The following is a 56,359-nucleotide window of genomic DNA, read 5'->3' on the forward strand; positions in this document are numbered from 1 at the left end:
GGCGAAATGGTCGCGGACCTCGTCGGCGAGGGCACCCGGCTGATCGCGGCCCAGGGCGGTCGTGGCGGTCTCGGCAACGCGTCCCTGGCGTCCAAGGCCCGCAAGGCCCCCGGCTTCGCCCTGCTGGGTGAACCGGGCGAGCAGCACGACCTCGTGCTGGAGCTGAAGTCCGTCGCGGACGTGGGCCTGCTCGGCTTCCCGTCGGCGGGCAAGTCGTCGCTGATCTCGGTGCTGTCCGCGGCCAAGCCGAAGATCGCCGACTACCCGTTCACCACGCTGGTGCCGAACCTGGGTGTGATCACCGGCGGCGAGACCATCTTCACGATGGCGGACGTGCCCGGTCTGATCCCCGGCGCGTCCGAGGGCAAGGGCCTCGGCCTGGACTTCCTGCGGCACATCGAGCGGTGCGCCGTGCTGGTGCACGTGGTGGACTGCGCGACCTACGAGGCCGACCGGGACCCGCTGTCGGACATCGACGCGCTGGAGGAGGAGTTGGCGAAGTACACCCCCTCCCTGGCCGACGACCTGGCCGAACGTCCGCGCGTTGTGGTGCTGAACAAGATCGACATCCCGGAGGCCCGCGACCTGGCGGAGATCGTGCGCCCGGACATCGAGGCCCGCGGCCTGCCGGTGTTCGAGGTGTCCACGGCGAGCCGTGAAGGGCTGCGGGAGTTCACGTACGCGTTGGCGCGTGTGGTGGACGAGTACCGGGCCTCGCGGCCGAAGCAGGAGTCGACCCGGATCGTGCTGCGGCCCCGTGCCCTGGACGACCAGGGCTTCACCGTGGTGGAGGACCCGGACACCGAGGGCGGCTTCATCGTGCGCGGCGAGCGGGCCGAGCGGTGGATCCGGCAGACCGACTTCAACAACGACGAGGCCGTCGGCTACCTCGCCGACCGGCTGAACCGCCTCGGCGTGGAGGACACGCTGGTCAAGATGGGCGCCGAGCCGGGCTGCCAGGTCACCATCGGCGACCTGGTGTTCGACTGGGAGCCGACGACGCCGGCGGGCATCGCGATGACCCTGACCGGTCGCGGCACGGACGCGCGGCTTGAGGTGAACAGCCGGATCGGCGCGTCCGACCGGTTGGCGGCGAAGAAGGCCCGACGCATCCCCGGTGAGTACGGCGAGTTCGAAGAGGACGACGACGAGTGATCGGTTCGGTGGCGGCGTCGCAGGCCCGGCAGGCGGTGTCCGCGGCGTCCCGGGTCGTGGTGAAGGTCGGGTCCTCGTCGTTGACCACCGCCGAGGGCGGGCTGGACCCGACCCGGCTGGACTCGCTCGTGGACGCGGTCGCGGCACGGTGCGCGGCGGGCAGCCAGGTGGTGTTGGTGTCGTCTGGTGCGATCGCGGCCGGTCTCGCGCCGCTGGGCGTGACCAGGCGGCCCCGTGACCTGGCGACGCAGCAGGCTGCGGCGAGCGTCGGGCAGTTGGCGTTGGCGCACGCGTACGCGAACTCGTTCGGGCGGTACTCGTTGACGGTCGGGCAGGTGCTGCTGACCGCCGACGACGTGGTGCGGCGGTCGCACTACCGGAACGCGCAGCGCACGTTCTCCCGGCTGCTGGCGTTGGGCGCGGTGCCGGTGGTGAACGAGAACGACACGGTGGCCACCGAGGAGATCCGGTTCGGCGACAACGACCGGTTGGCCGCGCTGGTGGCGCACCTGGTCGGGGCGGACGCGTTGTTCCTGCTCTCCGACGTCGACGCGCTGTACGACGGCGATCCGCGGAAGTCGGGCGCGCGGCGGATCACCGAGGTGTCCGGCGCGTCCGATGTGGACGGTGTGCGGGCGGGTTCGGTCGGTGCGTCCGGTCTGGGCACCGGCGGTATGGCGTCCAAGCTCGCCGCGGCACGGCTGGCGGCGTCGGCGGGCATCCCGGTGTTGCTGGCGGGTGCGGCGGACGCGTCCCGTGCGTTGACCTCGGCGGACGTCGGCACGGCGTTCGCGGTGACCGGCCCCAGGCTGACCGCGCGCCGCTTCTGGCTCGGGCACGCCGCCGACGCGACCGGCAGGCTGTCGCTGGACGACGGCGCGGTGGCCGCAGTCGTGGACCGACGGCGCTCGCTGCTCGCGGCGGGCATCACCGGAGTCGAGGGCACGTTCGAGGCCGGTGACGTGGTCGAGCTGGTCGACCTGTCCGGCGCTGTGGTGGCGCGTGGCGTGGTCGGTTTCGACGCCGCCGAGCTGCCGGCGTTGATCGGTCGCAAGAGCGGTGACCTGCCCGCCGAGCAGCGCCGCGAGGTCGTGCACGCCGACGACCTGGTGCCGCTGCCCGCCCGGTAGCCGAGCGGCCCGGTAGGGCTGCCAGTTCAGTCGGCCGCGCTGTCCCACTCGGTGGCGAGCAGGCCGAACAGCAGGTCGTCCGTCCACTCTCCCTTCGCCCACGTGCTCCGCACCCGGTGCCCCTCCTGCCGGAACCCGAGCCTGGCCAGCAGCCGCGCCGACCGTTCGTTGCGGGCGTCGCACTCGGCGGCCACCCGGTGCAACCCGCGCTCCTCGAACAGGTGCGCCAACACCCGACGCACGGCCTCCGCCGCGTATCCACGCCCCTGGTGCGCGGTCGCCAGGGTGTAGCCGATGTCGGCCTGCATCCGGTTCTCGTTCACGCCCACGCCGACGTCGCCGACGAGCACTCCGTTGGCCTCGACCGCGTACTGGAACCACCCCGGCGCGGTCGGGTCCGCCGCGCCGACCTCCCGGACGAACTCCTCGGCCTGTGCCAAGGGGAACGGCGCGCTCCACCCCTGGTACCTCGCCACGTCCGGGTCCGACCGGTAGGCGGCGAACGCCGGCGCGTCGGCCGCCGTGAAAGGCCGCAGCACCAACCGTTCCGTCGTCAGTCTCATGCCGCTCAAGCTCTCATGCCGTCACCGCCAAGGCGAACGGCAGCACGGCCGACGCTCCCGCCCGCCGCAGCAGCCGTGCGGCGACCGTCACCGTCCAACCGGTGTCGACCTGGTCGTCCACCAACAGGACCGGACCATCCACAGTGGACAGATCGGGCACGTCGGCCTCCCGGACCAGCCCGGCCAGCCGTTGTGCGCTGTTCGCCCGCCGCGGCGCCTCGCCCAGCCACACCTGCCCGAGCAGCGGCAGCCGCCCCACCTCCGCGATCCGCCGCCCGAAGCTGCCCACCAACGCCGGTCTGGTCCGCGACCCGACCGTCACCACGCCCACCGGCCGTTCCGCCCAACTCCAAGCGGACAACACCTTCACGCACGCGGCGAACACGTCCTCCGGGATCTCCTGGTCGTCCGCCCCGAACAACGACCGCAACCGGTTGCCCCAGCCGATGTCGGTCAACCGCCCCAGCGCCCGCCCGGTCGTCGCGATCTCGCTCGCCGGGATCTTCCCGGACAACGACACCCCGACCGCCGCCATCCCCGTCGGCCACATCTTGCGCGGCTCGACCTCGACGCCGGGCCGCAGCAGCCGTTCCCGTGCCGCCGACGCCGCCGCGTCCGACACCTGCGCCGACGGCCGTTCACCCGTGCAGTTGTCGCACCGACCGCACGGCGCCGCGTGCGGATCGTCCAGCTGCCGCAACAGGAACTCCATGCGGCAGTCGTCGGTCGACAGGTAGTCCAGCACCGCCTGCCGCTCCACCTGCCGCGCCGCGTCGATCCGCTCGTACCGCTCGGCGTCGTAGGACCACGGCTGCCCGGTAGACACCCACCCGCCGCGCACCCGCCGCACGGCGCCGTCCACGTCGAGCACCTTCAACACCACTTCCAGCCGGGTGCGCGACAGCTCCACCATCGGCTCCAACGCGGCCGTCGACATCGCCCGGTCCGCCGGCAGCACGTCGAGGACCTGCCGCACCACCCCTTCCGGCGGGAACGCCAGCGACGCGAAGTACGCCCAGATGTCCTTGTCCTCCGGGCCGGGCAACAACAGCACCTCGGCCCGCTCCACCCCGCGACCCGCACGGCCGATCTGCTGGTAGTACGCGATGGGGGACGGCGGCGCGCCCAGGTGCACCACGAACCCCAGGTCCGGCTTGTCGAACCCCATGCCCAGCGCCGACGTCGCCACCAGCGCCTTCACCCGGTTCGCCAGCAGGTCCTCCTCGGCGCGCTGACGCTCCGCCGGGTCGGTGCGCCCCGAGTACGCCGTCACCTCGTGCCCGCGTTCACGCAGGAACGCCGCCACGTCGTCCGCCGCGGCCACGGTCAGCGTGTAGATGATCCCCGAGCCGGGCAGCCGCTCCAGCTGCTCGGCCAGCCACCCCAGCCTCACCTCGGCGGTGGGCAGCCGCACCACGGAAAGCCGCAGGCTCTCCCGGTCCAGCGGCCCGCGCAGCACGAGCGTGTCCGTGCCCGCGCCCAGCCCGAGCTGATCGGCCACGTCCCGCACCACCCGGTTGTTGGCCGTGGCCGTGGTGGCGAGCACCGGCACGCCGGCCGGCAGCTCGGTCAGCAACGTCCGCAGCCGCCGGTAGTCCGGCCGGAAGTCGTGACCCCAGTCGGAGATGCAGTGCGCCTCGTCGACCACCAGCAGCCCCGCCGACGCGGTCAGCGACGGCAGCACCGTGTCCCGGAAGTCAGGGTTGTTCAGCCGCTCCGGGGACACCAGCAGCACGTCGACCTCGCCGGCCGCCACCCGGTCCTGCACGCCCTGCCACTCGCCGGTGTTGGCCGAGTTGATCGTCGCCGCGTGCACGCCCGCCCGCTCCGCCGCGTCGACCTGGTTGCGCATCAACGCCAGCAACGGCGACACGATCACCGTCGGCCCCTCGCCCAGGGACCGCAGCAACGCCGTCGCGATGAAGTACACGGCGGACTTGCCCCACCCCGTGCGCTGCACCACCAGCGCCCGCCGCCGTTGGGACACCAGCGCGTGGATGGCCGTCCACTGGTCGTCACGCAGAACGGCTTGAGGGCCCGCCAAAGCCCTCAGCCGCTCCTCAGCCAGTTCCCGCAGTGCGCTGTCGTCCATGTGCCCCACAGTGGCAGACGCCCCCGACACTCCGGACACCTGTGCGACGGTCCGCGGGCCGGCTTCACCCGATAGAGGTCGAACGCGGGCGAGGCGTCCGATCCTCGGGAACCTCGGCGACAGCCACGGCCGGCTGACCGTAGGCTTGACGACGTGACTGATGACCTGCGCGAACAGGTGCACGCCGCGGCCCGGCGCGCCCGTGTCGCCGCCAACGAGCTCGTCCTCGCCACCCGTGAGAGCAAGGACGCCGCACTGCACGAGATGGCCGCCGCGCTGCGCACCCGCGCCGCCGAGGTGCTGGAGGCCAACGCCAAGGACCTCGAAGCGGGCAAGGCCGCAGGCCTGAACCAGGGACTGCTGGACCGCCTCGCGCTGACCGACGCGCGCATCGAGGGCGTGGCCCAGGGCCTGGAGACGGTGGCCGGCCTCGCGGACCCGATCGGCGAGGTGCTGCGCGGCTCGATCCTGCCGAACGGCCTCGAGCTGAAGCAGGTCCGCGTCCCGATGGGCGTGGTCGGCATGGTCTACGAAGCCCGCCCGAACGTCACCGTGGACGCGGCCGGCCTGGCGCTGAAGTCCGGCAACGCGGCCCTGCTGCGCGGCTCGTCCACCGCCGAGCACTCGAACACCGCGCTGGTCGCGATCCTGCGCGACGCGCTGGAGACCGTCGGCCTGCCCGCCGACTCCGTGCAGCTCCTCCCGTGCCACGACCGCGCGTCGGTCACCCACCTCATCACCGCGCGTGGCCTGGTGGACCTGGTGATCCCGCGCGGCGGCGCCGGTCTGATCAACGCGGTTGTGCAGCAGGCCACCGTGCCCACCATCGAGACCGGCGTGGGCAACGTGCACGTGTACGTGGACGCAAGCGCTGACCTCGACATGGCGCAGCGCATCGTGCTCAACTCCAAGACCCGCCGCACGAGCGTGTGCAACGCCGCCGAGTCGCTGCTGGTGCACGCCGCGATCGCGGACGAGTTCGTGCCCCGCATCACCGACGCCCTCAAGGCCGAGAACGTCACCATCCACGGCGACGAGCGGTTCGCCAGTGACCCGAGGGTGCAGGCGGCGACCGACGAGGACTGGGACACCGAGTACCTCTCGCTGGACATCGCCGCCCGCGTGGTCGACTCGATCGACGAGGCCATCGAGCACATCGCGGCGCACGGCTCCGGCCACACCGAGGCCATCGTGACCAGCGACCTCGGCGCCGCCCGCCGGTTCACCACCAGGGTCGACGCGGCCGCCGTCATGGTCAACGCGTCCACCGCGTTCACCGACGGGGGCGAGTTCGGCATGGGCGCGGAGATCGGCATCTCCACCCAGAAGCTGCACGCCCGCGGCCCGATGGGACTGGCCGAGCTGACCTCGTCCAAGTGGGTGGTCTGGGGCGAGGGGCACGTCCGGTCGACCTCGTGAGCAGGCCCCGGGACGCCGCCGCCACCAAGGCTGCGTTGCTGGACGCCGCCACGAAGCTGTTCGGTGAACGCGGGTTCGACCGCACCACGGTGCGCGACATCGCGAACCTCGCGGGCGTGAACCAGGCCCTGTTGTTCCGCTACTACGGCAGCAAGGACGCCCTCTTCGCGACCGTGCTGGCCACGCAGAGCCGTGAGCTGTTGGAGGACTCGCCCGCCGAGCACCTGCTGCGCACCGTGCTGCTGCGGATGCTGGAGAAGCAGCCGAGGCGCGAGGACCACCCGTTGTACGCGGTGCTGCGGTCCTCGCACCACGACTCGGCGGCCGACGTCGTGCGGCGGCAACTGGGCGAGGAGTACGCGCGCGCTCTGGCGTCCCTCACGGACGCGCAGGACGCGGAGCTGCGCGCGGACCTCGTGCTGGCGTGGGTCGTGGGCATCGGTGTGCTGCGCACCGTGTTCGGCAAACAGCCCCTCGCGGGTGCGGACAGCGCGGAGGTCGCGGCGTTGGTGATCAGGGCCGCTGCCGTGTTGCTGGAACACACGGATGTCGGTTGACGGTATGTAGTGATCTGAATACTGTCGGATGTAAGCGACTGCTTACATGGGGGTACCGATGGAGATCAGGCCGTTCCCGTTCACCGAGCCGGACGACCTCGTGCTCAATCCCGAGTACCTGGAACTCCAACGCGACGAGCCGGTGGCCAGGGTCCGACTGCCCTACGGCGGCGACGGCTGGCTGGCCACCCGGTACGTGGACGTCAAGACCGTCCTCGCCGACCCGAGGTTCAGCCGCGCGGCGGTGATGGAGCCGGGCGCCGACGTGCCGCGCACCCTGCCGTCCATGCCCGCCGAGGCGAACATCCTCAGCATGGACCCGCCGGACCACACACGGCTGCGCAGGCTGGTCGCCAAGGCGTTCACCGCCCGGCGCACCGAGCAGCTGCGCGAGCGCGCCCAGGAGATCGTGGACGGCCTGCTGGACGCCATGGAGGAGCGGGGCGCGCCGGCCGACCTGGTCGAGTCGCTTGCCATGCCGCTGCCCATCACGATCATCTGCGAGATGCTGGGCGTGCCGTTCGAGGACCGCGACGAGTTCCGTGCCTGGTCGGAGGCGGCGGTGGCGATCACCGCGTTCACCCACGAGGAGATCCTGGCGTCCGGCGAGGCGCTGCGGGCCTACATCGGCGAGTTGGCCGAGCGCAAGCGCGTCGACCCCGCCGACGACATGCTGTCCGTGCTGGTCGCGGCGCACGACAACGAAGACAGGCTGAGCACGCAGGAGCTGGTGTCGTTCGGGGTGGCGCTGCTGGTCGCGGGCCACGAGACCACCGCGAACCAGCTCGGCAACTTCGCCTTCCAGCTGCTGCGCGATCCGGACCGGCTCGGGGAGCTGCGGGCGGACCCGATGCTCGTGCCCGCCGCGGTCGAGGAGCTGTTGCGGTTCACCCCGCTGGGTGGTTCCGCGGGCTTCCCCCGGATCGCGACCGCCGAGGTCGAGCTGTCCGGCGTGACCATCAAGCCTGGTGAGGCGGTGTTCGTGGACAACCTCGCGGCCAACCGCGACCCGTCGGTGTTCGAGAACCCGAACGAGCTGGACTTCCACCGCGAGCAGAACCCGCACATCACGTTCGGCCACGGCGCGCACCACTGCATCGGCGCCCCGCTGGCCCGGATGGAGTTGCAGGTGGCCATCGGCACCCTGATCAAGCGGTTCCCGCTGCTCCGGCTGGACGGCGAGGTCGCGTTCAAGAAGGGCCGGCTGATCCGCGGTCCGCAGGCCCTGCCGGTGAGGTGGTAGGCCGATGGGGGAGTGGACGGTCGAGCTGGACCGGGACAAGTGCATCGGCACGGGTATGTGCACGTCGACCGCGCCGCACCGCTTCCGCTTCGACGGCGGCAAGTCCACCCCGGTCGACGGGGTGGTCGAGCCGGACGAGGCGGTGATCGACGCGGCCGAATCGTGCCCGGTGGAGGCCATCCTGGTGCGTGCGGCCGACGGCACCGTGCTGGCTCCTGAGCTCTGAAAAAATTCCCCGGAAAAAGTTCGGCGGATCGCGTCATGGTGGCGTGGGCTGCACGTTCCTCCATTGCGCGGCTCTGATTCGGGGTGGGTCGCGCGATCCGCGGATGCGGCCTCCTCCCCCAGGGCCGTGGCCGGGACGAGTGCGCGGGCGGCCTTTCGGGGAGCGACCGGCCGCCCGCGCACCACCCGAACTAGGCTCACAACCCATGACCAACCGGCGGATCGGCGTCATGGGCGGCACCTTCGACCCGGTGCACCACGGCCACTTGGTGGCCGCCAGCGAGGTCCAGGCCCGGTTCGACCTGGACGAGGTCATCTTCGTGCCCACCGGTCAGCCGTGGCAGAAGTCGGAGCGCGACGTCAGCCCCGCCGAGGACCGGTACCTGATGACGGTCATCGCCACCGCCTCCAACCCCCGGTTCTCGGTCAGTCGCGTGGACATCGACCGTCCCGGACCCACGTACACGATCGACACGCTCACGGACCTCCAGGTCAGGCACCCGGGCTCCGACCTGTTCTTCATCACCGGCGCGGACGCGTTGGAGCAGATCCTGTCCTGGCGGCGGGCGGACGACGTGTTCGACCTCGCGCACTTCATCGGCGTCACCAGACCCGGCTACGAGCTGGTCGACACGCACCTCCCGCCGGGCGTGGTGTCGCTGGTGGAGGTGCCCGCGATGGCCATCTCCTCGACCGCCGTGCGGGCCCGGACAGCCGCCGGACTGCCCGTCTGGTACCTCGTCCCGGATGGTGTCGTTCAGTACATATCCAAGCGCGGGCTTTACTCGATGCCGGACTGAGCCGCGACGCCGGTACCCTCATTGACTCGTGCGGACGTATAGGCGTCCGCCGGTGTGATGAGGAGTGACGTGGCAGCCACCGACGAGGCACGACGGTTGGCGCTGGTCGCCGCAAGCGCGGCAGCCGACAAGAAGGCGCACGACGTGATCGTGCTCGACGTGTCCGACCAACTGGTGATCACGGACGTCTTCGTGATCGCCTCCGCCGCGAACGAGCGGCAGGTCAGCGCGATCGTGGACAACGTTGAAGAGAAGTTGCGCGAGACCGGCCGCAAGGCGGTCCGCCGTGAAGGCGCGCGCGAAGGACGGTGGGTCCTGCTCGACTTCGTGGACGTGGTGGTGCACGTCCAGCACACGGAGGAGCGCAGTTTCTACGGCCTGGAGCGGCTGTGGAAGGACTGCCCGCAGATCGAGTTCGACGCCGGGCCTTCGGACGACGAGGCCGCCGAGGCATGACCCTGAACCGGCTCGTGCTGTGGCGGCACGGTGAGACCGACTACAACGCGACCGGCCGCATGCAGGGCCACCTGGACTCGGCGTTGACCGGGATCGGGTGGAACCAGGCCCGGTTCGCGGTGCCGGTCCTCGCCGGGTTCGCACCCGAGCTGGTGGTCGCGTCGGACCTGCACCGGGCCCGGGACACCGCGACGGTGTTCACCGACGCGACCGGTGTCGCGCTGCGCATCGACGAACGGCTGCGCGAGACGCACCTGGGCAAGTGGCAGGGGCTGACGTCGACCGAGATCGAGGTGGAGTGGCCGGGCGCGCTGGACCGCTGGCGGGCCGACGGCACGCTGGCGCCACCGGACGGCGAGACGCGCGTGGAGGTCGCCGAGCGCGCCATGGCCGTGGTGGAGGAGGTGGACGCGGAGTTCTCCGGGACGGTCATGCTGTGCGCGCACGGCGGGCTGATCAGCGCGTTGACCGGGCGGCTGTTGGAGCTGCCGGTCGACCGCTGGGCGTTGCTGGGTGGCATCGGCAACTGCCACTGGACCGTGTTCACCCGCCGGCCGCACGGCGACGGCAGGTGGCGGCTGTCGTCGTACAACGCCGGAACGACCCGGTGAGGCTGCTCGTCCTCGGTGATTCGCTGACGTTCCACGGTCCGGAAGGGCCGCTGCCGGCCGACCATCCCCGGTTGTGGCCGAACGTCGCCGCGTCGTCGTTGGGCGGGCACGCGGAGCTGGCGGCGGGGTTCGGTTGGACGGCACGGGACGCTTGGTGGTCGTTGACCGGGGATCCGCGGGTGTGGTCGTTGCTGCCGCGCACGGACGTGTTGGTGCTGGCGGTGGGGCATATGGACACGCTGCCGTCGCCGTTGCCGACGTACTTGCGGCACGGGCTGCGCTACCTGCGGCCGGACGGGCTGCGGCGACGGGCGAGGGCGGGGTACCTGGCGTTGCAACCGGTGCTGTCGCGGCTGTTCGGCGGCTATCCGGTGGCGTTGCCGCCGCGCCTCACCGTGCGGTACCTGGACGACTCGGTGCGCGCTGTGCGTGCTCTTGAGCCGGGGATCCAGGTGGTCGGGATGACGCCTTCCGTGCACCGTGCGCCTGCCTACGCGGGTGTGCACAGCGGGCGTGCGGCGGCGGAGCGCGCGCTGCGGTCGTGGGCGGACGGTGCCGGCGTGCCGCTGCTCGACGTGCCTCCGCTGGTCGGTGAGCACATACGGTCACGGCGTGGCAACCCGGACGGTATGCATTGGTGCTGGGACGGCCACCGGCTGGTCGGGAACGCCATGGCGGAACTGATCAGGTCCGTGGCGGTCGGCCACCCGGGCAGGTCGGAGCCGTAGTCTCGGCACTCGTGTCCACCACGATCGTCACCGACTCCACGGCGTACCTGCCCGAGGGGTTCGCCGAGCGGCACGGCATCCGGGTCGTGCCGCTGCACGTGGCGGTGGACGGTCGCAGCAAGCTCGACGGGGTCGACTTCGGACCGGCGGAGCTGGCGACGGCGTTGGGCGAACACCGCCGGCTGACGACGTCCCGGCCGACGCCCGGCGAGTTGGCCGAGGTGTACCGGTCGGTGCTGGCCGAGGGCGCCGACGAGATCGTGTCCGTGCACCTCTCCCGTGAGCTCTCCGGCACGTGGGAGGCCGCGCGACTGGCGGCGGAGGAGGTCGACCCGACCCGGATCCGGGTGGTCGACTCACGGTCAACGGGCATGGGGCTGGGTTTCGCCGCGCTGGCCGCGTGCGCCGCCGGTGACGACGGGGCGCGCGCGGAGGAGGCGGCCGTCGCCGCCTCCGCGCGCACCAAGATGTTCTTCTGCGTGGAAACGCTCGACCACCTGCGCCGGGGCGGCCGTATCGGCGCCGCGGCGGCGCTGGTGGGCACCGCGCTGGCCGTGAAACCGCTCCTGCACGTGGACGACGGTCGGATCGTGCCGCTGGAGAAGGTGCGCACGATGAGCCGCGCCATCGGCAGGCTGGTGGATCTGGCATCGGCGGCGGCCGGTTCCGGGCGGGTCGGACTGGCTGTCCACCACTTGGCTGCGCCGGACCGCGCGGCGGAACTCGCGACGCGGCTCGACGAACGCGTCCCCGGCTCGACCGGCTGCCTGATTTCCGAGGTGGGAGCGGTGATCGGCGCCCACACCGGTCCTGGTGTGCTGGGTGTGGTGGTCCTGCCGGGCGGCGTGTCCTAGCCCGCTTTATCCATCACTCAAGCAGTTGTCCACAGATCGCCGGCAACCTCCCCACCCACTGCTCCACCCGGCCTAACGTCGACCGCATGTTCGACAGGAAACCGGAAACCACGACCGCCCGACTTAAAGCCCTCGTCTCCCAGGAGCAGGGCAAGCACCGTGCCTCGGACGCCGAGACGCTGGTCTTCGTCTCGTCGGACGGCGGCTCGGACCCACCCGGCCCGCTCCGCCGCCTGCTGCACCGCTGGCTGCCCGAGCCCGCTCTCCCACGCCGTCGCAGAGTCCTGCTGGCGGGCGTCATGGCGGGCGTGGCGCTGGCGGTCGCGCTGGCCCTGTGGTGGCAGCGCCCGGTGTCGGAGAGCCCACCGGACCTCCCGGTGGCCGAGGCTGCTGCCGTCAGCCGCGTCGAGGAGCTGCTGGTCGTCAACGTGGTGGGCCTGGTGTCCACACCCGGCCTGGTGACCGTGCCCAGCGGCGCCAGGGTGGCGGACGCGCTCCAAGCGGCGGGCGGCGCCAACCCCGGAGCCGACCTGACCGCGCTCAACCTCGCCCGCAAGGTGGCCGACGGCGAGCAGATCGCCGTGGGCATCCCCGCACCGCAGCCCGCCGGTGCCGAAACCACGCCGCTGAGCCTGAACACCGCGACCAAGGAGCAACTCGACACCTTGCCGGGCGTGGGTCCGGTGACGGCACAGCGAATCGTCGACCGACGGCAGAAGCGCGGCCCGTTCACCGCCCTGGAACAGCTCGGTGAGATCGAGGGGATCGGCGACGCGAAGCTCGCCAGGCTGCGCGACCTGGTCCGCCTCTGACCCCGTCCCCTCCAGCGCCCCGACACACCATTCGGAGAACCATCATGCGTCCCACCCATGGCTGCTCACGGCAACCGCAGTGCCCGCGAGCATCGTCCACTCGGAACAGCGGCATCCCGCCGATCCCTTGCCCCCGAACCGAAATCCCCGACCACATCCTGGCCGCCGCGCCCGCACCGACGACCGGACCTCGCCGCACTCCCGGTGCCCGCCGAGCCGGTGATCCATTCCAGGACCAGCGCACCGAACTCCCAGACCAGCGCACTGGACGTGACCACGCACGTGACCGCCGCCGCCTTCGACACCTCCTCCACCGCGTCCGCCGCCTCTTCCTCGTCCGCCACGTGGTCCGGGCTGCGGGGCGTCTGCACCTCCTGAGCCTGCCCAGGTTCCGGTGGGTGGGGTCATGAGCCCTCGCGCGCACCTCGTCCCGGCCGCACTGGCGGTGTGGGCTACGGCGCTCGCGGGCCTGCTCTGGACGTGGTGGGCGGCGCTCGCGGTCGGCCTGACCGCCGCGGTTCTCGGTGGCCTGGCACTGCGCTCCTGGCGTCCGGCCGCTGTAGCGGTGGCCGTCGCGAGTCCCGTGGCGGCATTGTGGATCGGTGCCCAGGTCCACGGGGCGGCGCACCACCCGCTCCGAGCCGCTGCGGAGCGCGGCACCACCGCCACTGTCCACTTCGAACTGGACGATCGGCCGCGTGGCTTGCGTACCAGTGGTTTCGGCTCACGTGCGAGCGGGGTCGACCTCGTGGTGGTTCGTGCGACGGTCGAGGGTGGTGGTCGGATCGCGGTGCTCGCACCGGCGGCCCGGTGGCGGGATTTGCTGCCAGGCCAACGGGTCACCGCCCGCGGCACGCTCGCGCCGCCACAGGGTGGTGAGCTGACGGTCGCGGTGCTGCGGGTCCGCGGACCGCCGCGGGACGTGACGGAAGCGCCGGTGTGGCAACGGATCGCCGAGGACCTGCGTGCCGGGTTGCGGGGCGCGAGCACCGCGCTCGACCCCGAACCGGCCGGGCTGCTGCCCGCGCTCGTGGTCGGCGACACCTCGAAGCTCTCGCCGAGGGTGGTGGAGGAGTTCCGCACGGCGGGTCTCGCTCACGTGCTCGTCGTCAGCGGGGCGAACCTTGCCATCCTCTGCGGCGCGGTGCTGTTGCTGCTGAGGTTGTTCCGGGTCGGGCCGCGAGGGTGCGCGGTGGCTGCGATGGCCGCGTTGGTCGGGTTCGTGGTGTTGGCCGGGCCGGAGCCGAGTGTGCTGCGTGCCGCCGTGATGGGTGCGGTGGCGTTGCTGGCGCTGGTGTTGGGTCGGGAGCGGTCGGCGTTGCCTGCGCTCGCGGCGGCGGTGGTGGTCCTGGTCCTGTACGACCCGGAGCTGGCCACCCAGCCGGGGTTCGGGCTGTCGGTGGTGGCGACGGCTGCGTTGGTGCTGCTCGCGCCGAGGTGGGCCGCCGCCATGAAGGACCGCGGTGTCCCGGTGGGGTTCGCGGAGGCGTTGGCGGTGCCCTTGGCCGCGAACCTGGCGACCGCGCCACTGGTCGCCGGGATCTCCGGCCAGGTGAGCCTGGTGGCGGTGCTGGCGAACCTGCTGGTCGCGCCGGTGGTGGCGCCGGCGACGGTGCTCGGCGTGCTGGCCGCGGTGCTGGCTCAGGTGTACGAGCCGGCGGCACGGCTGGCCGTCGAGGTGGCCGGTCCGGCGGCGAGCTGGCTGATCACCGTCGGGCGGCACGCGTCGGCGGTGCCCGGTGCGGCGGTCGGGTGGCCGAGCGGGTGGGCCGGTGGGGCGTTGCTGGCCGGGGTGCTGGTGCTCGGCTACGCGGTCACCAGGCTGCGTCGGATCCGGACGGTGGTTGTGGCGGTCGCGGTCGGCGCGGTGGTGGTGGTCGTGCCGGTGAGCGTGATCTCGCCGGGTTGGCCGGCGTCCGGCTGGTCGGTGGTGGCGTGCGACGTCGGACAGGGCGACGCGGTGGTCCTCGCCACCGCCGAGCGCGACCGGGCGGTGCTGGTCGATACAGGGCCGGACCCGGTGCCGGTGCTGTCCTGCCTGCGGCGGCTCGGGGTGCGGCGCATCCCGTTGGTGGTGCTCAGCCACCTGCACGCCGATCACGTCGGCGGGTTGGCGGCGGTGTTGGCGGATCGAGGAGTGGGTGCGGTGGCGGTCGGGCCGTCGCGGCAGCCGGAGTGGGCTTGGGAGGAGGTGCGGGAACGGGCGCGGACGGCGGGGGTCCGCGTGGTCGAGCTGGACGCCGGGCAGCGGTTGAGCTGGCCGGGCCTGGACCTCGACGTGCTGGGTCCGCGCACGGATCCGGCGGACGGGACGAAGACGAACACGGCGGTCAACGACGCGTCGCTGGTCCTGCGGGCCTCCACCGCGGCCGGGCGGGTGCTGTTGACCGGGGACATCGAGTTGGCCGGGCAGGCGGACCTGCTCGGCGGGCACGTCGACTTGCGAGCCGACGTGTTGAAGGTGCCGCATCACGGATCGAGGTACTCGTCACCGGCGTTCCTCACCGCGGTCCGGCCGCGGATCGCCTTGGTGAGCGTCGGCGCGGGCAACCGCTACGGCCACCCCAGCGGGGTGCTGGTCGACGCGTTGACGAGGCACGGCGCGCTGGTGTTGCGCACAGATCGCGACGGCGACACCGCCGTCCTGGCCGGCCCGCACGGGCCACGGGTCGCCCGCAGGGGTGGCGACCCATCCGATCACGGACAAGGGGAGAACGATGAGGAACAACGACGTCTGGATCCGACTGCACTCGGGCTGGGTGCGGCAGGGCGGCAACCGGGCGGTGGCCTGGGCGCTGTGGCAGCCCGGCTACACCGCCGAACCGTGGCCACGAGACGAACTGCGGCCGGCCTTCACGTATTACGTGTGCGAGGACCTGCGTGGTGGCGACCGGGGCATCGTGGCCCGGGCCACCGTCACCGGCGTCATCCGGATGGCACAGGTGCCCGCCGCCGACACCGCCTACCGGCTGATCTCCGACGCCCTGTTCGACGCCGACCTCGCCATACCGCCGGAGGAATGGCACGCCGAGCGCTACAACCAGGAGAAGGCGAAACGCCCGTGGCCCCAGATGCTGACCGCTTGGCGGGTCGTCACCGAACAAGTCGGACCGCACGTCCTGCCGGAGCTGGCCGCGTTCCCTCGAACCGGCTGGCTGCGCTCCTCCAGGATCGCGCTGTGACCGCGGATCGCCCTGTGACCGCGGCACCGCCGGACTTACCGGGGCCGGGTCGATGACCAGGCCCCGGTCTGCCGAGCGCAGTGCCGGCCGCGTTGCTGCCGGGCTCAGTCCTGGAGTGCCTTCAGCACGGCCTCCGCCGACGGCGGGACGTTGGCCCTCGGGCCGACCCGGTCGCCGAGGGCGTCCAGCGTCTTGAGGCCGTCACCGGTGATCAGCAGGACGGTCTCGCCGTCCGGGTCGAGTTGGCCGGTCTCGATGAGCTTCTTCGCGGTCGCCACGGTGACGCCGCCGGCGGTCTCCGCGAAGATGCCCTCGGTCTTGGCCAGCAGGCGGATGCCCTCGACGACCTCTTCGTCGGTGACGTCCTCGATCGCGCCGTTGGTGCGGCGGACGGCGTCCAGCACGTAGGGGCCGTCGGCCGGCGCGCCGATCGCCAGCGACCGGGCGATGGTGTCCGGGCGGACCGGGGTGACCACGTCGAGGCCGGACTTGAAAGCGGCCGAGACGGGGGAGCAGCCGGTCGCCTGGGCGCCGAACACCCGGTACGGGGTCTCCTCGACCAGGCCGAGGCTGCCGAACTCGCGGAACGCCTTGTCGACCTTGGTCAGCTGGGAGCCGGACGCGATGGGCACCACGATCTGGTCGGGCAGCCGCCAGCCGAGCTGTTCGGCGACCTCGTAGCCCAGCGTCTTGGAGCCCTCGGCGTAGTAGGGCCGGACGTTGACGTTGACGAACGCCCAGTCCTCGTGCTCGGCGGCCAGTTCCTGGGCCAGCCGGTTCACGTCGTCGTAGTTGCCGTCGACGGTGATCAGGTCGCCGCCGTAGACGGCCGTCATCAGGATCTTCGCCCGCTCCAGAGAGGAGGGCACCAGGACCACCGACTGCCAGCCGGCACGGGCCGCCGCGGCGGCGACGGCGTTGGCCAGGTTGCCGGTGGACGGGCAGGCCAGCACCTTGAAGCCGAGTTCGCGGGCGGCGGCGAGGGCTACGCCGACGACGCGGTCCTTGAACGAGTGGGTCGGGTTGCCGGTGTCGTCCTTCACCCACACCTTGCGCACACCGAGGGCCTTGGCGAGGCGGTCGGCCTCGACCAGGCGGGTGCCGCCGGGGTCGGTGTTGGGGTGTGACCGCACGTCGGACGGCACGGGCAGCAGGCCGCGGTACCGCCAGATCGAGCGGGGGCCGGCTTCGATGTCCTCACGACGGACCCGGCCGAAGTCGTAGGCCACTTCCAGCGGCCCGAAACACTCCATACAGGCGTACTCGGGGGCGAGCGGCGTCTCGTGCCCGCATTCACGGCACGACAGTGCCCGAGCCGGACCGAGGTCGAAGGAGGTGGTGGCCGAAGGCACACTCACAGCAGTCATCGCGAGGTATCTCCTCATCTTTCCCGCGTCGCGGGTCGGAATTGGCACCGTGATTGCCGGCGCGCGCTGTGAAGCGCACGCTGAACAACGGGTTGCCGGGGCTTCTTCGGGCCGATCCCTCTGCCCCTCTGGATGAGCGGTATTCAGTTGTGGCTTCAAACTACGGCACGATCCCGACCCTCAGCCAGACACGTCCACCATCCGGACGCCCGTGGCGCGTGGGAGGATCGCGCCGTGAGTTCGCCCGCTGACACGCCCGACGCTGTGCACCTGATCGTCGGCGAGGAGGAGTTGCTGGTCGAGCGCGCTGTGCGCGGCGCGTTGGACGCCGCACGCGAAGCCGACTCGCAGGCCGACCTGACCCGCGTCCGCGTGACCGATCTCACCGTGCCTGAGCTGGCCGAACTGGTGAGCCCGTCACTGTTCGCCGAAGGCCGGGTGATCGCGCTGGAGGCGGCGCAGGAAATCGGCAAGGAGATCGCCGACGCGGTGGTCGCCTACGCCAAGGCGCCGGCGGACGGCGTGACGGTGGTCGTCATCCACACCGGCGGCGGGCGCAGCAAGGTGGCCAAGGACCTGCCCGCGGCGCTGCGCAAGGCCGGTGCCAGGGTGACCGAGTGCCCCAAGATCACCAAGGCCGCGGACCGCGAGGCGTTCGTGCGCCACGAGATCCGGTCGGCGGGTGGCAAGGCCGATCCGGAGGCCGTGGCGGTGCTGATCGAGGCGGTCGGGTCGGACCTGCGCGAGCTGGCGGCGGCGTCGTCGCAGCTCGTCGCCGACACCGGCGGCAAGGTCGACGCCGAGGCGGTCCGCCGCTACCACCGCGGCCGGGCCGAGGTGACGGGGTTCGCGGTCGCGGAGAAGGCCGTGATGGGTGACCGGGCCGGTGCGCTGGAGGCACTGCGGTGGGCGATGCAGCTCGGCGTGCCGCACGTGCTGGTCGCCGACGCGCTGGCCGACGCGGTGCGCACGGTCGCGCGGGTGTCCGCGGTGGGCCGGGGTGACCCGTTCAAGCTGGCGGGCGAGCTCGGCATGCCGCCGTGGAAGGTGAAGAAGGCCCAGGGCCAGTCGCGTGGCTGGGACGACCCGGGGCTCGCGGCGGCGATGACGGTCGTCGCCGATCTGAACGCCGATGTGAAGGGTGTCGCGGCCGATTCCGGCTATGCCCTGGAGCGCGCGGTGTTGAAGATCGTCGCCGCGCACGGCAAGCGCTAGCAAGGACGCACGCTGGGTGCTGGTAACCGCGCAGGGGAAGCGCTAGCAACGGCGCGCGCTGGGCGCGGGCTACGGCGCACGCTAGGCGCTGGCCACGGTGCACGCGAGGTGCCGCAACAACGTCGGCAACAACACAGACAACGCAGAAGCGCCGCCCACCACGTGCGGGGGAGCGGCGCTTCTGGGTGAAGAAGAACCAGATCAGATCTGGTTGGCGCGACGGGCGAGCGCCGACTTCTTGTTGGCGGCCTGGTTGGCGTGGATGACGCCCTTGGAGACGGCCTTGTCGAGCTTGCGGGAAGCCTCCTGCACCAGCGCGGTGGCCTTCTCCTTGTCACCGGCCTCGGCGGCCTCACGGAACTTGCGGATCGCGGTCTTGAGCGACGACTTGACGGCCTTGTTGCGCAGGCGCGCCTTCTCGTTGGTCTTGATCCGCTTCAGCTGGGACTTGATGTTCGCCACGCGAAAGCCACCTTTTCCTCGGTCTCGGAGTCGTACCGCGCTTGTCACCGGCTCCGCCCCACGAAGGGGCGGTTTTCCTCCACAGCGGAATGCCGCGCGGGTACGGCCGAGAAGGATATCAGGGCAGCTCACCGCACGGTGAACCGAGCCCTCTCACCGCACCGTGAACCGACACTGTGAACAGAGACCGGAGCCGAGCCGAGCCTCACCGCACCGTGGGCCGGGCCTCACCGCACCGTGAACCGGGCCTTTCCGTCGCCGACCACGACCTCGTACGCGCCCTTGGCCACCTCGGGCTTCCCACCGCCGTCCATGTCACCGGCGGTTACCGCGAGGCGCTTCACGTCGAACGTCACGTCGACCGTCCGCTCCTCACCGGCCTTCAGCTCGACCCGGGTGAACGCGACCAGGCGCTGCTGCGGCGTCAGGACCTTGCTCACCGGCTGGTGCACGTACACCGGCACGACGAGCGTCCCGTCCCGCGAACCGGTGTTGGCCACCTTCACCGACACCTTCACCTTGTCGTCCCGGCCCACCTCCGCAGACTTCAAGGTCGGCGTCGACGTGGTGAACGTCGTGTACGAGAGGCCGTGTCCGAACGCGAATGCCGGGTCGTACCCCGAGCCCGGAGCCGCGTTCGCGCCCCGCACCTGGTCGTACGAGAACGGCTGGTCGCCGACCGACTTCGGCCACGACACCGGCAGCTTCCCGCTCGGGTTCACCGCGCCGAACAGCACGTCGGCGATGGCAGCGCCACCCTCGGTCCCCGGCAGCCAGCCCGCGACCAGCGCGGGAGCGTCCGCGACCGTGCCGAGCACCTGCGGACGGCCGGTCAGCAGCACGACCACGACCGGCTTGCCGGTCGCCCGCACCGCGTCCACCAGACCCTGCTGCGCGGCGGTGAGGGCGGGCTCCTCGGTGTCCGCCTCACCCTCGGCGCCGGGGTCCTCGCCCAGCACCACGACCACCGCGTCGGCGTCCCCGGCCTGTGCGACCGCCTCGGCCTGCGTGGGCGCGCTGACCACGTTGGCGGACGGCGCGGCGGCCTTGATGCCCTGCAACACCGTCACGGTCGGCGGCATCGGCGACCACTCGGGCACGCCCTGCCAGCCGACGGTCCAGCCGCCGAGCTGCCTGGCCGCTGAATCCGCCGTGTCACCGGTCACCACGAGCTTGCCCACGCTGGACGACAGGGGCAGCACGCCGCCCTCGTTGCGCAGCAGCACCGCGCTCTCCGCCGCAGCCTGACGAGCCAGCGCGCGGTCGGCGCCGTTCACGATCGCGTCGGCCTTCTCCGGGTCGACGTACGGCTTCTCGAACAGGCCCAGCTCGAACTTGAGCTTCAGGATCCGCCGCACGGCCTGGTCGATCCGCTTCCCGCTGACGGCACCGCTGCGCACGCTCGCGAGCAGCCCGGACGTGAACTCGGCCGCGTTGGACGGCTCCATCGCCATGTCCACACCGGCGTTCACGGCCATCGCGATGGCCTCCTGGTAGTCCGCCGCCACGTGGTAGCGGTCGACCAGGAACCGGATGTCCTCCCAGTCGGTGATCGCCACGCCGCGGAAGCCCATCCGCTCGCGCAACTGGGTCGTGAGCAGGTACTTCGACGCGTGCGCCGGCACACCGTTCACCGCACCGGAATTGATCATCACGGTGCCGACGCCGGCGTCGAACTGCGGCTGGAACGCGGGCAGCACGGTGTCCTGGAGGTACCGGATCGGCAGCTGGGCGGGCGCGCGGTCGTGCCCGTTGAACGGCTCCGAGTACCCCGCGAAGTGCTTGGCGGTCGCGGTGAGCTTCGCGGTGCCGTCGGTCGGATCGCTCTGCTGCCCGCGCACGTTCGCCGCCGCCAACGCGCCGGCCAGCACCGGGTCCTCGCTGTACGTCTCGTAGTAGCGGCCCCACCGGGTGTCACGCGCGATGTCGGACACCGGCGCGAAGTTCCAGAACACGCCGGTGGCGCGCATGGCCCGCCCGGTCGACTCGCCCAGCCGCTGCTGCAACTCCGGGTTCCACGTCGCGCCGAGGCCGATCTGGTGCGGGAACATCGTGGCGCTGAGCACGTTCGAGTGGCCGTGCACGCCGTCCGCGCCGTAGATCAGCGGGATCGGCAGCCGGCTGTGGTCCATCGCGTACTTCTGGATGGCGTTGGTCATCTCGGCCCACGCGCGCGGCGTGTTCGGGTTCGGCGCGTCACCGCCGCCGGACAGGATCGAGCCGACCTTCGCGTCCTCCAGGACGGCCTTCATGCAGTCCTCGCGCAGCGGACCGGGGTTCCACTCGCAGTTGCCGCGCAGCTTGCCGAGCCGGATCTGCGTCATCTGGCCGACCTTCTCCTCCAGCGTCATGCGCCTGAGGAGGTCGTCGACCCGCCGGTCGACCGGTGCGCGTGCGTCCAGGTACGCCTGTCCCGCGGGTTCGATGATGCCGCTGGCCTGCGCTCCGGTGACGAGCAGGGCGAGCGCGGCCAACGCGGCCACCGCCGTGCGTTTGCGGGATCTCAACACCGAGAACCTCCAGGAATGGATCAGAGAGAGCCGGAAAACACCCTTCCCGCGTGAGGCGGCTCACAACAGGGCTGAATGGCCCATTTGGGAGCGTTCCCACAAGACGAGCCGGTCTCGCTACCAGCGGCGGAAGGTCGACGGGCGAGTAAAGCAGTACGAGCGTCCGGTTAAGCTGTCCGGGTGACCGCCGCACTCGACTGGCCCGGCTTCGGCCAGATCTCGCTCGCCGCGCTGCTGTTCCTCTGCCTCGCCGCCGTCCTGGCCGGCGCGGTCGACGCGGTGGTGGGCGGTGGCGGCCTCATCCAGCTGCCCGCGCTGCTGCTGATCGCGCCCGGCGGCCAGCCGCTGTACGCGTTGGCCACGAACAAGATCGCGTCGGTGGTCGGCACGGCCGCCGCGGTGCGCACGTACGCGCGGCAGACCACGATCGACTGGTGGTCGGCGCTGCCGATGGCGTCGGCGGCGTTCGTCGGAGCGGTGGGCGGTGCCGCGTTCGCGGGAGCGTTGGCGCCCGGTGTGCTGAACGGTGTGGTGCTCGTCGCGCTGGTCGGTGTCGGCCTCTACACGTGGCGCAAGCCCGAACTGGGCGCGGCCGAGACGCCGAGGTTCGCGCGCGTCGCGCAGATCGCCCTGATGGCCCTGGGTGGCGCGCTGATCGGCTTCTACGACGGCCTGGCCGGGCCGGGCACCGGCACGTTCCTGGTGTTCCTGCTGGTGGGCTTGGTCGGGTTCGCGTTCCTGCGCGCCTCGGCCACCGCCAAGATCGTGAACGTGGCGACAAATCTGGGCGCCCTGCTGTACTTCATCCCGGCCGGGAAGGTGTTGTGGGGCTTGGGACTGGTGCTGGCGCTGTGCAACGTGACGGGCGCGGTGTTCGGGGCACGTCTGGCGGTACGGCGCGGCTCGGCGTTCGTGCGCCGGGTGTTCCTCACCGTCGTGATCGCGCTGGTGGTCAGTCTGGGGTGGAAGGCGGCGATTGGATGATCCGGAACGTCGCGCCCATCGGGTCGCCGACCGTGGTGAACCGTCCGAACCGGGACTCGACCACGTCGCCGACCGTGACGCCGCCCAACTCGCGCACCCGCTCGGCCGTCGCGTCGGCGTCGGACACGGAGAAGTACGTCATCCAGTGCGGCGGGATCTCGGCCGGGATCTCGTTCGCCATCCCGAACACGCCCGCCACCGCGCGGCCGTCGACCTGGAACTGCGTGTACGGGAAGTCCGGCAACGGGTCCAGCTCCACCCCGAACACCTGCTGGTAGAACTCCGCCGCGCCGAACGGGTCACGGGTGGCCAACTCGTTCCACACCACCGAGCCCGGCTCGTTCACCACGTACGCGCCGATGTGCGTGCCCGCTTCCCAGAGCCCGAACGCCGCCCCGAACGGGTCCACGGCGATCGCCCCGCGCCCCGGGCCGCCGGTGTCGTACTCCGGCACGAGCACCTTGCCGCCGTTGGCGTTGAGCAGCTCGACCGACTCGTCCAGGTCGTCGGTGGCCAGGTACGTCGTCCACACCACGGGGAACATCACGTCCGGCGGCATCTCGCCGAACCCGGCCACCGGCAGCCCTCGCACCAAGGCCATCGTGTAGTACCCGGTCTCCGGCCCGCCGACCTCGAAGTCCCAGCCGAACAGGTCGCCGTAGAAGTCCATGGTGGCCTGGCGGTCGGTGGTCATCATGTCCACCCAGGCCGGTGTGCCGGGGGTGTACGGGGAGTTCAGCTCGCTCACCTCGCCTACGGTCGCATCGGCAGCCACGGCCCGCGAGTTGATCACTCGAACGTGTGGCTCAAGGTGAGTGCTCCCGCCGGCCGATCCAACCAAGGTGAAGAACCTGTGGTTGGAGTTCAAGGGCTTCGCCCTGGGCGGCAACATGTTCGACCTGGCGCTGGGCTTCATCATCGGCACGGCGTTCGCCGCGCTGGTCGAGAGCCTCGCGGGCAACGTGCTCATGCAGCTGGTCGCGGCGATCTTCGGCCAGCCGGACTTCGGCGGCTTCGTGTTCACGGTCAACAACGCCGAGATCCGCTACGGCTCATTCCTGACCGAGTTGCTGAACTTCCTGCTGCTCGGCCTGGTGCTGTTCGGGCTGGTGAAGCTGATGAAGATGGCCAAGCTCGGGAACTTCCGCGCGCAGGGCTCACGCGAGTGCCCGCACTGCAAGGAGTTCATCGCGGTGGACGCCGACAAGTGCAAGTGGTGCACCGCCGACGTCCACCCGGCGGTGGTGGACGACGAGGAAGGCGCGTCGCCCGCCCGCTAGGCGGTGTTGCGAAAGCCCGTGTTGCGAAAGCCCGTGTTCGCGCGGGACTTCCGACACACCACCTAGTCGCTCTTGCGCGGCCGACCGCGCCGGGGTTGGTCGGCGGCCCCGGAGGGCAGCCGACCGGCTTCGGCGAGCGCTCGGCGCAGCAGGAACTCGATCTGCGCGTTCGTGCTGCGCAGCTCGTCGTTCGCCCACCTCGTCAGCGCGTCGTGCACCGCCGGGTCGAGGCGCAGCAGGACGCTCTTGCGCTCGGCCACCTCAGGTGTACAACGACCCGGCGTTGACCACGGGCTGGGTGGATCGGTCGCCGCACAGCACGACCAGCAGGTTGGACACCATCGCCGCCTTGCGCTCCTCGTCCAGTTCCACCACGTTCTCCTCGGCGAGCTTGGCCAGCGCCAGCTGCACCATGCCGACCGCCCCCTCCACGATCCGCGACCGCGCCGCGACCACCGCGCCCGCCTGCTGGCGTTGCAGCATCGCCTGCGCGATCTCCGGAGCGTAGGCCAGGTGCGTGAGCCGGGATTCGATCACCTTCACCCCCGCCGCCTGCACCCTGGCCGCGATCTCCACGGACAGCGTCTCGGTGATCTCGTCCGCGTTCTCCCGCAGAGAGAGCCCGGTCTCCTCGTGGTTGTCGTACGGGTAGCTGGTGGCGATGTGCCGCACGGCGGTCTCGGTCTGGATGGCGACGAACCGGACGAAGTCGTCCACCTCGAACTTGGCCCGCGCGGTGTCCTCGACCTGCCACACCACCACGGCGGCGATCTCGATCGGGTTGCCGTCCGCGTCGTTGACCTTCATGGTCGCGGTCTCGTGGTTGCGGATCCGGGTCGACACCTTCACCTTCGTGGTGAACGGGTTCGCCCAGCGCAGGCCGTCCTGGCGGACCGTGCCGGTGTAGCGGCCGGCGAACTGGAGCACCCGCGACTCGCCCGGCGCGACGGTGAACAGCCCGCCCGCCACGAGGGAGCTGCCCGCGATCAACAGCGCGCCGCCCACGATCGCCGGGATGCTCGGCCCGTCGTCACCGGGGATCGAGCCGAGCACGAGCACCGCCACGCCCGCCAGCAGCACGACCACCGCGCCGCCGAGCACCCCCCACCCGGACACCTCCCGTGCTTCCTTCTCCCGGACCACCGGGACCGGCATCTGCACCGCAACATCCGTGACGTCCATGTTCCACCCCTCGAAGTCATATCTCGTGCTTAGCAAAGTGATATCACTTTTTGGGCCGCGACGGCAAACCGCCGGCGATACGAGGACCGAAGTTGTCCGCAATCGGTCTTACTGTGGTCGCATGACCCCGGTACTGAGCCGACGCGCCCTCGGGCGGGCCACCCTGGCCCGTCAGTTTCTGCTGGCCCGCACGGACCGGAGCGTGCCGGAGGTCGTCACGCACCTCGTCGGCTTGCAGGCCCAGACCCCGCACACCTGGTACACCGGCCTGTGGTCGCGCGTCGCCGGGTTCACCCCGGGCCTGGCCGCCGACCTGCTCGTGAGCCGTGAGCTCGTGCGGATCGCCGTGATGCGCACCACGATCCACCTGGTCACCGCCGAGGACGCTCTGAAGCTGCGTCCGGTGGTCCAATCCGTGCTCGAACGGGACGTGTTCCGCAACTTCACCCACGGCCGTGACCTGCAAGGTCTGGACGTGGACGCCGTGGTGGCCGCCGGGCGCGCGCTGCTGGCCGAGAAGCCGCGCACCAACAAGGAGTTGGGCGCCCTGCTGCACGAGCGGTGGCCGGACCGCACGCCGACCGCGCTCGCCTACGCGATCCGCTGCCTGGTGCCGCTGGTGCAGGTGCCGCCGCGCGGGGTGTGGGGTCGCAGCGGCGCCATCGCGCACACGAGCGTCGAGGCGTGGCTGGGCGAGTCGGTGGCGGACGAGCCTTCGGTGGACGACATGGTGCTGCGCTACCTGGCCGCGTTCGGGCCCGCGACGGTGAAGGACGTGCAGACGTGGTGCGGCCTGACCAGGCTGCGCGAGGTGGTCGAGCGGCTGCCCCTGCTGCGGCTGCGGGACGAGGACGGGCAGGAGCTGTTCGACCTGCCCGACGCGCCCCGGCCGGAAGAGGACGTGCCCGCGCCGGCGCGGTTCCTCTACGACTTCGACAACATCCTGCTCTCGCACGCCGACAGGCGTCGGGTCGTCACCGCTGACGTGCGGGCGCAGAACTACGACCCGCACGGTCCCGTGCCGCAGTTCTTCCTGGTCGACGGCGCCACGGCCGGTGATTGGAAGCTGCACCGCACCAAGGAGGTCGCCACGCTGGAGCTGCGGCCGTTCGGTAAATTGTCCACAATGGACGAGGTGGAGCGGGAAGGCGGGCGGTTGCTGGCGTTCCTCGCGCCGGACGTGCCGAAGCACGAAGTCCGGACAACCTCACCGGCCGTGCCGCGTCCCTGAACGCATGGGGACGATCACCGTGCGCCCGCCACGCGCAGAGGACCGGGGACCGCTCGTCGAGGTGCACGTCAAGGCCCGGCGCAGCTACTACGAAGGCCACCTGCCCGAGGCGGAGCTGGTCGAGTGGGAGGAGGCGGCGCGGGCCAAGGGCTACCACTTCGACAAGCCCGGCCCGGTGTGGCTGTGCGCCGAGCTGGACGGCGAGTTCGCCGGGTTCGCGCTGGTCACGCCGGACGGCGAGCTGTGGCAGCTCCAGGTCGACCCGGCGCGGTGGGGCAACGGCGTCGGCCTCTCGCTGCACGATGCCGCCATGGACGCCCTGCGCGACCTCGGCGTCACGACCGCGCGCCTCGACGTGTTCGTGGAGAACCGGCGCGCGATCCGCTTCTACACCGCCAGGGGCTGGCGTGAGACCGGCCGCGAGGAGACGCACGTGCGAATGGCACTCGACCTTGAGGACGTGCGCTCAACCTGAACGACGTGCGCCCGGCCTGAACGTGCGCTCAACCTGAACGTGTGATCGCCTGGACGGCGTGGAGATCCTGAGCAGCCGAGTCCTCGTCCGCTCCCGCGACCCCGAGCGCGTCCGGGCCTTCTACCGGGACGTGCTCGGCCTCGCCGTCTACCGCGAGTTCCCCGGCGGCACGGTGTTCTTCCTCGGCCAGGGATTCCTGGAGGTCTCCGGGACCACGACCGAGGAGCCCACCGACGCCACGCAGCTGTGGATGCAGGTGCGTGACGTCGCGCAAGCCGCCGAAGAGCTCGCCGAGCACGTCGTCCGGCCCGCCCGGCGCGAACCGTGGGGCCTGGACGAGCTGTGGATCACCGACCCGGACGGCCGGCGGATCGTGCTGGTCGGGATCCCGGCCGACCACCCGCTACGCCGGGACGTCCGCGAGTAGCTGGACCGACGGCCCCACCACACCGCCGTACTGCTGCAACGACGTGCGCACGCCCGTGAAGCCGGCCGCCTCCGCCTCCTTGATCAGGTCGTACTCGGAGGTGTCCAGCACCCGCCGGTGCACCGACACGACCAGCCGACCGCCCGGCCGCAGCACCCGGACCAGCTCGTGGAACGCGGCCGGCCGGTTGCCCCACAGCTGGAGGTTGTTCACCGAGATCACCACGTCCACGGAGTCCTCGGGCTGCCCGGTCCGCGTCGCCGCGCCCTCCCGCAACTCCACCCGACCGGACACGATCAGCTCGGCACACCGCTCGCGCGCCTCGTCCAGCATGACCTGCGACGGGTCGACGCCGATCGCCTTCAACGCGCGTTCACCGGCCAGCTTCAGCCCCACTCCCGGACCGGGGCCGAGCACCAGCACGACCTCCTCGGCCGTCGGCGCCGCCAGGTCCGTGACGTGCTCCTCGACCTTCGCGTTCAGCACGGCCATCACCCGGCCGCCCAGCTCGCCGACCTTGCCGCGCGGGTGGCCGAACGCCGCGTCCAACGCCTTCATCAGGTTGTTCGCCATGACTCCAGGGTCGCCAGGAAGGCGGGTGATCGCATCGGGGATCGCCCCGAGACGGGTTCGGGGAGCGTCCCCGGATGTTTCGGGGGTGTTTCTGTCCTGGACTTCCGCTCTCCGGGGTAGTGCGCTTGGGGCATTCGCGAGGTCAGTATGTGGACCATGACGCACAGCCGAGCACGCACGTCAGGACTGCGCCGAACCCCGGCCCGCGCCGTCGCGCGCCTCGGCGAGCTGTTCGACGGCTACCTGGACCCGGGCCGCCCGCACGCCGGCGCCTACGACGAGATGTTCGGCGCGGACGCCTCGGTCCGTTCCGCGTACCGGGCGCTGTACGACTCGATCGCGCCGTCCAGGGTGGCCGAGCTGACCGCTCGGTCCGAGGCGCTGGACCGGGCGTTCGTCGACCAGGGCATCACGTTCTCGCTCTCCGGCCAGGAACGGCCGTTCCCGCTGGACCTCATCCCCAGGGTGCTCACCGCGGCGGAGTGGTCGAAGCTCGAACGCGGCATCGTCCAGCGGGTCCGGGCGCTGGAGATGTTCCTCGCCGACATCTACGGCGACGCCCAGATCGTGCGCGACGGCGTGCTGCCGCGCCGGCTGATCACCTCCTGCGAGCACTTCCACCGGGAAGCGGCGCTGATCAACCCGCCGAACGGGGTGCGGCTGCACGTCTCGGGCGTCGACCTGGTGCGTGACGAGGCGGGCACGTTCCGCGTCCTGGAGGACAACCTCCGCTGCCCGTCCGGCGTGTCGTACGTGATGGAGAACCGGCGCACTATGGCGCGGGTGTTCCCGGACCTGTTCGCCCGGCACCGGGTGCGGTCCGTCGGCGACTACGCCGTGCACCTGCTGCGTGCGCTCCGCAACGCCGCCGCGCCCAACGCCGCCGATCCGAACGTCGTCGTGCTCACGCCGGGCGTGGCCAACTCGGCCTACTTCGAGCACTCGCTGCTGGCCCGCCAGATGGGCGTGGAGCTGGTCGAGGGCCGGGACCTGTTCTGCCGCGACAACCTCGTCTACCTGCGCACCACCGAGGGCGAACGGCAGGTCGACGTCATCTACCGGCGCATCGACGACGACTTCCTGGACCCGGTCCACTTCCGCCCGGACTCGGTGCTCGGCGTCGCGGGCCTGCTCAACGCGGCCCGCGCGGGCAACGTCGTGATCGCCAACGCGGTCGGCAACGGCGTGGCCGACGACAAGCTCGTCTACACCTACCTGCCCGAGATCGTGCAGTACTACCTGGGCGAGAAGCCGCTCCTGCCCAACGTGGACACGTTCCGCTGCTGGCTGCCCGAGGAGTGCGCGCACGTGCTCGACCACCTGGACGAGTTGGTGGTCAAGCCGGTGGAGGGCTCCGGCGGCTACGGCATCGTGTTCGGCCCGCAGGCGTCCACGCGCGAGCTGAACGGGCTGCGCCGGACCATCAAGGCCAACCCGCGCGGCTGGATCGCGCAGCCCGTCGTGCAGCTGTCCACCGTGCCGACCAAGGTGGGTGACCGGCTCGCGCCCCGGCACGTCGACCTGCGGCCGTTCGCGGTGAACGACGGCAACTCGATCTTCGTGCTGCCCGGTGGCCTGACCAGGGTCGCGCTGCCCGAGGGCAGCCTGATCGTGAACTCGTCCCAGGGCGGCGGCTCGAAGGACACGTGGGTGCTCGCGCCCCGCTCGTCCACGGTCGACCGCGAGCTGGCCGAGCCGGGGCTGGCGATGTCCGCCGTGGATTCGCCCGCCGCCGAGCAAGGGCCGGAGCTGACCACGTCCCAGCAGCAACAACAGCAGCAACAAGAGGGGGCGTGATGCTGGCTCGCAACGCGGAATCCCTGTACTGGATCGGCCGGTACGTCGAACGCGCGGACGATACGGCGCGAATCCTGGACGTCTCGGTGCACCAACTGCTGGAGGACGCCACGGTCGACCCGGACGCCACCAGCCGCCAACTGCTCGCCGTGCTCGGCATCGACGCTCCTCAGGACGCCTCGTTCGACGTGTGGTCGCTCACCGAGCTGGTCGCGTACTCGTCCGACCACGCCGGTTCCATCGTCGCGTCCATCAACAGCGCCCGGGAGAACACGCGTGGAGCGCGCGAGGTGGTCTCCACCGAGATGTGGGAATGCCTCAACGCGATGTACAACGCGGTCGAGGAGCGGCAGACGTACGCGCGGGCCATGGGTCCGCACGCGTTCTTCGCGTTCGTGGAGGAGCGTGCGGCGATGTTCGCCGGGCTGGCCGACTCCACCATGAGCCGCGACGACGGGTGGCGGTTCCTGGTGCTCGGCCGGTCCGTCGAGCGGGTGGACATGATCGTGCGGCTGCTGCTGTCCCGCGTCGGTGACAAGGCGTCGTCGCCGGGCTGGGTCACCGTGCTGCGGTCGGCCGGCGCGCACGACACGTACCTGCGCACGTACCGAGGTGCGATGGACGCCTCGCGGGTGGTGCAGTTCCTGCTACTGGACCGGCTGTTCCCGCGTTCGGTGTTCCACGCCCTGCGGCAGGCCGAGGCGTGCCTGGAGCAGTTGGACCACCAGCCGCACGTGCGCGTCGGGGCACGGGCCGAGGCGTTGCGGCTGCTCGGCCGGGCGCGCAGCGACCTGGAGTTCCTCCGCCCGCACGACCTGCTGGACGACCTGCCACGTCGGCTCAAGGCGTTGCAGACGACCGTGCGTGACGTCGGCGAGGCGGTCTCGCAGCAGTACTTCCACACCGCGCCCTGGGTCGCCTGGACGAACGCCGAGGTGGTCTGACATGTCGTGGCGGGTGCGGATCGTGCACACCACCGGGTACCGGTACGAGCTGCCGGTGACCCAGTCCTACAACGAGGCGCGGATGACGCCGCGGGCCGACCGGCGGCAGAACGTGGTGGTCAGCCGGGTGGAGACGACGCCAGCGACGCGCGCCTACCGGTACACCGACTACTGGGGGACCGAGGTCACGTCGTTCGACCTGCACGCGCCGCACGTGGAGCTGAAGGTCGTGGCGTCGTCGGTGGTGGAGACCGGTCCGGAGGAGGAGCCGGTGCGGACGGCGTCGTGGACCGACCTGCGCGCGGACTCGCTGCTCGACCGGTACACCGAGTTCCTGAACTGGACCGGGTACGTGCCGAGGGACCGTGAGCTGGCCGCCGTGGCGCGCGGGCTCAAGCGGGGGCTCGGCCCGGCGGACGCGGTGCTGGCCGCGTCGAACTGGGCGCACGACCAGCTGACCTACCGGACCGGCGCCACCGGCGTGCACAGCTCGGCCACCGACGCGTGGCAGGCCCGGGAGGGCGTCTGCCAGGACTTCGCGCACGTCACGCTGGTGCTGCTGCGCGCGATGGGCATCCCGGCGCGGTACGTGTCCGGGTACCTGCACACCAAGCCGAACGGCGCCGTGCGGGAGACCGTGCGCGGCGAGAGCCACGCGTGGATCGAGGCGTGGACCGGCGGCTGGTGGGGCTACGACCCGACCAACGCCGTGCCGGTCGGGCCGCGGCACATCTGGGTCGCGCACGGCCGTGACTACGCCGACGTCGCGCCGTTGAAGGGCATCTACTCGGGCGGCCCGTCGTCGGCGTTGGACGTCACGGTGGAGGTGACGCGGCTGGCCTGACGCCTAACGCCAGCCGAGCTGTCGCAGCCTGTCCACGACCAGCGAGAACCGCTCCGGTTCCAGCACGGAGCCCTCGCGCCGGATGTCGTCCTCGTCCAGCTCGAACACCCGGTCCAAGCGCACGTAGGAGTGCCTGCCGTCCCGGTCCCAGCGGCCCGAGCCCAGGTCGAGGCAGTCGTCCACCTCGTGCCGGTCGGGCGTCCTGCTGGTCATCATCAGGGCGAGCAGCGCGCGCCGGTGCCTGCCGACGACCAGCAGCGGCCGGTCCTTGCCGCGGTCCGGGTCCTCCTCGAAGGGGACCCAGGCCCACACCACCTCGCCCGGATCGGCCAGGCCGTCCAGGTCGGGGGAGTACTCCAGGGTGGCCGCCACCGCGGCCGTGTGGACCTCGCGCACCGCGCCCCTGACCGGGCGGGCATCCTCACCGTTCGCGTACACGGCGTGCAGCTTATGGCCTCGGTCACGCCCGTGTGGAACGCCACGACGGCCCGACGTGAGATGCTGTGCCTAGTTGAAATGGGCCCCCGCCCTTTGCCTAGTTGACATGGGCCCCCGTCCTTCGTGTGCGAGGAACCTGAGTGACCACGTTCGCCGACCAGACGTTCACGCCTCCGGAGCTCATCCGGAACTTCTGCATCATCGCCCACATCGACCACGGCAAGTCGACCCTGGCCGATCGCATGTTGCAGCTCACCGGCGTCGTCGACGCGCGGGCGATGCGAGCGCAGTACCTCGACCGCATGGACATCGAGCGCGAACGCGGCATCACCATCAAGGCGCAGAACGTGCGGCTCCCGTGGGTGGCCAACGGCAACAACCACGTCCTCCACATGATCGACACCCCCGGCCACGTCGACTTCACGTACGAGGTCTCGCGGGCGCTGGAGGCGTGCGAGGGCACCGTGCTGCTGGTCGACGCAGCGCAGGGCATCGAGGCGCAGACGCTGGCCAACCTGTACCTGGCGATGGAGAAGGACCTCACCATCATCCCGGTGCTGAACAAGATCGACCTGCCCGCCGCGGACCCGGACAAGTACGCCAAGGAGCTCGCCCACATCGTCGGCTGCGAGCCCGAAGAGGTGCTGCGCGTCTCGGCGAAGACCGGTCTGGGCGTCGGCGCGCTGCTGGACGAGGTCGTCAAGCGCGTCCCGGCCCCCGTCGGCGACGCGGACGCCCCGCCCCGCGCGATGATCTTCGACTCGGTCTACGACACGTACCGCGGCGTGGTGACCTACATCCGGGTGGTGGACGGCAAGATCACCCCGCGCCAGCGGATCCGGATGATGTCCACCAACGCGACCCACGAGCTGCTGGAAGTCGGCATCATCTCGCCCGAGCCGAAGCCGAGCGTCGGCCTGGGCGTCGGCGAGGTGGGCTACCTCATCACCGGCGTGAAGGACGTCCGCCAGTCGAAGGTCGGCGACACCGTCACGGCGGAGAAGCACGGCGCGACGAAGCCGCTGGCCGGCTACCGCGAGCCGCGTCCGATGGTCTACTCCGGGCTGTACCCGGTGGACGGCTCGGACTACCCGATCCTGCGTGAGGCGCTGGACAAGCTCCAGCTCAACGACGCCGCGCTGACGTTCGAGCCGGAGACGTCCGCCGCCCTGGGCTTCGGCTTCCGCTGCGGCTTCCTCGGCCTGCTGCACCTGGAGATCACCCGGGACCGGCTGGAACGCGAGTTCGGCCTGGACCTGATCTCCACCGCGCCGAACGTGGTGTACCGGGTGGTGATGGACGACGGCACCGAGCACGTGGTGACCAACCCGTCCGACTGGCCGGACGGCAAGCGCGCCGAGGTGTACGAGCCGATCACCAAGTGCACGATCATCGCGCCCAGCGACTACATCGGCGCGATCATGGAGCTGTGCCAGACCAAGCGCGGCCAGCTGGGCGGGATGGACTACCTGTCCGAGGACCGCGTCGAGCTGCGCTACACCATGCCGCTCGGTGAGATCATCTTCGACTTCTTCGACGCGCTGAAGTCGCGCACGCGTGGTTACGCGTCGTTGGACTACGAGGAGTCGGGCGAGCAGGACGCCGAGCTGGTGAAGGTCGACATCCTGTTGCAGGGCGAGCCGGTGGACGCTTTCAGCGCGATCGTGCACAAGGACTACGCCTATGCCTATGGCACGAGGATGGCGTCCAAGCTGCGCGAGCTGATTCCGCGGCAGCAGTTCGAGGTGCCGATCCAGGCCGCCGTCGGCGCCCGCGTGATCGCCCGCGAGACGATTCGCGCCATTCGCAAGGACGTGCTGGCGAAGTGCTACGGCGGTGACATCACCCGTAAGCGCAAGCTGTTGGAGAAGCAGAAGGAAGGCAAGAAGCGGATGAAGATGGTGGGCCGGGTCGAGGTCCCCCAGGAAGCCTTCGTCGCGGCCTTGTCGACGGACGACTCCGTCAAGGACAAGGGCAAGAAGTAAGCCCCACCGGCCAAATTCGCGCCGATCGGTACATCTTCGGGTGACCGGTCGGCGCGGAGCCATGTTTGTGGTCGGATCCCTCCGTGACAGTTGGCGAACCAACTGACAGGAGAGATCGCGATGATCCTTGACGACGGCCGTCGCTACGAACTGATCGACGGAATGCTGCACGTCAGCCCGGTGCCTGGTCTTCGGCATCAGACGGCGGTCATGAGGCTCATCGTTCTCTTGGATGCCGCCTGCCCCGACACTCTCCTCGCGCTCCCGGGTCCGCTCGCGGTGAGGCCGTCCGAGTCGTCCGAGGTGCAGCCGGACTTCCTGGTGGCCCACCTCGAGGATTTCACCGAGGAGGCGCTGCCGGTCGCACCGCTGTTGGCGGTCGAGGTGTTGTCGCCGGAAACGGAGCTGTACGACCGCACCCTCAAGAAGGTGTTCTACGAGCGCATCGGCGTGCGCAGTTACTGGATGGTCGATCCCGAGGTGCCGAGCCTGACCGTGTTGGAGTTGGACGCCGAAGGTTGGTACGAGCAGGTGGCCGAGGTCAAACGCGTGGATTCATTCGACGCGACGCTGCCGTTTCCGGTGTGAATCGTGCCCGTCGAACTGCTCGACACGTGGGGGCAGTACGGCCGGAAATGACGGAAGGCCTTCAAGACACCCATGTCCTGAAGGCCCTCTAAAGGGTGCAGCGGCTCAGCTGTGGTTGCGGAGCATGCCGCTCAGCGCGTGGCGGCGGAGGATGGCTTCGATCTCCCGCGCCTCGTGGCTCGGGTGGCGGGCGAGGATCGCCTCCATGTCCATCCGAGCGCTCGGGGTGTTGTAGTCGGCCAGCTCGCGGTTGAGGTCCGCTTCCCGCTTGCGGATCTGTCGCCGGGTGACGAGGTACGTGCGAACGGTCTTCAGAGGGTTGGTCATGTCGCCTTTCGGTGGTCTCTCTGTATCGGTTCACCTACTATGATGCCGCACGTCAGAGGCTTGCGCCGCCAAATCAGGCGTGATCTCCGCCGCAACTGTCACGGCCGTGTTAGAGGCCCGCGCGCCACCCCGCCGCAGACGTCGGCCGGGTAACGGCGAAGCGAAACAGACCTCACCGCGCGAGGATCTCCAACGCCCGCGCGTACTTCGCCCGCAGCCGGTCCTGGGTAGCCGGGTCGAGCAGCGCCAGCCGTGCCGGTGACGTGTTGTCGGCGATGTCCGCCCGCTTCACCTCCACCGCGACCGGGTCGGCCCGCACCCGCGCCAGGTAATCCTCCTGGCCCTCACCGTCCCGGTGGCTCAACGCGAGCACGGTCGCCACCACCTCCGGCGGGCACCCGGCGGCCAGCAGATCCGAGTCGGTGACGGGGGTGTCCTCCACGACGTCGTGCAGCACGGCCGCCATGCGCGCGTGCTCGCCCGACACCCGACCCATCACGCGCAGCGGGTGGTCGATGTACGGCTTGCCGGACTTGTCGACCTGCCCCTCGTGGGCCGCCCGCGCGATCCGGATCGCGTCATCCACGGTGAACGTCATCCGCTCATGGTCACACCCTTGACAAGACCCAGTGGTCTAGTCCATTTTTCCAGTGGCCCACGTCACCCGTGCTGGGCTTGGCCGCCGAGGAGAACGTGGAGGTGGACGTGGCTTCGAGGACGAGACGCGCGCTGGGTGCGGTGCTGGCGGGACTGCTGGCGATCGCGGGCCTGACCCTGGTGGTCGCGGGCAGCGCGTCGGCCGCCAACCTGGTCGCCAACCCCGGTTTCGAGGGCAGCACCAGCGGCTGGACGTGCGGCGCGGCGGCGACCGTGACGACCACGACCAAGCGCAGCGGCACACACGCACTGGCGGGCACTCCCGCCGGTCACGACAACGCGCGCTGTTCGCAGACGATCTCCGTGCAGGCCAACACCGCGTACAAGCTGACCGGCTGGGTCCAGGGCAGCTACGTGTACCTGGGCGTGACCGGCACCGGCAGCGGCGACAAGAGCGCCTGGACGCCGGGCTCGACCGGCTTCAGCCAGCTGTCGATCGACTTCACCACCGGCGCGACGAGCAGCGTCACGATCTACGTGCACGGCTGGTACGGCCAGCCGACGTTCTACGCGGACGACGTGAGCCTCGACGGTCCGGGCACCCCGCCGACGAGCACAACCACCACGACATCCACCACAACGACCACGACGTCGACCACCACTACGACGACAACGACCGGCAACCCGGACCCGTCGCTGCCCAAGCACGCCCTCACCGGCTACTGGCACAACTTCGACAACGGCTCGCGGGTGCTCAAGCTCGCCGACGTGCCGACCACCTACGACATCGTGGCCGTCGCGTTCGCCGATGCCACCACCACGCCCGGCGCGGTCGCGTTCAACCTGGACCCGACGTTGTCGAGCAAGCTCGGCGGCTACACCGACGCCCAGTTCAAGGCGGACGTGCGCACCCTCCAGGGCCGCGGCCAGAAGGTGATCATCTCGGTCGGCGGTGAGAAGGGCACGATCAGCGTCGGCAACTCGACCGCCGCGACGAACTTCGCCAACAGCGTCCGGACCCTGATCACGAACTACGGGTTCGACGGCGTCGACATCGACCTGGAGAACGGCGTCAACTCGACGTACATGGCGCAGGCGCTGCGGAGCATCCACGCGGGCGGCGGCAAGGTCATCGCGATGGCGCCGCAGACCATCGACATGCAGTCCACCGGCGCGGAGTACTTCAAGCTGGCGTTGGCCGTGAAGGACATCCTCACGGTCGTCAACATGCAGTACTACAACTCCGGCTCGATGCTCGGCTGCGACCAGAAGGTGTACTCCCAGGGCACGGTGGACTTCCTGGTGGCGCTGGCCTGCATCCAGCTCCAGAACGGCCTGCGCCCGGACCAGGTCGGTCTCGGCCTGCCCGCCTCGCCGTCCGGCGCGGGTGGCGGCTACCAGTCGCCGGCCAACGTCAACGCGGCGCTGAACTGCCTGGCCAAGGGCACGAACTGCGGTTCGTTCAAGCCCGCGCAGACGTGGCCCGGCATCCGCGGCGCGATGACGTGGTCGATCAACTGGGACGCCTCGAACAACTGGCAGTTCGCCAACACGGTGGCACCGCACCTGGACACGCTCCCGTAGTCCCGCCTCCGGACGTAGGACTCCCCGCGTGAGTCCTACGTCCGGAACGCGTGAGTCCTACGTTCACGACGCGTGAGTCCTACGTTCAGGACCACCGTGTCCTACGTTCAGGACCCCCGAATTCAACGCTCGGAACACGGGCGTTTTGCGCTCGGACGTCGTGGACCTGCCATTTCGGGACTTCGGCGGCGGGGCGGGTTAGGGTCGGCGCCATGTTGGACCGACTCGAAGTGCCCGTCATCGCCGCGCCGATGGCCGGTGGGGCGTCCACACCCGAACTGGTGGCCGCGGTCGGGGGCGCGGGTGGCCTCGGGTTCCTGGCCGCCGGCTACCTCTCGGTCGAGGCGGTCGCCGAGCAGATCACCGCCACGACCGCGCTCACCGACCGGCCGTTCGGCGTCAACCTGTTCGTCCCCGGCCCCCGTTCCACCGCCGACATCTCCGGCTACCGCGAACGCGTCAGGGCTCTGTCACCGACGGAGCCGGGCGAACCGACGTGGGACGACGACGCGTACGCGGCCAAGCTGGAACTGGTCATGGCGCTGCGCGTCCCGATCGTCTCCTTCACCTTCGGCCTGCCCAACACGGAGGACGTGCACCGCCTGCACGCCGCCGGCGCCACGGTCGTCGTCACCGTCACCACCCCGCAGGAAGCCGCGCAGGCAGCCCAGATCGGCGCCGACGCGCTGTGCGTCCAAGGCAGCGATGCGGGCGGCCACCGCGGCACGTTCGCCGACGACGGCATCTCGCCCGGCGGCGGAGAACTGTTCGGCGTGCTGGCCGCCCTCCGCCTGGTCCGCGCCAGGGTCGACCTGCCGCTGATCGCCACCGGAGGTCTGGTGCACGGCGCGGACGTCGCCGCCGTCGTCACCGCGGGCGCGATCGCCGCCCAGCTCGGCACCGCGTTCCTGGCCGCACCGGAGGCCGGCACGTCCGCCGCGCACCGCCAGGCCCTCGCCGAGGGCACCCGCCGGACCGCGTTGACCAGGGCGTTCAGCGGACGTCCGGCGCGCGGCCTGGTGAACCGGTTCCTGGTCGAGAACCAGGGCAAGGCGCCCGCCGCGTACCCGGAGGTGCACCACCTGACCAAACCGGTGCGCGCGACCGGCGACCCGGAGCTGATGTCGATGTGGGCCGGGCAGACCTACCCGCTGGTCCGACCGGCCCCGGCGGCCGAGATCGTGGCACGGCTGGTCACCGAGGCCCGCGAGGCCTTTTCCGTCGCCAGCACGCGCATTCAACCGGGGTAGCGCCAGAGAATGGCGGCGTGACCACCGCGCGCGAGCTCGCCGACGAAGTGCTGACGCTGGTGCTGGACGGCGATCCAGTCATGGCGACCCTGTTCGGCCTCACGGGCTGGGACGACCGGCTGCCGGATCCGAGCGCCGACAGCCAACGCGTGCTGCGCGAGCGTGCCGAGGACATCGCACGGCGTGCGCACAACGGTGACGACGACCCGGTGACACGTGCGGTCATCGCGCAGCAGGCGTGGGGCGTGGTGCACCGCCTCGACGCGAAGCTGGTCGAACACACCCACGCCGAAGGCCTCACCGCGCCGCTGGTCGTGCTGCTCGGCGCGTTACCCCTGGTCCGCCCGGCCGACGAAGCGGCACGGCGGGCCTACCTGACCCGGCTGTCGGCACTGCCCGCGTACCTGGAAGTGCTGGCACAGCGGCAACGTGACTCCGCCCGCCGTCCGCTGAGGCACCTGGTGGAATCCGCCATCGACCGCCTCGACCGCTACCTGGCCGAGGACGAAGACCCGCTGTGCACACCGTTGCAGGGCACCGAATCCCGCATCAAGGGCGCCCGGTTGCTGGACGAGACCGTGCGCCCGGCCATCGCCCGTTACCGCGATTTCCTGCACGCCGAGGTGGTCGCTCGCGGTCGCCCCGAAACGCAGCCGGGCCTGTGCTGGCTGCCCGACGGCGACCTGATCTACCGCGACCTGGTCCGCATGTACACGACGACCACGCACACCCCCGAGGAGCTCCACCAGATCGGGTTGGACCTGATCGAGGCGCTGGACCGGGAGTACGAGGAGATCGGCGGACGGGTGTTCGGCCCCGTCACGGCGGTAGGCGTGCGGGCCCGGCTGCTCGCGGATCCGGAGCTGCGCTGGGCCGACGCCGACGAGATGCTGGTGCTGGCCAAGGACTGCATCGCACGCGCCGAGGAGGTCGCGGGCGACTGGTTCGGCACCGTCCCGGCGGCGCGGTGCGCGGTCGAAGCGGTGCCGGAGGCGGAAGCGCCGAACGCGCCGCTGGCCTACTACATGGACCCGGCGATCGACGGCTCGCGTCCGGGCACCTACTTCGTCAACACCCACCAGTCCGAGCTGCGCGAACGGTTCAGCGCCGAGTCCACCGCGTTCCACGAAGGCGTGCCGGGGCACCACTTGCAGATCGCGGTGGCGCAGCAGCTGCTCGACCTGCCGGTGCTGCGCCGGTTCGCGTCCATCGAGGCCTACATGGAGGGCTGGGCGCTGTACGCGGAGCGGTTGGCCGACGAGATGGGCCTCTACAGCGACGACGTGGCACGGCTCGGGATGCTGTCGGGGGACTCGCTGCGTGCCGCCCGCTTGGTCGTGGACACCGGTCTGCACGCCTTGCGGTGGACGCGGCAGCAGGCCGTGGAGTTCTTGCGCGCCAACGCGGTCATGCCGGACGTGGACATCTTCTCGGAGGTCGACCGGTACATCGAGAACCCCGCGCAGGCGCTGTCGTACATGGTGGGACGGCTGGAGATCCAGCGCCTGCGCGGTGGGGCGGAGCGACGGCTGGGCGACCGGTTCGACATCAAGGCGTTCCACGACCTCGTGCTGAGCGGCGGCCCGTTGCCGATGGCCGTGCTCGCGGACGTGGTGGACGACTGGTGCGACTCGATGCCCGGCATCGTCGGGCACTGACCGCCGCGCTCAGCTCCGGGTGAAGACGATCTTGCCCGCGGTCTCGCCGTCCAGCATGGCGCGCAAGCCGTCCTCGGCCCGCTCGAACGGCAGTTCCGCGCCGATCTGCGGGCGCAGGCCATTCAGCTCGCAGAACGCCAGCAGGTCGCCCAACTCCTCGCGGGTGCCCATGGTCGAGCCGACCACCCGCAGCTGGAGGAAGAACAGCCGCTGCAACTCGGCCGCCGACGCGTCACCGCTCGTCGCGCCGGAGATCACCACGATCCCGCCCGGCTTGAGCGACTTCATCGAGTGCGACCAGGTGGCCTTGCCGACGGTCTCGAACACCGCGTCCACGCGTTCCGGCAGCCGTGCGCCGGACTCGAACGACTGGTGCGCGCCCAGGCTCTCGGCGAGCGCGCGCTTCTCCTCCGTGCGGCCGGTGACCCACACGCGGAAGCCCGCCGCGCGGCCCAACTGGACCAACGCCGTCGACACGCCACCGGACGCGCCCTGCACGAACATCGTCTGACCCGGCCGCAGACCCGACTTCACGAACAGCATCCGGTACGCCGTCAGCCACGCCGTGCCCATGCACGCCGCCTCGGCGAAGCTCAACCCCGTCGGCTTGGGCAGCACGTTGCGGGCCGGGACGACGACGTGGTCGGCGAACGTGCCCTGGTGCTTCTCGGTGAGCAGCGTGCGGCCCGGGTCCAGGGTCTCGTCACCGGACCAGGCCGGGTCGCCGATCACCGAGTGCAGCACGACCTCCGTGCCGTCCTCCAGCGCGCCCGCGCCGTCGCAGCCCAGGATCATCGGGAACTTGTCCGCCTTGATCCCTACGCCGCGCAGCGTCCACAGGTCGTGCATGTTCAGGCTCGCCGCCTTGACGGCCACCTTCACCCAACCCGGTGGGACGTCGGGCTCCGGTCGTTCGCCGACGCGGAGGGCGGCGATCGGGTCTTGCGGGCTCGGCTCGGCTGCGTAGACGGCGAACATGCGGGCAACTTACCGACAGGTAGTGATCCGTGTGCGGTGAAGCGCGTCACCCGACTAGGCTCGGCGGTGTGGTGGACGCGTTCGAGCAGTGGTGGGACGGGGTCGAGCTGTGGTTGGCGCAGCTGGCCTTCCCGTTCCAGTTCGCGCTGCTCATGTGCGTGCTGCTGCCGTTGTGCCTGGGGGTGGCGCGGCTGATCGACCGGGTCGTGGACAACGCCTCGACCAGGTTCAACCCGGTGCCCAAGGTGCCGCCGGCGAGTGACGAGGCGAAGCCCGACCAGGTGGACGCGGGCCGTTCTTCGTAGGCTCTGGAGTCGTGACTCCCGCCCGGCGGCTCTCCGCCGCACTGCTCGGCCTGATCGTGCTGGTCGCGGTCGCCTATTTCGCCAAGGACCTCACCGACTCGTCGCCCGCTCCGCCGACGTCCGGCTCGGTGTCGGGCGCGGCGGCCGACGTGCCCGGTGCGGACTCCGGCTTGCCGGTCAAGGCGCTGTCCAGCCTGCCCGCGGAGGCGAAGTCCACGTGGGAGCTGATCGAGCGGGACGGCCCGTTCCCGTACCCGCGCAACGACGGCGTGACGTTCCAGAACCGCGAGAAGATCCTGCCCGCCAAAGCCCGCGACTACTACCGCGAGTACACCGTGCCGACGCCAGGCAGCGACGATCGTGGCGCGCGGCGGATCGTGACCGGGTCGTCGGACGAGGTGTACTACACGGCCGACCACTACGAGTCGTTCGTCGTCGTGGACGTGACGAAATGACCTACCGACACGTGGTGCGGCGGGGTGCGCACTCGAAGAAGGCCGCCATCGGGGCCATCGCGGACGCGTTGAGCTTCCCGGACTGGTTCGGGCACAACCTGGACGCGCTGTACGACTGCCTGACCGACCTGTCGTGGTTGCCGGAGGGCGAGCACGTGCTGGTCTGGGAAGGCGGCAACGCCGATGTGGAGGCCGTCCTCGCCGACGCCGCCACCCGCACCGCCGAATCCGGCGACCGCGTGCTGACGGTCGAGTACACGGACTGAGTGCCGCCGACGGGTTTCGATCGGCTAGCGTGGGGATCATGTCGAGCCCCGAGGCATCCAGGGTGAGGGCTTTCGGTCACGCCGTCAGCTCCCTGAACCACTGAGTTCGTAGCTCCGCCGCGTTGCGCGGCCGGACGAGCACGCCCTCGGGGTGCTGACCGCGGTGACGAGACGCCTCTTCTCGCGCTTCTCCCACCTCGGAGCCACTCGATGCCTCTTCCGCTGTACCTGCTCGCCCTGGCCGTCTTCGCCATGGGCACCTCGGAATTCATGCTCGCCGGCCTGCTGCCGGACATCGCCGCGGACCTCGACGTGACAGTCGGGTCGGCGGGCCTGCTCACCTCGGCTTTCGCCATCGGCATGGTCGTCGGCGCGCCGCTCATGGCCGCAATCGCCCGCAACCTGCCCGCACGGCTGAGCCTCCTCGGGTTCGTCCTCGTGTTCCTGGCGGCCCACGTCGTGGGCGCCGCGACGTCGAGCTTCGCGGTCCTGGTGGTGACCCGGGTGGTCGCCGCGCTCGCGAACGCCGGGTTCCTCGCCGTCGCGCTGACGACCGCCGCCGGGCTCGTCCCACCGGACCTGAAGGGACGTGCGCTCGCGGTGCTGCTGTCGGGCACGACGGTGGCCACGATCGCGGGCGTTCCCGGCGGATCGGCACTCGGCACGCTGTTCGGGTGGCGTGCCACGTTCTGGGCCGTCGCCGCTGTCTGCGTGCCCGCGGCCATCGGCATCCTCAGAGGAATCCCACCGCGCCCCGCGCGGGAAGGCCGGGCTGACGGGCCGGCGTTGCGATCGGAGCTCGGACAACTCCGGAGTCCGCGACTGATCCTGGTCATGGTGCTCGGTGCGCTGGTGAACGCGGCGACGTTCGCGAGCTTCACGTTCCTCGCTCCCGTCGTGACCGGCGCCGCGGGGCTGGGCGAGCTGTGGATCACGGTCGCCCTGGTGCTCTTCGGCGCTGGTTCCTTCGTCGGCGTCACCATCGCCGGACGGCTGTCCGATCAGCGCCCCGGCCTGGTCATCGCGGCCGGGGGTCCGCTGTTGCTGATCGGGTGGCCCGCCATGGCACTGCTGGCCGAACAGCCGGTGGCCCTGCTGTTGCTGGTGTTCGTGCAAGGCGCGCTGTCGTTCGCGCTGGGCGGCACGCTGATCACACGGGTGCTCTACGAGGCGGCCGGGGCGCCCACGCTGGCCGGTTCGTACGCGATCGCGGCACTGAACGTGGGCGCCGCCGCGGGACCGCTCATCGCCGCGACCACGCTCGGCACCGCGGCCGGTGACCTGGGGCCGCTCTGGACGAGCGGATTCCTGGTCACGACCGCGCTGCTCGTCGCGTTCCCGCTGCGTGCTGTGATCGCCCGCCCGATCGCGTACGTCGACCGGGGTTAGGCGTCCCCCGGGGGCACCCAGGACGGCTTGCGCTTGCCGACGAACGCGGCGATGCCCTCCTGGCCCTCGGGGCCGCCGAAGTGGCGTGCGGACAGGGCGAGCATGTCGGCGAACACCTCGCTGAGGTTGTCCGACCGGGGTTCCTGGAGCATCCGCTTGGTGGCGGTGAGGGCGTTCGGCGCGCCCAGCGCGAGCATGTCCGTGTAGCGGGTGACCTCGGTGTCGAGGTCGTCGCCCGGCACGGCGGAGTTGATCAGGCCGATGGCGACGGCCCTGGGCGCGGCGAACGTCTCGCCGGTGAGGAACAGCTCGTGGGCGGCGCGCGGCAGCAGGCGGGGCAGCACGGTCACCGAGATGACGGCGGGCACGACCCCGATGCGGACCTCGCTGAACGCGAAGGTGGCCGTGTCCACCGCGACCGCGATGTCGCACGCCGCCACGATGCCGACGCCGCCCGCGCGTGCCGGGCCGGCCAGCCGTGCGACGACGGGCTTCGGGCTGGTCCACAGCTGTTCCAGGATCACGGGGAACTCGTTGACGCCCTGCTTGTCCGCGCTAGCGCCGCCCGCTTCCTTGAGGTCCATGCCAGAGCAGAACACCGGACCGGTGTGGCTCAGCACGATCACGCGCACGGCGTCGTCGGCCGTGGCGGACTTCAGGTGTCCGGTCAGCTCGGCGCGCAGCTGTGCGGACAGGGCGTTGCGGTTGTGGGGGGAGTCCAGCGTGATCGTCGCGATGCCACGCCGCACCTCGTAGTGGACCAGCTCGTCTGCCATGGGTCGCACTCTACGATCCCGTGTCACTTGACAGCGTGCTGTCAAAGTGACAGGATACTGTCATGAAGACGGAGACGGTTCACCTCGCTGTGTACGACACGTTGGCCGACTGGGAGTTCGGGTACGCGACGGCGCAGATCAACCAGCCGCAGTTCCAGAAGGCGCCCGGTCGCTATCAGGTGCGGACCGTCGGCGCGACGCTCGACCCGGTGACGTCCCTCGGCGGCCTGCGGATCACGCCGGACCTGGCGTTGGCCGACATCGACCCGGCGGACAGCGCGATGCTGATCCTGCCCGGCGCGGGCACGTGGGAGAGCGGCGACAACGCGGTGTTCGGCGCGGCGGCCCGGCGTTGGCTGGACGCGGGCGTGCCGGTGGCGGCGATCTGCGGTGCGACGATGGGTCTGGCGGCCGAGGGGTTGCTGAACTCGCGCCCGCACGGCGGCAACGCGGTCGAGCAGCTGGCGGCGGTGCCCGGGTACACCGGCGAGGAGTTCTTCGGCACGGAGCGGGCGGTGCGGGCGGACGGCCTGATCACGGCCGGTGCGGCGTCGGCGCTGGAGTTCGCGCGGGAGATCTTCGCCGAGCTCGACCTGTACGAGCCGGCCGTGCTGGAGGCGTGGTACGGCCTGTACCGGACGGCCGACCCGACGTGGTTCGGCAAGCTCATCGCCGCGGTGTCGTGAGTGACGTCGAACCCCGTACGGAGGCGGGGGACGTGCTGACCGAGGTCATCATGCGCACGTTCCGCCTCTACGGAGGTTTCCTCGAAGCGGCCGAGGTGATGACCAAGCCGGTCGGTCTCACGGCGGCGTGGTGGCAGGTGCTCGGCGCCGTGCTGCGCCAGCCGTTGCCGGTGTCGGGCATCGCCCGCGAGATGAGCCTGACCCGGCAGAGCGTGCAGCGCATCGCGGACCTGCTGGTGGAGAAGGGCTTGGCGGAGTACCTGCCCAACCCGGCGCACAAGCGGGCCAAGCTGCTCCGTCCCACGGCGGCCGGCTACGAGGCGGTGTCCCGTCTGGCGAAGGCGCAGCACGCGTTCACCAACCGCATCTCGGCCCAGGTGGACCTGGACGACCTGCGCACCACGCTCAAGGTGATGGAACGCCTGGTGGAAGCCCTGGACGCGGATGAGTGGCCCGGCTGAACGGGAAATCGAGGGCGCGGAACACGCGCACTGGCGTGTTCCGCGTCCTCGATGACAGCCAAAAGGTAGGGACGACTGTCAGACGTCGTAGGTGTACAGGTACGCGCTCACCGAGTTGCCGCGGCGGTAGGACGAGGTGAACGACTCCCGCTCGCCCTTCGGGCACGCCGCCGAGCTGTAGAAGGTCGAGTTGTTGTCGTCGTCGAAGGTGGCCTTCACCTTGGCGCACTTGCCGTCGGCGCGCGTGTCCTCGACCCAGCCGCTGATCCGCACCTGCGTCGAGGTGCACTCCACCTGCCAGTACGCCTTCGCGCCGGGGACGTCGGGGTTGAACGTCTGGCCGCAGCCGCCCATGGCGACGATCTCCCCGTTGGCGACCACATCGGTCACCGCAATCCCGACCGGCGACGCTCCGAACTGCCCCGGCGCCGCGGTGGCCCCGCCCGCACTGATCACGCCCAGGGTGATCACGGCGGCGACCGACGCCACCAAACCCGCCACGGACCTGCCGACTCGCTTCATCATTCGCACTCCTCAGGTGATCGACGATTGCCGTTGACGGCGTCCGGTCCCCGGCCTTCCGCCGTCTGTCGCCACTGTTGCGGCGTTGCGCCGCACACCTGCCCAATCCGCGCCGAACCGCCTGCTCACAGTGGTAGACAAGGGCGGTGGACGCGGGGCGTCGCGCGAACGGGCAACCGGACGCCGCGATCAACGTGCTGGGGGAACTGGAGGTCCGCCTCGACGGCGGGCGGCTGCCGTGCGGCCACGCGAGGCAGCGGTCGGTGTTGGCCGCGTTGGCCGTGGACGCCGACCGGGTGGTGTCGGTGGACGGCCTGATCGACCGCGTCTGGGGTGAACGGCCGCCGCGCCGGGCACGGTCGGTGTTGCGGACCTACCTGGCGCACCTGCGTCAGGCCCTGCGCCCGACCGGGGTGACGATCGTCCGGCGCGACACCGGCTACGTCCTGGCCGCCGACCCCGAGACCGTCGACCTGCGCCGTTTCCACCGGCTGGTCGGGTCGGCGCGAGGCACCGCGGACCCACACGCGGCCTTGGCCCTCGTCGAGGACGCGCTGGAGCTGTGGCGGGGCGAACCGCTGGCCGAGTTGGACACCGCCTGGGCGCGCGAAGTGCGGGAAAGACTGCGCCAAGACCACTTGGCCGCGCGGACCGACCGGGTCGACTTGGCGTTGCGCTGCGGACAGCACCGGGAACTGGTCGCGGAGCTGACCACGCGGACCGCCGCCCACCCGTTGGACGAGCGCTCGGCCGGGCAGCTCATGCTCGCCCTGTACCGCGACGGCCGTCAGGCGGACGCCTTGGAGCACTACCGGCGAACGAGACAACGGCTGGTCGAGGAGTTGGGCGCCGACCCGGGTCCGGGGCTGCAAGGGCTGCACCAGCGCATCCTCACCGCCGACAGCTCGCTGGCCGGGGCCCTGCCACCGGCCGAGGACGCGACCGGTCCGGCCGGGGCACCGCGTCAGCTGCCGGCCGCGCCGGCGCCGTTCGTCGGCAGGCACGACGAACTGGACCGGCTCGACGAGACCCTGCGGTCCGACCCGGCCACGACCGTCGTCATCGGGGCGATCGCCGGCGCGGGCGGCATCGGCAAGACCTGGCTGGCGTTGCACTGGGCGCACCGCAACGCCGACCGCTTCCCGGACGGGCAGCTGTTCGTGGACCTGCGCGGCTTCAGCCCGGACGGGCACCCGATGGACCCGGCGGTGGCGGTGCGGGGGTTCCTCGACGCGCTCGGCGTCGACCCGGGACGGATCCCGGTCGACCAGCACGCCCAGGCAGCGCGGCTCCGCGGCCTCATGGCCGACAAGCGGATGCTGCTGGTGCTGGACAACGCCGCCGACGCCGCGCAGGTCACCCCGTTGCTGCCCGGCAGCGACACCTGCACCGTGCTGGTGACCAGCCGCAACCGGCTGCCCGGCCTGATCACCGGGCAGGGCGCCCGCCACTTCGCCCTGCACAGCCTCGATGACGCCGAAGCCCGCGCACTGCTCGCCTCCCGACTCGGGGCCGCACGCGTCGAGGCGGAACCCGCGGCGGTCGGTGAGCTGCTGCGGTTGTGCGGCGGGTTCCCGCTGGCGTTGAGCATCATCGCCGGCCGTGTCCACACCAACCCGCACCTGCCGCTCAACGCCATCGCCGAGGAACTGCGCGACAGCGGGTTGGACGCTCTGGACGACGGCGACCCGGCCGCGAGCCTGCCCGCCGTCCTGTCCTGGTCGCGCCGTGCCCTGACGCCGGACCAGGCGACGACGTTCGCGTTGCTGGGCACCGCGCCCGGTCCCGACATCGGGCTCCCGGCGGCCGCGAGCCTGGTCGGCCTGCCGCTGAACGACACCAGGACCGTGCTGCGCGGGCTGGAGCAGGCATCGCTGATCGGCCAGGACGTCAACGGCCGCTACCGGATGCACGACCTGATCCGTCGGCACTCCACCGAGATCGCGCACCAGGAGCTTGCCGAGGAGATCCGGGAAGCGGCGCTGCGGCGGGTGCTCGACTTCTACGTCCACACCGCCCACGGCGCCGACCGCCTGCTGGACACCCATCGCGCGTTCATCCCGCTCGACCTGCCCGCACCCGGCACCCACCTCCAGCCGTTGCCCGACAGTCGGGCGGCGATGGCCTGGTTCGACCTCGAGCACACCAACCTGCTCGCCGTGCACCACACCGCCGTCACCCGGGGACTGCACGACGCCGTGTGGCGGCTGGCCTGGACCTTGCGCACCTTCCACCACCGGAGGGGACACCGCCACGACGACCTCGCCGTGTGGCTGGCCGCGGCTGACGCGGCGGCACACCTACCCGACGCCACCACCCGGGTCCGCGTCCACCGGTTCCTCGGACGCGCCTACAACGCCCTGGGGCGCAGCGAGGAAGCCACCGAGCACCTGCACCGGGCGCTCAGCCTGGCCGAGCACCACCACGAACCCGCCGAACAGGCCCAAACCCACCGGATGATCGCGCAAGCCCTGTGCCGGCGGGGTGACGACCGGGAAGCCCTGGACCACGCCACCCGTGCACAGCGCCTCTTCCGCGAGGTCGGTCAGCCGGTGTGGGAAGCGGGCGCGCTCAACGCGGTGGGCTGGTACCTGGCCCACCTCGGAGACCTGGACGCCGCCCGCGCCCACTGCCAAGCCGCCCTCGCCCTGCTTCGGCAGCACCACAGCGTCGAAGGGGAGGCAAGCGTCCTCGACAGCCTCGGCCACATCTACCACCGCACCGGCGACCACCAGCGGGCCGTCGACCACTACCTCCAAGCCGTGGCACTGTTCCGCGTCCTCGGCGCCACCGCCGACTCGGCCGACACCCTCGCGCGCCTCGGCAACCCCTACACCGCCCTTGGCCTGCACGACGAAGCCCGCGCCGTGTGGCGGGAAGCCCTGGAGCTGTACCGGGCACAGGGACGCGACCGGAACGCCGAACAGGTGCAACGGCAACTCGACGCACTCGACAGCTCGGAATCGTCCGACCCGAGGGGGCAGTGGCTTCGGCCAGTCACGCGGGCAAAGCGGAGTACTGGCGGCGATGCGGGATCAGCTCGGCCGCTTCGGGGCCGAGGAGCCTGACGACGACCACTCGTGGAGCGTGGCGTAATCGGCGTCGGTGATGCCCTCGCTGGGATCGACGCGGTGGAGCAGGGCCGGGTTCTGGTGGTGGGTGGACACCCAGGCCCGATCGGCGTCGGTGATCTCGTCGTCGACCCACGCGAACGCGCGACCGTCCGCCCAGTCGACCAGCGCGCGGGTTTTCCAGTGCAACCCGTCCCACTCATCAGCGTCCGACGACTCCGGGAAGACGACCACCGGCAACCGCGGCAGTCCGAGCAACGGCGCGACGCACTCGTTCGCGTCGGCCATCCACGTCGTGGCCCAGACCAGGTCGCACGGCAGCGCCGCCAACCTGGGACCGTGCGCGGGATCGATCCTCGCCAGCAGCGGATTCGAGTGTCCCGCCCGGAAAGTCGGGTGGCCGTCGGGGTGCCGCGCGGGCGGCGTGCCGAACGGGATGAGGGGTCCGTCGACGTCGAGGAAGAGGATCGGGCGCTGTGCCGCAGTGGTCACGGTCGCACGATAGTGGCTCTGCCGAGCACGCTCAGGCAGTGCGGGCCAGTCGAGAGCTGAGCGCCGACTCGTAGCGGTGCAGGATCAGTTCGGCTACTTCCGGGTCGGGGCCCAGGGGTGGGGCGATGATCGCGCCTTCACCGGCCAGGCGGGTCACACGGTCCGGGAGGAAGCCGGGGGCCAGGAACCACGACGCCACGGCGATGCGGCGAGCGCCTTGGGCACGCAGCCGCGCCACGGCGGTCGGCACGTCGGGAGTAGCCGCGGAGGCGAAAGCCGCCTCCACGCCGGCCCAGCCCGAACCGGCGGCCCACCGGGCGGCGATCTGCGCCACCAAAGCGTTCGCGGGCGCGTGGGACGAGCCCGCACCGGCCAGGACCACGCCCAACGAACGGTCGCGCGACCGCACACCGACCGAAGCCAGCCGACGCAGGGCCGCCGACTCCAACCGCGGGTCGGGGCCCAGCACGTCGGCGATCGTCACGTCCAACGAAGGCAACCGGGCCTCCGCCACCGCGCTCGGCACGTCGACCCGAGCGTGGAAAGCCTTGCCCAGCAACAACGGCACCACCACCGCCGAACGGTGACCGTCCGCCGCCACACCCCGCAGCACATCACCCAGCAACGGCACGGAGAGGTCCAGGAACGAGCACCGGACGTCCAACGACGGCTGCAACGCCCGCACCACGTCCAACAACTCGTGCACCACAGCCGCCGACCGCGGATCACGACTGCCGTGCGCCACGGCCACCAACGCGGTCACAGCGCACCCGTCAACCCGCGCGCCCGCAGCACGGCGCGCTCCAACGGCCGGAACACCAGCAACTCGATCCCCACACCCACCAGCAGGATCAGGAAGATCGCCGCGATCACCATCGAGATGTCGTTCAACGCCGAACCGTTGTGCAGGTACTGCCCCAGACCCTCACCCAGCTGCGGCGACGTCGCGATGATCTCCGCCGCCATCAGCGAACGCCATGAGAACGCCCACCCCTGCTTCAACCCCGACAGGTACCCGGGCAGCGCGGCGGGCAGCAGGATGTGCCGTGCCGACGCCAGCCGACCCGCACCCAGAGCCTGACCGACCCGCGGCAACAACGGCGGGATCTGGTCCACGCCCGACACCAGACCGTTGGCGATCGAGGGCACCGAACCCATCAGCACCACGAAGTAGATGGTCGCCGGCGTCGCGCCGAACCACAGGATGCCCGCCGGCACCCACGCCACGGACGGCAACGACTGCAAGCCCGTCAACAGCGACCCGATGGCCGCCCGCACCACCCGTACCTTGGCGATCAGCAGCCCCAGCGGCGTGGCGATCACCACGGCGGTGAGGAAACCGAGGACGGCGCGGCTGACCGAGGTCCACAGCACCCCGAACGCACGACCGGTCTCGACCGCCTCGACCACCGCCGCCCACACCGACCCCGGTGACGGCAGCTGGTACTCCGGCCAGAACGCCAACGCCCACAACGCCTGCCACGCGCCGAGCAGCAGCGCGAACGCGATCAGCGGCGGCACCGCGGTGCGGAGGAACCGCTTGCGCAGCGACGGCCGCCGCTCCTGCGCCGGCGCGTCCAGCGCGTCCAGACCGGCCCCGACGGCGGAGAGGTCCGTGTCAAGCTGCGGCATGTCCGCTGATCACCTCTCGCAGGTGGGCCGTGATCTCGTCGATGACGACGGGCTCATCGCAGTCCACAGTGGACCATTCGCGCACCACGCGGCCCGGCCGGGAGGACAGCAGCACGACCCGCTGACCCAGCCGCACGGCCTCGCGCACGTCGTGCGTGACGAACACGATCGCCGTGGACGTCTCCCGCCACACCCGCACCAGCTCCGCCTGGAGCACGTCGCGGGTGATGGCGTCCAACGCGGCGAACGGCTCGTCCATCAGCAGCAGGCCGGGCGTGCCCGCCTCGGCGCTGCCCAGCGTGGACGCCAAGGCGCGCGCCAGCGCCACACGCTGCCGCATACCGCCGGACAGCTCGTGGGGCCGCTTGTGACCGGCGCCGACCAGCCGCACCAGCGACAGCAGCTCGCTGGCCTTCTCCCGACGCTCACCGCGCTTCACGCCCGCCAGCCGCATCGGCAGCTCCACGTTGCGCGCGGCGGTCAGCCACGGCATCAACGCGGCCTCCTGGAACATCACTGCGGGCCGTGACGTGGTCAGCTCGATCCGACCGGAGGTGGGCGCGTCCAGCCCGGCGACCAGGTTCAGCAGCGTCGACTTGCCGCAGCCGGACGCGCCGAGCAGGCACACGAACTCGCCCGGTGCGACCGTCAGGTCGACGCCGTCGAGCGCGACGACACCGGCCGGGCCGTGGCCGAAGACCTTGCGGACCCCGGACAAGGTCACCGCGGCATCCACGTCGGACAAGGCCGTCGGGTTCTCAAGCGTGGCGGTCATGGTGTGCCTGCCTTCCTCAAGTTACTTCCGGTCCAGCCCGGCGGTGTCCACGGCCGGCTTGCCCGCCGCCGAGAGCACCTTGTTCAGCAGCGTGAAATCGGCGAGACCGGCGACATCCGCGGCCTCCTTCACCACACCCGCGGTCACCGCGTCCTGAGCCAGCCGCGGGAAGCTCTTGGCCTGCGGGTCCAACGTCAGCTCGATGTTGTCGAACGCCCGGTCCAGCACCTGCTCGCCCAGTGCCTTGCCGGTGAGCTGCTTCAACGCGTTGTTGACGAGCTGCTTGGCCTCGACCTTGTTGTCGCGCCCGAAGTCGGTGGCCGCGAGGTGGCCGCGCAGCAGCGCCTCCACCGTCTGCGGGTGTTCGCGGAGGAACTGCGTCCGCACGATCATCACCGTGGTCGGGAACTTCCCGTCCTCCCACAGCGATTCCTCGTCCAGCAGCACCTTCGCGCCCGCGTCCAGGACCAGCCGCGACGACCACGGCTCCGGCGCCCACGCGCCCTGGATGTCGCCCCGCCGGAACAGGTCCAGCGACTGCGCGTTCTCCACGTTCGTGACCTGCACGTCGAGCTTCTCGTCGGACAGCCACTTCTTCAGCGCCACGTCCTGCGTGTTGCCGAGCTGCGGGGTGGTGAGGACCTTGCCCTTGAGATCGGCGGGCGAGGTGATCTCGGGCTTGACGACGAGCTGCGCCCCACCGGAAGTGGCGCCGGAGACGAGCTTGACCGCCTCACCGTTGGACTTGGCGTAGGCGTTGATCGCCGGGCCGGAGCCGATGTACGACACGTCCAGCGAGCTGCCCAGCAGGGCGTTCACCGCGTCCGGACCGGCGTTGAAGGTCTGGGCGACGAGCTTCGTGTCGCCGAGCTCCTTGGCGAAGAAGCCCTTGTCCACGCCGATCAACGCGGTGGCGTGGGTGACGTTGGGGAAGTAACCCAGCCGTACCTCGGCCGCCGCGCCCTTGTCCTGGACACCGGCGGTGGAATCGCCGCGGTCGATCCGGGAGCACCCGGAGAGTGCCGTGAGTGCGGTCAGTGCTACCAGTGACGTGATCAGGGTGCGGCGAGTGGTGGTCACGATCGCGGACCTTTCAGGGACCGGGGGAGACGAGGGCGTGGCTGTCCGGCTCGGCGGCGTCGCCGCCGTCGGTACAGCTCTCCACGCCGTCCAACTCCGGCAGCGGAGCACCCACGAGTCCGGCGGCCAGCGTGCTGCCGTCGGCCGCGTCGATCACCAGGAAGCTGCCCATGTGGCGGCTCTTGGTGTAGTCGTCCACCGGGATGGGCTCGGCCGTGCGCAGCGCGACCTGGCCGATCTCGTTCAGGGTCAGCGAGTCCGGCGCGTCGGTGCTGCCGAGCTTCTGCTCGTCGAACCGTGTGTGCAGGTGGGTGACGATGGCCTGCACGGTCCGTGTGCCGTGTTTGACCAGGACGCGGGCGCCGGGGGTCAGGGCCTTCTCGGACAGCCAGCACACGGTGGCGTCGAATTCGTCGGTGACTCTGGGGGGCACGGCCGCGCCGGCGATGAGGTCGCCGCGGGAGATGTCGAGGTCGTGTGCGAGGAGCAGGGTCACGGACTGGCCGGAGGCGGCTTGGTCCAGTGGGCCGTCGGCGGTGTCGATGCCGGTGACGGTGGAGCGCAGCCCGTCGGGCAGCACGGCGATCTCGTCGCCGACCCGCACGGTGCCGGCGGCGACCTGGCCGGCGTAGCCGCGGTAGTCGGGGTAGTCGGCGGTGCGGGGCCGGATCACGTACTGCACCGGGAAGCGGAACGGGGCGTCGTGCGGGTCGACGTCGACCGGCACCGTCTCCAGGTGCTCCAGCAGGGTGGGGCCGTCGTACCAGGGTGTCCGCTCGGAGCGTTCCACGACGTTGTCGCCCGCGAGCGCGGACACCGGGATCGTCACGACGGCGTCGTCGGGGTAGCCCAGGGCGGTGGCGTGGGCGGTGAATTCCTTGGCGATGCGGGAGAACGTCGCCTCGTCGTGGTCGACCAGGTCGATCTTGTTGACCGCGAGCACCAGGCGCGGCACCCCGAGCAGCGCCAGCACGGCGGCGTGGCGGCGGGTCTGCTCGATGACGCCCTTGCGCGCGTCCACCAGCAGCACGCCGAGCTGCGCGGTGGACGCGCCGGTCACCGTGTTGCGGGTGTACTGCACGTGGCCGGGGGTGTCGGCGAGCACGAACGACCGCTTGGGCGTGGCGAAGTAGCGGTAGGCCACGTCGATGGTGATGCCCTGCTCGCGCTCGGAGCGCAGGCCGTCGACGAGCAGGGACAGGTCGGGGGTGCTCAGGCCGCGGTCGGCGCTGGCGCGGTGCACCGCGTCGAGGGTGTCGGCCAGCACGGATTTGGTGTCGTACAGCAGCCTGCCGACCAGGGTGGACTTGCCGTCGTCCACACTGCCCGCGGTCGCCAGCCTCAACAGGTCGCTCATCTAGAAGTAGCCTTCCCGCTTGCGGTCTTCCATGGCGGCCTCGGAGAGGCGGTCGTCGGCGCGGGTCGCGCCACGCTCGGTGAGCCTGCTCGCGGCGACCTCGGCGATGACGGTGGCGATGTCGGCGGCGTCGGACTCGACCGCCCCGGTGCAGGATCCGTCGCCGACGGTGCGGTAGCGGACGGTCTTCTCGACCATCGTCTCGTTCTCCCGCGGCCCGCCCCACGGGCCTTCGGCGAGCCACATGCCGTCGCGCAGGTACACCTCGCGCCGGTGGGCGTAGTAGATGTCGGGCAGTTCGATGTTCTCGCGGGCGATGTAGTGCCACACGTCCAACTCGGTCCAGTTGGACAGCGGGAACACCCGCACGTGCTCACCGGGGCGGTGCCGGCCGTTGTAGAGGTTCCACAGCTCGGGGCGCTGCCGGCGGGGTTCCCACTGGCCGAAGGAGTTGCGCAGGCTGAAGATGCGTTCCTTGGCGCGGGCGCGTTCCTCGTCGCGTCGGCCGCCGCCGAACACGGCGTCGAACTTGTGGCCGGTGATGGCGTCCAGCAGCGGCACGGTCTGCAACGGGTTGCGGGTGCCGTCGGGGCGTTCGGTCAGGCGTCCGTCGTCGATGTAGTCCTGCACCTTCGCGACCTCGAGGCGCAGGCCGTGTTGGGCGACGACCTTGTCGCGGAAGGCGATGACCTCGTCGAAGTTGTGCCCGGTGTCGACGTGCAGCAGCGGGAACGGCACCGGCGCGGGCCAGAACGCCTTGACGGCCAGGTGGAGCAGGAGGGTGGAGTCCTTGCCGCCGGAGAACAGGATCACCGGCCGGTCGAACTCGCCGGCGACCTCGCGGAAGATGTGGACGGCCTCGGACTCGAGGCGGCCCAACGCGTCCAAAGTGGTGGTGGTGGTCATCCGTGCAACCCGCATTCGGTCTTGGTCTGGCCCGCCCACCGGCCGCTGCGCGGGTCGGCGCCCGGCAGTGGCTTCACGGTGCACGGCGCGCAGCCGATGGAGGGGTAACCGTCCTGCACCAGCGGGTTCTCCAGGATCCCGTGCGAGGCGATGTAGTCGTGGAACTCGTCGTCGGACCACGCCGCGATCGGGTTGATCTTCACCAGGCCGTTGCGGTCGTCCCACTGCACGATCGGCGTGCCCGCCCGGGTCGGCGCGTCCACCCGACGCACCCCGGTCACCCACGCGTCGTAGTTCTTCAGCGTGCGCTGCAACGGGATCACCTTGCGCAACCGGCAGCACTCCGACGGATTCGTCTTGTTCAGCAGACCGAACTGCGCCTCCTGATCGGCCACCGACTGCTCGGCCGCCGCGTTCACGATGTGCACGCCCGGGTACACCAGGTCCACCGCGTCACGCGTGCCGATCGTCTCGGCGAAGTGGTAGCCGGTCTCCAGGAACAGCACGTCCACATCCGGCTTCACCTTGGTCACCAGATCGATCAGCACCGCGTCCTGCATGTTCGACGCGACGATCCAGCTCTCGCCGAACGTCCGGGCGGTCCACGCGAGCGCCTCTTCGGCACTGGCCTCTGCCAGCTCGACCGAAGCGGCCTCGGCGATCACCTTCAGTTCCTCGACCCTGGTCGGGGCGGTCATCGCTGCACCTCCTGAGGAAGGTTGAGACCAACGAACTTCACCGTGAACACGCGGCGGCAGGAGGCGCACAGCCACGAGTAGCTGGGCTCCTCCTGTGGACGGAGGTCCTCGTCGCCGCAGTAGGGGCAGTAGAAGGGAGTCGCGCGTTCGCTCACTTGAGATCACCCTCGTCGGCGCGGGCGACCCACTGCGCGAAACGCTCGTCCGTTTCGCGCTTGGCCACGAAGTTCCGCACCACGCGCTCGACGTAGTCCGACAGCTCGACGGCGGTCACCTTGTGGCCGCGCAACTTCCGCCCGAACCCGGCGTCCAGCCCGAGCCCGCCGCCCAGGTGCACCTGGAAACCTTCGGCCTGCTGCCCGCCCGCGTCCGTGACGATCATGCCCTTGAGGCCGATGTCCGCGGTCTGGATCCGGGCGCACGAGTTCGGACAACCGTTGATGTGCACCGCGATCGGCTCCGTCACCCCGGCCACGATGTCCGCCAGCCTGGTCTCCAACGTGGACACCAGCTCCACCGCGCGGGCCTTGGTCTCCACGATCGCGAGCTTGCAGAACTCGATGCCCGTGCACGCCATCACACCCCGCCGCCACGGCGACGGCTCCGTCTGCAACCCCAACTTCGCCAGATCCGCCTGCAGGTTCTTCACCTCGGCCTCCGGCACGTCCAACACCACCAGCTTCTGCTGCGGCGTCAACCGGACCCGCGCCGAACCCGCCCGCTCCACCACCTTGGCCACCTCGACCAACGTGGACCCCGACACCCGGCCCGCGATCGGCGCCGCGCCGATGTAGAACAAGCCGTCCTTCTGCCGGTGCACACCGATGTGGTCACGCGGCACCGCGGGCACCTCCGGCGCCGGACCGTCGACCAGCTTCCGGTTCAGGTACTCGTCCTCCAGGACCTGCCGGAACTTCTCCGGACCCCAGTCCGCCACCAAAAACTTGATCCGCGCCCGGTGCCGC

Annotated in this window: 59 protein-coding genes, 1 pseudogene and 1 riboswitch (2 of these 61 cut by a window edge); of the genes and pseudogenes, 34 read left to right on the forward strand and 26 right to left on the reverse strand. The window is 70.9% G+C overall.

Annotated elements, in window-relative coordinates:
- Together obgE and proB are read left to right on the forward strand one after the other, a co-directional pair.
- A protein-coding gene (gene obgE, locus F4560_RS39745) for a GTPase ObgE (protein ID WP_184928181.1) crosses the window boundary here: on the forward strand, positions 1-1,155 show its 3' portion. 303 nt of this gene lie to the left of the window's left edge; only the last 1,155 of its 1,458 coding nucleotides appear in the window; its start codon lies beyond the left edge, outside the window; the stop codon is at positions 1,153-1,155.
- A complete protein-coding gene (gene proB, locus F4560_RS39750) occupies positions 1,152-2,285 on the forward strand; it encodes a glutamate 5-kinase (RefSeq protein WP_184928182.1) in 1,134 nt (377 codons plus the stop codon). The genes obgE and proB overlap by 4 nt, the downstream gene beginning before the upstream one ends.
- A gap of 26 nt (positions 2,286-2,311) precedes the next feature.
- Here the strand turns inward: proB and F4560_RS39755 are convergent, their stop codons facing one another.
- The gene (locus F4560_RS39755) at positions 2,312-2,848 is read right to left on the reverse strand and encodes a GNAT family N-acetyltransferase (RefSeq protein ID WP_184928183.1); all 537 of its coding nucleotides are present in this window, start codon (positions 2,846-2,848) and stop codon (positions 2,312-2,314) included.
- A gap of 13 nt (positions 2,849-2,861) precedes the next feature.
- Positions 2,862-4,940: a RecQ family ATP-dependent DNA helicase gene (locus F4560_RS39760; protein WP_184928184.1), complete on the reverse strand. Its 2,079-nt coding sequence runs from the start codon at positions 4,938-4,940 to the stop codon at positions 2,862-2,864.
- A gap of 153 nt (positions 4,941-5,093) precedes the next feature.
- Between F4560_RS39760 and F4560_RS39765 the strand changes: the two genes are divergently transcribed.
- The 10 genes from F4560_RS39765 (at position 5,094) to F4560_RS39810 (ending at position 12,645) form a co-directional block, all read left to right on the forward strand.
- Entirely contained in the window at positions 5,094-6,359 is a 1,266-nt protein-coding gene (locus F4560_RS39765; protein WP_184928185.1) for a glutamate-5-semialdehyde dehydrogenase, read from the forward strand.
- Positions 6,356-6,916, forward strand: a complete 561-nt coding sequence (locus tag F4560_RS39770; RefSeq protein WP_184928186.1) for a TetR/AcrR family transcriptional regulator — start codon at positions 6,356-6,358, stop codon at positions 6,914-6,916. Before F4560_RS39765 ends, F4560_RS39770 begins: the two co-directional genes overlap by 4 nt.
- Before the next feature lie 58 nt (positions 6,917-6,974).
- Positions 6,975-8,159, forward strand: coding sequence for a cytochrome P450 (locus F4560_RS39775; protein ID WP_184928187.1), 1,185 nt, complete (start codon positions 6,975-6,977; stop codon positions 8,157-8,159).
- 4 nt (positions 8,160-8,163) lie between these two features.
- Positions 8,164-8,385 (forward strand): ferredoxin, encoded by a 222-nt coding sequence (locus tag F4560_RS39780; protein WP_184928188.1) that lies wholly within the window; start codon positions 8,164-8,166, stop codon positions 8,383-8,385.
- Positions 8,386-8,590: 205 nt separating this feature from the next.
- Positions 8,591-9,184, forward strand: coding sequence for a nicotinate-nucleotide adenylyltransferase (gene nadD, locus F4560_RS39785; protein WP_184928189.1), 594 nt, complete (start codon positions 8,591-8,593; stop codon positions 9,182-9,184).
- Positions 9,185-9,253: 69 nt separating this feature from the next.
- Positions 9,254-9,640 carry a ribosome silencing factor gene (rsfS, locus tag F4560_RS39790; protein ID WP_184928190.1) on the forward strand — a complete coding sequence of 129 codons (387 nt, stop codon included), beginning with the start codon at positions 9,254-9,256 and terminating at the stop codon, positions 9,638-9,640.
- Positions 9,637-10,251 carry a histidine phosphatase family protein gene (locus F4560_RS39795; RefSeq protein WP_184928191.1) on the forward strand — a complete coding sequence of 205 codons (615 nt, stop codon included), beginning with the start codon at positions 9,637-9,639 and terminating at the stop codon, positions 10,249-10,251. Before rsfS ends, F4560_RS39795 begins: the two co-directional genes overlap by 4 nt.
- Positions 10,248-10,979, forward strand: coding sequence for a diglucosylglycerate octanoyltransferase (gene octT, locus F4560_RS39800; RefSeq protein WP_312869756.1), 732 nt, complete (start codon positions 10,248-10,250; stop codon positions 10,977-10,979). The genes F4560_RS39795 and octT overlap by 4 nt, the downstream gene beginning before the upstream one ends.
- Before the next feature lie 11 nt (positions 10,980-10,990).
- Positions 10,991-11,833, forward strand: coding sequence for a DegV family protein (locus tag F4560_RS39805; protein WP_184928193.1), 843 nt, complete (start codon positions 10,991-10,993; stop codon positions 11,831-11,833).
- 86 nt (positions 11,834-11,919) lie between these two features.
- Positions 11,920-12,645, forward strand: coding sequence for a ComEA family DNA-binding protein (locus tag F4560_RS39810; protein ID WP_184928194.1), 726 nt, complete (start codon positions 11,920-11,922; stop codon positions 12,643-12,645).
- A gap of 65 nt (positions 12,646-12,710) precedes the next feature.
- On the opposite strand, the gene F4560_RS39815 is transcribed toward F4560_RS39810, so the two are convergent.
- Positions 12,711-13,016, reverse strand: coding sequence for a hypothetical protein (locus tag F4560_RS39815; RefSeq protein ID WP_184928195.1), 306 nt, complete (start codon positions 13,014-13,016; stop codon positions 12,711-12,713).
- A gap of 35 nt (positions 13,017-13,051) precedes the next feature.
- Here F4560_RS39815 and F4560_RS39820 point away from each other — a divergent pair.
- A pseudogene (locus tag F4560_RS39820) lies at positions 13,052-15,343 on the forward strand (DNA internalization-related competence protein ComEC/Rec2); the annotation flags it as partial.
- 588 nt (positions 15,344-15,931) lie between these two features.
- Here the strand turns inward: F4560_RS39820 and thrC are convergent.
- Positions 15,932-17,194, reverse strand: coding sequence for a threonine synthase (gene thrC, locus F4560_RS39825; RefSeq protein ID WP_184928196.1), 1,263 nt, complete (start codon positions 17,192-17,194; stop codon positions 15,932-15,934).
- Positions 17,195-17,205: 11 nt separating this feature from the next.
- A riboswitch (SAM riboswitch) is annotated at positions 17,206-17,333 on the reverse strand.
- 95 nt (positions 17,334-17,428) lie between these two features.
- Between thrC and holA the strand changes: the two genes are divergently transcribed.
- Complete coding sequence (holA, locus tag F4560_RS39830) at positions 17,429-18,409, forward strand: DNA polymerase III subunit delta (RefSeq protein ID WP_184928197.1); 981 nt, start codon at positions 17,429-17,431, stop codon at positions 18,407-18,409.
- 201 nt (positions 18,410-18,610) lie between these two features.
- On the opposite strand, the gene rpsT is transcribed toward holA, so the two are convergent.
- Positions 18,611-18,871, reverse strand: a complete 261-nt coding sequence (gene rpsT / locus F4560_RS39835) for a 30S ribosomal protein S20 (RefSeq protein ID WP_184928198.1) — start codon at positions 18,869-18,871, stop codon at positions 18,611-18,613.
- A gap of 227 nt (positions 18,872-19,098) precedes the next feature.
- Complete coding sequence (locus F4560_RS39840; protein WP_376775392.1) at positions 19,099-21,381, reverse strand: glycoside hydrolase family 3 N-terminal domain-containing protein; 2,283 nt, start codon at positions 21,379-21,381, stop codon at positions 19,099-19,101.
- Between the two features lie 180 nt (positions 21,382-21,561).
- Here F4560_RS39840 and F4560_RS39845 point away from each other — a divergent pair, with 180 nt between their 5' ends.
- The gene (locus F4560_RS39845; RefSeq protein ID WP_184928200.1) at positions 21,562-22,365 is read left to right on the forward strand and encodes a TSUP family transporter; all 804 of its coding nucleotides are present in this window, start codon (positions 21,562-21,564) and stop codon (positions 22,363-22,365) included.
- Here F4560_RS39845 and F4560_RS39850 read toward each other — a convergent pair.
- Positions 22,334-23,113, reverse strand: coding sequence for a VOC family protein (locus F4560_RS39850; protein WP_184928201.1), 780 nt, complete (start codon positions 23,111-23,113; stop codon positions 22,334-22,336). The two genes, F4560_RS39845 and F4560_RS39850, sit on opposite strands and share 32 nt — an antisense overlap.
- Before the next feature lie 94 nt (positions 23,114-23,207).
- On the opposite strand from F4560_RS39850, the gene mscL reads away from it, so the two are divergent.
- The gene (gene mscL / locus F4560_RS39855; RefSeq protein ID WP_184928202.1) at positions 23,208-23,645 is read left to right on the forward strand and encodes a large conductance mechanosensitive channel protein MscL; all 438 of its coding nucleotides are present in this window, start codon (positions 23,208-23,210) and stop codon (positions 23,643-23,645) included.
- Positions 23,646-23,707: 62 nt separating this feature from the next.
- Here the strand turns inward: mscL and F4560_RS39860 are convergent, their stop codons facing one another.
- Both F4560_RS39860 and F4560_RS39865 read right to left on the reverse strand, forming a co-directional pair.
- Positions 23,708-23,905, reverse strand: coding sequence for a type II toxin-antitoxin system antitoxin (locus F4560_RS39860; protein ID WP_184928203.1), 198 nt, complete (start codon positions 23,903-23,905; stop codon positions 23,708-23,710).
- Position 23,906: 1 nt separating this feature from the next.
- Positions 23,907-24,827, reverse strand: a complete 921-nt coding sequence (locus tag F4560_RS39865) for an SPFH domain-containing protein (RefSeq protein ID WP_184928204.1) — start codon at positions 24,825-24,827, stop codon at positions 23,907-23,909.
- Positions 24,828-24,948: 121 nt separating this feature from the next.
- Between F4560_RS39865 and F4560_RS39870 the strand changes: the two genes are divergently transcribed.
- From F4560_RS39870 to F4560_RS39880, 3 genes are read left to right on the forward strand one after another with little or no spacing between them, the layout of a single operon-like run.
- Complete coding sequence (locus F4560_RS39870; protein ID WP_184928205.1) at positions 24,949-26,058, forward strand: winged helix DNA-binding domain-containing protein; 1,110 nt, start codon at positions 24,949-24,951, stop codon at positions 26,056-26,058.
- Positions 26,059-26,062: 4 nt separating this feature from the next.
- A complete protein-coding gene (locus F4560_RS39875; RefSeq protein ID WP_184928206.1) occupies positions 26,063-26,533 on the forward strand; it encodes a GNAT family N-acetyltransferase in 471 nt (156 codons plus the stop codon).
- A 58-nt stretch (positions 26,534-26,591) separates the two neighbouring features.
- Positions 26,592-26,960 carry a VOC family protein gene (locus tag F4560_RS39880; RefSeq protein ID WP_184928207.1) on the forward strand — a complete coding sequence of 123 codons (369 nt, stop codon included), beginning with the start codon at positions 26,592-26,594 and terminating at the stop codon, positions 26,958-26,960.
- Here F4560_RS39880 and F4560_RS39885 read toward each other — a convergent pair.
- Positions 26,937-27,533, reverse strand: a complete 597-nt coding sequence (locus F4560_RS39885; protein WP_184928208.1) for a class I SAM-dependent methyltransferase — start codon at positions 27,531-27,533, stop codon at positions 26,937-26,939. The two genes, F4560_RS39880 and F4560_RS39885, sit on opposite strands and share 24 nt — an antisense overlap.
- Positions 27,534-27,689: 156 nt before the next feature.
- On the opposite strand from F4560_RS39885, the gene F4560_RS39890 reads away from it, so the two are divergent.
- The 3 genes from F4560_RS39890 to F4560_RS39900 are packed head-to-tail and all read left to right on the forward strand — an operon-like array spanning position 27,690 to position 31,118.
- Positions 27,690-29,330: a circularly permuted type 2 ATP-grasp protein gene (locus F4560_RS39890; protein WP_184928209.1), complete on the forward strand. Its 1,641-nt coding sequence runs from the start codon at positions 27,690-27,692 to the stop codon at positions 29,328-29,330.
- Positions 29,330-30,274, forward strand: a complete 945-nt coding sequence (locus F4560_RS39895; RefSeq protein ID WP_184928210.1) for an alpha-E domain-containing protein — start codon at positions 29,330-29,332, stop codon at positions 30,272-30,274. The genes F4560_RS39890 and F4560_RS39895 overlap by 1 nt, the downstream gene beginning before the upstream one ends.
- A 1-nt stretch (position 30,275) precedes the next feature.
- On the forward strand, positions 30,276-31,118 hold the full coding sequence (locus F4560_RS39900) for a transglutaminase family protein (protein ID WP_184928211.1): 843 nt from the start codon (positions 30,276-30,278) through the stop codon (positions 31,116-31,118).
- Between the two features lie 3 nt (positions 31,119-31,121).
- On the opposite strand, the gene F4560_RS45225 is transcribed toward F4560_RS39900, so the two are convergent.
- On the reverse strand, positions 31,122-31,556 hold the full coding sequence (locus tag F4560_RS45225; RefSeq protein ID WP_184928212.1) for a type II toxin-antitoxin system PemK/MazF family toxin: 435 nt from the start codon (positions 31,554-31,556) through the stop codon (positions 31,122-31,124).
- Positions 31,557-31,696: 140 nt separating this feature from the next.
- Between F4560_RS45225 and lepA the strand changes: the two genes are divergently transcribed.
- The gene (lepA, locus tag F4560_RS39910; protein WP_184928213.1) at positions 31,697-33,541 is read left to right on the forward strand and encodes a translation elongation factor 4; all 1,845 of its coding nucleotides are present in this window, start codon (positions 31,697-31,699) and stop codon (positions 33,539-33,541) included.
- Between the two features lie 120 nt (positions 33,542-33,661).
- On the forward strand, positions 33,662-34,129 hold the full coding sequence (locus F4560_RS39915; RefSeq protein WP_184928214.1) for a Uma2 family endonuclease: 468 nt from the start codon (positions 33,662-33,664) through the stop codon (positions 34,127-34,129).
- 105 nt (positions 34,130-34,234) lie between these two features.
- On the opposite strand, the gene F4560_RS39920 is transcribed toward F4560_RS39915, so the two are convergent.
- Together F4560_RS39920 and F4560_RS39925 are read right to left on the reverse strand one after the other, a co-directional pair.
- Entirely contained in the window at positions 34,235-34,456 is a 222-nt protein-coding gene (locus F4560_RS39920; RefSeq protein ID WP_184928215.1) for a hypothetical protein, read from the reverse strand.
- Positions 34,457-34,628: 172 nt separating this feature from the next.
- On the reverse strand, positions 34,629-35,054 hold the full coding sequence (locus F4560_RS39925; protein ID WP_184928216.1) for an HD domain-containing protein: 426 nt from the start codon (positions 35,052-35,054) through the stop codon (positions 34,629-34,631).
- Positions 35,055-35,161: 107 nt separating this feature from the next.
- Between F4560_RS39925 and F4560_RS39930 the strand changes: the two genes are divergently transcribed.
- The 3 genes from F4560_RS39930 to F4560_RS39940 all read left to right on the forward strand — a co-directional run bounded on the left by F4560_RS39930 (position 35,162) and on the right by F4560_RS39940 (position 39,545).
- Positions 35,162-36,637, forward strand: a complete 1,476-nt coding sequence (locus F4560_RS39930) for a chitinase (protein ID WP_184929672.1) — start codon at positions 35,162-35,164, stop codon at positions 36,635-36,637.
- A 212-nt stretch (positions 36,638-36,849) separates the two neighbouring features.
- The gene (locus F4560_RS39935; RefSeq protein ID WP_184928217.1) at positions 36,850-37,887 is read left to right on the forward strand and encodes an NAD(P)H-dependent flavin oxidoreductase; all 1,038 of its coding nucleotides are present in this window, start codon (positions 36,850-36,852) and stop codon (positions 37,885-37,887) included.
- A 17-nt stretch (positions 37,888-37,904) separates the two neighbouring features.
- Positions 37,905-39,545, forward strand: coding sequence for a DUF885 domain-containing protein (locus tag F4560_RS39940; protein ID WP_184928218.1), 1,641 nt, complete (start codon positions 37,905-37,907; stop codon positions 39,543-39,545).
- Between the two features lie 9 nt (positions 39,546-39,554).
- Here F4560_RS39940 and F4560_RS39945 read toward each other — a convergent pair whose 3' ends face one another.
- Entirely contained in the window at positions 39,555-40,523 is a 969-nt protein-coding gene (locus F4560_RS39945; RefSeq protein WP_184928219.1) for a zinc-binding dehydrogenase, read from the reverse strand.
- A 68-nt stretch (positions 40,524-40,591) separates the two neighbouring features.
- Here F4560_RS39945 and F4560_RS39950 point away from each other — a divergent pair, with 68 nt between their 5' ends.
- The 4 genes from F4560_RS39950 (at position 40,592) to F4560_RS39965 (ending at position 42,938) form a co-directional block, all read left to right on the forward strand.
- The gene (locus F4560_RS39950) at positions 40,592-40,828 is read left to right on the forward strand and encodes a hypothetical protein (protein WP_376775393.1); all 237 of its coding nucleotides are present in this window, start codon (positions 40,592-40,594) and stop codon (positions 40,826-40,828) included.
- A gap of 11 nt (positions 40,829-40,839) precedes the next feature.
- Complete coding sequence (locus F4560_RS39955) at positions 40,840-41,283, forward strand: guanyl-specific ribonuclease (protein ID WP_184928220.1); 444 nt, start codon at positions 40,840-40,842, stop codon at positions 41,281-41,283.
- A complete protein-coding gene (locus tag F4560_RS39960; RefSeq protein ID WP_184928221.1) occupies positions 41,280-41,549 on the forward strand; it encodes a barstar family protein in 270 nt (89 codons plus the stop codon). The genes F4560_RS39955 and F4560_RS39960 overlap by 4 nt, the downstream gene beginning before the upstream one ends.
- Positions 41,550-41,759: 210 nt before the next feature.
- Positions 41,760-42,938 carry a Cmx/CmrA family chloramphenicol efflux MFS transporter gene (locus F4560_RS39965; RefSeq protein WP_184928222.1) on the forward strand — a complete coding sequence of 393 codons (1,179 nt, stop codon included), beginning with the start codon at positions 41,760-41,762 and terminating at the stop codon, positions 42,936-42,938.
- Here the strand turns inward: F4560_RS39965 and F4560_RS39970 are convergent.
- Positions 42,935-43,714, reverse strand: coding sequence for an enoyl-CoA hydratase-related protein (locus F4560_RS39970; RefSeq protein ID WP_184928223.1), 780 nt, complete (start codon positions 43,712-43,714; stop codon positions 42,935-42,937). The two genes, F4560_RS39965 and F4560_RS39970, sit on opposite strands and share 4 nt — an antisense overlap.
- Before the next feature lie 62 nt (positions 43,715-43,776).
- Here F4560_RS39970 and F4560_RS39975 point away from each other — a divergent pair, with 62 nt between their 5' ends.
- Both F4560_RS39975 and F4560_RS39980 read left to right on the forward strand, forming a co-directional pair.
- Positions 43,777-44,400 carry a DJ-1/PfpI family protein gene (locus F4560_RS39975; RefSeq protein WP_184928224.1) on the forward strand — a complete coding sequence of 208 codons (624 nt, stop codon included), beginning with the start codon at positions 43,777-43,779 and terminating at the stop codon, positions 44,398-44,400.
- Positions 44,397-44,861 (forward strand): MarR family winged helix-turn-helix transcriptional regulator, encoded by a 465-nt coding sequence (locus F4560_RS39980; protein WP_312869762.1) that lies wholly within the window; start codon positions 44,397-44,399, stop codon positions 44,859-44,861. Before F4560_RS39975 ends, F4560_RS39980 begins: the two co-directional genes overlap by 4 nt.
- Before the next feature lie 78 nt (positions 44,862-44,939).
- On the opposite strand, the gene F4560_RS39985 is transcribed toward F4560_RS39980, so the two are convergent.
- Complete coding sequence (locus F4560_RS39985) at positions 44,940-45,386, reverse strand: hypothetical protein (protein ID WP_184928225.1); 447 nt, start codon at positions 45,384-45,386, stop codon at positions 44,940-44,942.
- Between the two features lie 143 nt (positions 45,387-45,529).
- On the opposite strand from F4560_RS39985, the gene F4560_RS39990 reads away from it, so the two are divergent.
- The gene (locus F4560_RS39990; protein ID WP_312869763.1) at positions 45,530-48,451 is read left to right on the forward strand and encodes an AfsR/SARP family transcriptional regulator; all 2,922 of its coding nucleotides are present in this window, start codon (positions 45,530-45,532) and stop codon (positions 48,449-48,451) included.
- Here the strand turns inward: F4560_RS39990 and F4560_RS39995 are convergent.
- The 10 genes in view from F4560_RS39995 to F4560_RS40035 are tightly spaced (at most 31 nt apart) and all read right to left on the reverse strand, a layout consistent with a single transcriptional unit that may run on beyond the window.
- Complete coding sequence (locus F4560_RS39995; RefSeq protein WP_184928226.1) at positions 48,419-48,946, reverse strand: HAD domain-containing protein; 528 nt, start codon at positions 48,944-48,946, stop codon at positions 48,419-48,421. The two genes, F4560_RS39990 and F4560_RS39995, sit on opposite strands and share 33 nt — an antisense overlap.
- 31 nt (positions 48,947-48,977) lie before the next feature.
- Positions 48,978-49,709, reverse strand: coding sequence for a sirohydrochlorin chelatase (locus F4560_RS40000; RefSeq protein WP_184928227.1), 732 nt, complete (start codon positions 49,707-49,709; stop codon positions 48,978-48,980).
- Positions 49,706-50,578: an ABC transporter permease gene (locus F4560_RS40005; RefSeq protein WP_184928228.1), complete on the reverse strand. Its 873-nt coding sequence runs from the start codon at positions 50,576-50,578 to the stop codon at positions 49,706-49,708. The genes F4560_RS40000 and F4560_RS40005 overlap by 4 nt, the downstream gene beginning before the upstream one ends.
- Positions 50,565-51,353, reverse strand: coding sequence for an ABC transporter ATP-binding protein (locus F4560_RS40010; RefSeq protein ID WP_184928229.1), 789 nt, complete (start codon positions 51,351-51,353; stop codon positions 50,565-50,567). Before F4560_RS40010 ends, F4560_RS40005 begins: the two co-directional genes overlap by 14 nt.
- Before the next feature lie 21 nt (positions 51,354-51,374).
- The gene (locus F4560_RS40015) at positions 51,375-52,433 is read right to left on the reverse strand and encodes an ABC transporter substrate-binding protein (protein WP_184928230.1); all 1,059 of its coding nucleotides are present in this window, start codon (positions 52,431-52,433) and stop codon (positions 51,375-51,377) included.
- A gap of 13 nt (positions 52,434-52,446) precedes the next feature.
- On the reverse strand, positions 52,447-53,790 hold the full coding sequence (locus F4560_RS40020) for a sulfate adenylyltransferase subunit 1 (protein WP_184928231.1): 1,344 nt from the start codon (positions 53,788-53,790) through the stop codon (positions 52,447-52,449).
- Positions 53,791-54,696: a sulfate adenylyltransferase subunit CysD gene (gene cysD, locus F4560_RS40025; protein ID WP_246477943.1), complete on the reverse strand. Its 906-nt coding sequence runs from the start codon at positions 54,694-54,696 to the stop codon at positions 53,791-53,793.
- The gene (locus tag F4560_RS40030) at positions 54,693-55,394 is read right to left on the reverse strand and encodes a phosphoadenylyl-sulfate reductase (protein WP_184928233.1); all 702 of its coding nucleotides are present in this window, start codon (positions 55,392-55,394) and stop codon (positions 54,693-54,695) included. Before F4560_RS40030 ends, cysD begins: the two co-directional genes overlap by 4 nt.
- Positions 55,391-55,549, reverse strand: a complete 159-nt coding sequence (locus F4560_RS45230; RefSeq protein WP_015098919.1) for a hypothetical protein — start codon at positions 55,547-55,549, stop codon at positions 55,391-55,393. The genes F4560_RS40030 and F4560_RS45230 overlap by 4 nt, the downstream gene beginning before the upstream one ends.
- A protein-coding gene (locus F4560_RS40035; RefSeq protein WP_184928234.1) for a nitrite/sulfite reductase crosses the window boundary here: on the reverse strand, positions 55,546-56,359 show its end. The gene runs 869 nt beyond the window's last position; only the last 814 of its 1,683 coding nucleotides appear in the window; the start codon falls outside the window, past its right edge; its stop codon occupies positions 55,546-55,548. Before F4560_RS40035 ends, F4560_RS45230 begins: the two co-directional genes overlap by 4 nt.

The sequence above is a fragment of the Saccharothrix ecbatanensis genome (assembly GCF_014205015.1).
GTDB classification, from domain to species: domain Bacteria; phylum Actinomycetota; class Actinomycetes; order Mycobacteriales; family Pseudonocardiaceae; genus Actinosynnema; species Actinosynnema ecbatanense.

Coding starts and splice junctions, on each gene's coding strand:
- F4560_RS39755 (WP_184928183.1), bottom strand. CDS start 2,848: ATGAGACTGACGACGGAACGGTTGGTGCTGCGGCCTTTCACGGCGGCC.
- F4560_RS39760 (WP_184928184.1), bottom strand. CDS start 4,940: ATGGACGACAGCGCACTGCGGGAACTGGCTGAGGAGCGGCTGAGGGCT.
- F4560_RS39775 (WP_184928187.1), top strand. CDS start 6,975: ATGGAGATCAGGCCGTTCCCGTTCACCGAGCCGGACGACCTCGTGCTC.
- F4560_RS39780 (WP_184928188.1), top strand. CDS start 8,164: ATGGGGGAGTGGACGGTCGAGCTGGACCGGGACAAGTGCATCGGCACG.
- nadD (WP_184928189.1), top strand. CDS start 8,591: ATGACCAACCGGCGGATCGGCGTCATGGGCGGCACCTTCGACCCGGTG.
- F4560_RS39795 (WP_184928191.1), top strand. CDS start 9,637: ATGACCCTGAACCGGCTCGTGCTGTGGCGGCACGGTGAGACCGACTAC.
- F4560_RS39810 (WP_184928194.1), top strand. CDS start 11,920: ATGTTCGACAGGAAACCGGAAACCACGACCGCCCGACTTAAAGCCCTC.
- thrC (WP_184928196.1), bottom strand. CDS start 17,194: ATGACTGCTGTGAGTGTGCCTTCGGCCACCACCTCCTTCGACCTCGGT.
- F4560_RS39865 (WP_184928204.1), bottom strand. CDS start 24,827: ATGGACGTCACGGATGTTGCGGTGCAGATGCCGGTCCCGGTGGTCCGG.
- F4560_RS39870 (WP_184928205.1), top strand. CDS start 24,949: ATGACCCCGGTACTGAGCCGACGCGCCCTCGGGCGGGCCACCCTGGCC.
- F4560_RS39875 (WP_184928206.1), top strand. CDS start 26,063: ATGGGGACGATCACCGTGCGCCCGCCACGCGCAGAGGACCGGGGACCG.
- F4560_RS39885 (WP_184928208.1), bottom strand. CDS start 27,533: ATGGCGAACAACCTGATGAAGGCGTTGGACGCGGCGTTCGGCCACCCG.
- F4560_RS39890 (WP_184928209.1), top strand. CDS start 27,690: ATGACGCACAGCCGAGCACGCACGTCAGGACTGCGCCGAACCCCGGCC.
- F4560_RS39895 (WP_184928210.1), top strand. CDS start 29,330: ATGCTGGCTCGCAACGCGGAATCCCTGTACTGGATCGGCCGGTACGTC.
- F4560_RS39900 (WP_184928211.1), top strand. CDS start 30,276: ATGTCGTGGCGGGTGCGGATCGTGCACACCACCGGGTACCGGTACGAG.
- F4560_RS39915 (WP_184928214.1), top strand. CDS start 33,662: ATGATCCTTGACGACGGCCGTCGCTACGAACTGATCGACGGAATGCTG.
- F4560_RS39920 (WP_184928215.1), bottom strand. CDS start 34,456: ATGACCAACCCTCTGAAGACCGTTCGCACGTACCTCGTCACCCGGCGA.
- F4560_RS39925 (WP_184928216.1), bottom strand. CDS start 35,054: ATGACGTTCACCGTGGATGACGCGATCCGGATCGCGCGGGCGGCCCAC.
- F4560_RS39935 (WP_184928217.1), top strand. CDS start 36,850: ATGTTGGACCGACTCGAAGTGCCCGTCATCGCCGCGCCGATGGCCGGT.
- F4560_RS39945 (WP_184928219.1), bottom strand. CDS start 40,523: ATGTTCGCCGTCTACGCAGCCGAGCCGAGCCCGCAAGACCCGATCGCC.
- F4560_RS39960 (WP_184928221.1), top strand. CDS start 41,280: ATGACCTACCGACACGTGGTGCGGCGGGGTGCGCACTCGAAGAAGGCC.
- F4560_RS39965 (WP_184928222.1), top strand. CDS start 41,760: ATGCCTCTTCCGCTGTACCTGCTCGCCCTGGCCGTCTTCGCCATGGGC.
- F4560_RS39970 (WP_184928223.1), bottom strand. CDS start 43,714: ATGGCAGACGAGCTGGTCCACTACGAGGTGCGGCGTGGCATCGCGACG.
- F4560_RS39975 (WP_184928224.1), top strand. CDS start 43,777: ATGAAGACGGAGACGGTTCACCTCGCTGTGTACGACACGTTGGCCGAC.
- F4560_RS39985 (WP_184928225.1), bottom strand. CDS start 45,386: ATGATGAAGCGAGTCGGCAGGTCCGTGGCGGGTTTGGTGGCGTCGGTC.
- F4560_RS40005 (WP_184928228.1), bottom strand. CDS start 50,578: ATGCCGCAGCTTGACACGGACCTCTCCGCCGTCGGGGCCGGTCTGGAC.
- F4560_RS40010 (WP_184928229.1), bottom strand. CDS start 51,353: ATGACCGCCACGCTTGAGAACCCGACGGCCTTGTCCGACGTGGATGCC.
- F4560_RS40020 (WP_184928231.1), bottom strand. CDS start 53,790: ATGAGCGACCTGTTGAGGCTGGCGACCGCGGGCAGTGTGGACGACGGC.
- cysD (WP_246477943.1), bottom strand. CDS start 54,696: ATGACCACCACCACCACTTTGGACGCGTTGGGCCGCCTCGAGTCCGAG.
- F4560_RS40030 (WP_184928233.1), bottom strand. CDS start 55,394: ATGACCGCCCCGACCAGGGTCGAGGAACTGAAGGTGATCGCCGAGGCC.